Origin of the sequence: Paenibacillus sp. P36 (assembly GCF_045866505.1) — a bacterium.
GTDB lineage: Bacteria > Bacillota > Bacilli > Paenibacillales > NBRC-103111 > Paenibacillus_E > Paenibacillus_E chondroitinus.
The window spans coordinates 455,882-510,970 of sequence record NZ_AP038372.1; the positions used below are offsets into that span (position 1 = coordinate 455,882).

Here is a 55,089-nt window from a genome sequence, read left to right on the forward strand (position 1 = left end):
GATGCGGGAGTCGGCGAAGCTGGCTAGAGCCAAGGGCGTACGGCTTCATACGCATCTGGCTGAGACGAAGAATGAAGAAGCCTATACGCTTGAAAGGTTTGGGATGAGACCGCTGGCTTATATGGAAAGCCTGGACTGGTTAGGGCCTGACGTGTGGTATGCCCATGGCATTCATTTTAACGATGAGGAAATGAGGCTGCTCGCGCAAACCAAAACCGGCGTCGCCCATTGCCCGATTTCCAACATGAAGCTTTCGTCCGGTATTGCAAGAGTGCCGGAAATGCTGAGCATGGGAATTCCTGTAGGCTTGGCGGTGGATGGCAGTGCATCCAATGACGGATCGAACCTGCTTGAGGAGCTCAGGGTAGCGTATTTGCTGCACAGACTGCAATCCAGCGCCCAGGCGCCCAGCGGTTATGATTTATTGAAAATCGCCACCAGAGGCGGCGCTGAAATCTTAGGCAGATCCGATATCGGCTCGCTTGAGGTAGGGAAAGCAGCGGACCTGTTCATGGTTCGTGTAGACCATATTGACGCTGTAGGGACGCAGAACGACCCCAAATCATGGCTGGCAACGGTTGGCCTTAAGCGACCAGTGGATTACACCATCGTGGCTGGGAAGGTCGTTGTCGAGAACGGCAGGCTTGTTGGAGAGGATGAGGACCAGCTTGCGATGGACTGCCAAGCATCGTTCGAACGTTTTATGCAACAGTAAGAGAACGAAAAAAGCCCGCACCTCACGCAAGGCCTGAATGGACCAAGTGAGAGGGCGAGCTTTCCTCTTAAGCAAGCAATAAAATGACTAGCAGCTCGAACAGAACTAACGTCAAAATTTGATTGTACTGAGCAGGCGTATAAATAGGTCTGTGGTGCCCGTAAGGCTGAGCATGCGGTGTAACGTGCAGATAAGCATGGTGGCCATCCACATTCACCAGCACGCCTTCATACGTATGACCGTCTATAGTTGTGACGCGAATCGTACGACCGACATGGGGGTGAACAGCTCCCATAATTGCGTTTCGCTTGTGCATCATTTGATGCTGCCAGTCTGGTTCTGCTTGATAAAGAACTTGCGATCCTTGATGACCGGGGTGTTGCGACGGATTCATATACATAGCTTTCGCTCCTTTTTCGTGCGGCTGCGCGCATCGGTAGGCTTTTTGCCTAGGTTCACTACAGACTATTCAGCCGTCCGAAAAAGGTGCGTTTGCCCATACACTTATTCCAAGATACTAATCGCGTTTAATTGTCACCACACGAGTATCATCGTCAAAGGATACTTTACCGCCAAGCGACTCTGCGATGAAACGAATCGGCACGAAGGTAGATCCATTATGGAGCGTTGCAGCACTTTCCAACTCAATGGAAGCACCGTCAACCGTAGCCATCTTACTATCGAGCTTCAGCACAATCGTTTTACCGCTTAACAAGTCTTTAATAGTAACTTCCTGCAAGTCGCCGTTCCAGCCAACCTCAGCGCCAAGCTTTTCGGAGATAAAACGCACCGGCACCATGGTTTTGTTATCTGTATTAATGAATGGCTGCGGTGTATCGCTCGTTGAGCCAGCATCGCCATCCGCCAGCTTTAAGTTAACTTCCTTCTTCGTTACTTTCATATCTTCGCGAAGCATTTTGTAGAAAGTAGACTGTTTATCCAAGTTATCCAGCACGCGATAAATGGAGGCAGCGTCCTTACCAGCTTGCACGGCACCGCCGGAGACATCAATGGTCTCGGCTGTAACCGGCTTATCCATATTCCAGGTTTCACTTGCGAAGGAGATTTTAAGCCCTGCAACGCCAGTACCTTTATCCGGAAGCGGAATGTTGGCCGTAAGTGTTTGCTTGCGAATGAATTTATCAGCATCGATATAAAGATCAGCTTGCAGCGTGGATTTAGGGTCAAACAGGCCTTTAATGGGCATTACACCCTGCTCGGCATTCCCGGCAATGGCTTCTTCGAAAGAAGCAGCTGTTTTCTCCAGAAAATCACGGATAGGCTCATACACGAGTCCGATGGCTAATTGTTTGTTGCTCAAAATGGTCAGGGCGAAGTCTGCGGAACCGGCCTTGACTTGTTCTTCAATAATAGGTGACAAAGCATCGTACAATTGGCTCAGCAGGTCTTTTAAACCAGCTTCGTCCGCCAAGATATTGCTGAACAGTTTCTGGAGCAGGGTGGCTAGCTCAGTGCCGTTCAGTTCAATGTGTGCTTGCTGGAGGGAGAGGTCGGAACCGTTAACTTTGTCCGTAACCGATGTGACTGAAATATTCGAAGGATTTGCCGTATTCGCTAAAATAAGTCCAATAACCGAAGCTTTAATCTCGGCCAGTTTATTTCCGAACTGTTCCTGAATGACAGTAGGTAACATTTTGGTGAGCGTTGCATCCGATCCGCCTAAGACGTCATAAACAATCGGTTTTTTCGCGCCTTCGATACTTAAAACAATTTTCGTGCCTTCTGTAGCAAGCTTAAAGGGGATGGAGCCCTTCCCGTATGTAATGGTACCTTCTGCAGATGTCATCTGTGCGTTCTGTGTTTTCACGTTCGTAAGCTCAACTTTTACATGCTGGAGAGCGCTGAGCGACTTCTGCTCGTCAGCTGTTAGCTTGGAGGTGTCGCCGGGAACGAACTCAATCTGCAAGGTACCTTTGGATTCGGAGGACTTCACGGTTGCACTGTTTTTAATCGCTTCAGCAAGGTCTAAGCCTTGTACAGCTTGGCAGCCTGTCAACGCAAGCAGCAGGAACACCATGGCGGCGGATACCCACCAAGTCATTTTCTTTTTGTACATGTGCTAATCTACTCCTTAGTTTTAATAGAAACAACAAAAAGACGTCCAATGATTATACGCGATGCACCAAAGAAGGATTCGCGTGCAAACGGATTATTTTTTGACCGCAACCTTTTATTACCAATTTCGTATATATTTATTAGACGGACTATGCTTCCTGAAGGAGGCCACAAGGAGGTGACGTCTATGATGACTTTGTTTGCGGTATGTTTTTTTGTAGGCCTTGTGTTAACTGTTCTTGTTACATTTTTTGGAGGCGACTTCTTTGAAGTCCACGGAGATACCGGAGGAGCCCATGGCCATGGGGGACCGTCCTTTTTCAACTTGTCTTCCCTTTTAGCGAGCTTAACGGTATTCGGTGGGATGGGGTATATGCTGAGTGAGGTAGGAATGACTAGCAGTTTATTCATCCTGCTCATTGCGATTGGCGCCGGGCTTTTTGTGGGTTGGCTGTTCTTCCTTTTCTATGCCAAAGTCATCTATAAGCATGATGACAGCATGAGGGAAAGCGATTTTGAACTCAATGGACAGTTAGGGAAGCTGATTGTGCCCATTAACGGGAAGGGGATCGGCGAGATGGTGATTGTAATGCAGGGGACCAAACGGTCCATCAGCGCGCGATCCGAGCTTGGAGAATCGATACCCAAAGGAGCAAGGGTGGTCATTCTTCACATGGACAAAGGCGTCGCTACAGTAAGTCAATTTAGTGACTGAGCTTGAAGGTACTACTAACTTCCGGGAGGTTATTTGATGACGTTAACGATTTTGTATACGGTTGTTGCGATTGTACTTGTTGTTTTCATTTTACTTACTACCATTGTTAGGGCCTATAAGAAAGTTCCGCCGAATGAGGCGATGATTGTGTTCGGTTTGGGTGGCAAACGCGTCGTGCAGGGCGGAGGAACGTTCGTCATTCCGGGCTTTCAGAGCTACAAAACAATCTCCATGATGCTCATGAGCTTTGACGTCAAACCGGATCAGCCCATGTTCTCTCAACAAGGGATACGGCTTAAGATCGAGGCGGTTGCCCAGATCAAAATTCAAAGCGACCCCATCGCCATCGCCACGGCTTCCGAGCAGTTTCTGGACCACACGCTGCTGGAGCGTGAAATGATGATTCTTCATTCCGTTGAGGGGCATCTGCGCGGGTTGGTTGGGCAATTAACGGTAGAAGCTATCCTTAAGAATCCGGATGAGTTGAACAGCAAGATGAGGGAAACGTGCTCGGAGGATTTGGATAAAATGGGGCTGAGCCTGATCTCCTTCGTCCTCAAGCGTGTGGCGGATGATCAAGGTTATATTGAGAACCTTGGAGTACCGGAAGTGGAGCGCATCCGCAAAAGCGCCAGTATTGCCAGAGCCGAGGTCGAACGGGACATCCAGATCCGACAAGCGGATACGGAAAAAGAATCGGCTATCCGCAAAGCAGAGGCGCACCAGCTGAAGGTCGAAGCCGAAACGGTCGCATCGGCCAAAGAAGCGCAGTACCGCAAGGAGCTAAGCATGCGGGAAGCCGAGTTTAAGCAGGAGACTACGAGCCGGCAGGCGGAAGCGGACTTGGCTTATGAGCTGAAGCAGAAGCAGATTCAGCAGTCGCTCGTGACGGAGCAGGTGAGAATCAGGCAGATGGAAGCTGAAGCGAACAAGACCGTACGGCAGATTGAAGTTGAGCTGAAGCAAAAGGAACTCGAGGCGTCGGTTATTAAACCTGCCGAAGCGGAGAAACAGGCTGCGATTATGCGCGCCGAAGTGAGCAAACAGCGGCAAATTCTCGAAGCCGAGGCGGATGCCGAGTCGACGAGAAAGCGCGGTGAAGCGACGGCCGAGGCGGAGCTCGCCAAAGGGAAAGCGAATGCGGAAGTCGTTCGCTTGGCGGGGCTTGCTGAAGCGGAGGCGCTGGAGAAGAAAGCAGAAGCCTACAAGCAGTACACGCAGGCAGCGGTGACGGTGGAAATCCTTCGCATTCTGCCGGAGTTAGCGGAGAAGATTGCAGCGCCACTAAGCAACGTGGACAAAATCACGGTGATCTCCCAAGACGGTGCGACATCCGGCGTGAACAAGGTGACAGGCGACATCGTCAAAATGATCGCCCAAGTGCCTGAAATTACGCAGACATTAACAGGCCAGAGTGTTACGGAGCTTGCACGCGCCTTCCTCGGCAAGGACAATGTGCCTAATGTCCCTAATGTGAATAAGGAAACGGAATGAATCCAAGTGAATGTCCTTGGCCCCTAGGGCTGAGGGCATTTTTTTATAAGCGTAAAAGGGAGAATTGCTATACAATAGGGACTAAGTTTAGAGTGAAATGAGGCACCTATTATGGTTATTTACCAAAGGTTTCTGCGAGATTTGATCCGCAATTATATCATAGGTTCAGGTATTGCTGTTGTTGTGGTTGGCGGGGTCATTATTTCAACGACCTTGTCCATTTCGAATGCAGAAATGGTGCGTATTTTCTTCATTATGACCATTTCCCTGGGCGTCATGATGTTGGCGGAGTTGCTAGTGTTTCGGAGGCACATGCAGCCCATTCGAGCTCTGCTGGAGCAGGAGACGCCTGACTTAACGTTCATTCGGGACGCTTATTTGCAAACGCACCGTTTTCCGGCGCTTTCCGTGAAACGGATTTTGGGACCCCATTTTCTTGGCTTGTCCCTTCCAGCCATGACGATGGCGTCCATCGGGATTGCGATGGGCTGGCTTTCACTTCCTGCCTATTATATAGGGCTTGCGGGAATTGGTGCCGTGCTTGTGGCTAGCATGCATGCTTTGCTTGAATTTTTCACGACGGCCCGGGCGATCCGGCCGGTTCTTATCCATATCCGCGAGGTAGGCCAGCGCCTTTATGGGGAGGATGTCTCTTTGGATGGGCGTGTGATTGTTTCCATTCAACGCAAATTCCAGCTGAGCGCGTTCCTGATTGGAACGATGCCGCTGTTTCTTTTCAGCTTGGCAACGCAAATTCGTCTTCTTTCACAGCCATCGGATTTTACGGTGGATTATTGGAAGTGGGCGGGTATCATTCTGCTGCTTGGCGTGGGGTTTTCCTCTCTTGGGGCACGGATGCTGGCCAGAGATATTCAACAGCCTATCGGAGACTTGTACCGAGCGATGAGAGACGTGCAATCCGGGGATTTGCAGGTTAGGGCTTCGGATTTATATTCAGATGAATTCTCAAGATTGGTTGCTGGTTTTAATCATATGGTCAAAGGGCTTGAAGCGCGCGAGAGCATGAATAATCAGCTGCTGCAGAGTTATTATTCCACCTTAGCTGCTGCCCTTGACGCTAGAGATGCTTATACGGCAGGGCATTCCACACGTGTTGCTCAGTATTCCCTTCTGATTGGTAAAGCAGTGGCTTTAAGTGAACAGGAACTCGATCTGTTGAAAAAAACGGCCCTGCTGCATGACATAGGGAAGATTGGTGTTCGCGACAATGTATTGCTGAAGGAAGGCCGATTGACGGATGAGGAGTTTGAGAAAATTAAGCTGCATCCGGTGCTGGGCGAATCGATCCTGAAGCAAATTGAGCCGGCGGAGGCGATGGCGCCGTTGCTTCCGGGTGTGCGCTCACATCATGAGCGCTATGACGGCAAGGGATATCCGGACGGCCTGATAGGCCAGGAGATCCCGGAATTTGGGCGCATCATCGCGGTAGCCGATGCGTTCGATGCCATGACTTCGGATCGTCCTTATCGGAAGGGGATGGCGGTCGAGAAGGCGATGGCCATTCTCGCGGAGGGCAAGGGGACGCAGTGGGATCCCCGCTATGCGCAGACGTTTATTGATGTTCTCATGAGCTCGAACCACGGGAAGAAGACGTCGCAGGTAAGCTGACGGCATGAAACAGCAAATGCATAAATAATAGAGCCCGCTGCTGCGTGAAGGGAGGCCTATTATTTATGCAATCTATGACGATCAATTGATGACCGGATAGCCTAAAAATTCGGCAATCTTATCAAGCAATCGTTGCTGTGCCGTCATTTTTTGAAACATGTCATCGTACTTTTTGTTCCATTCTTCTTTCAGTTGGTTCATTTCCCCGGTAACGCCTTCATACTGCTGGTTCAGCAGCTCCGTTGTGGCAATAAGCAGTTCACCTTTGACGTCTTGTTCAGAAGCTTCTTGGATCTGCTGTTGAATAGCCTGGATGACGTTCTGAAGTCCTTTCACTTTAAGCGAAGCACCTTCAAATTGTCTGTGTAACAATTCAATGGTTGTAGCGATTTCACTGCGGATGTCCTGTTCAATGAGCTCAGCTATCTTGTTAACGAGAATCTGATTGACGCTGCTCAGCTCCGTGACTTCCTCCGTAAGGGCGTCACATCGATTGCCCAGCATTTGTACTTCCTCCGAAACACCTTCGACTTGTGGTCTCAGCAACTCTGTGGCAGCGGACAGTATCTCACTTTTGAGATCGGTCTCCGAAATTTCGGGTTGATCTTGAACTTGTGCTTGTTCTTGCGCTAGTTCTTGCGCTTGTGCGAGACGCTGGATTTCATTACGCAGGTCCGCTATTTCATCCGAAACGCTATGATATCGCGTATCCAATGCCTCAACGGTGGTTACCAAGCTTTCTTCCTTACTTGTTTGTTCCGGTGTTTTTATGACCTTCTGCATGAGAGAGTGGACCATGGCGCTTAGCTCTGTGAATTTATGTGTTAAAAGATCGAACTGGAAGTTGGAGGGATCCAGAGCAGGCGATGAAGCTCTGCCAGCTGTAACTGAGGCTATACTGGCTTTTTGATTCAGGTTATCTGTGTAGTCCTTTAACTTCTCTGGCGTTTTGTTCGATTCTATCTTTTGCTTGAGGAGCTGCACCGAATTACGTAATTCGATCGTATCATTACTAAACTGCGCATTTGATTTGTTAACAGCCAACGGGGGCAAATTGGAGCCGGAAATAGCAGGAGCCGTAGGAGAAACTGAAGGAGCCGGAGTTTCAGGCGGCGTAGTTTGTATTTCTTTAGGCAGTGAAAGAGCTTCTTTATCACGCATTTCCTGTAACTGTTCTTTGATGAACTTAAGTGGCTTATTGGCGTCTTTCATCCTGGCGATGGCTCGAAACATTTCGATGGCCTCTTCCGTGTATCGGAGTGACCCGTCAACAGCTACGATCGGAAGAAATTCACGAAAGTGATTGGACCATTCGACCACAGATGCACGTGTTTTTCCGATTTTCCCGGCGATTTCGGTGAGCTTATATGATCTTTTCATTGTGCTTTATCGTCATCCTTTCGTCTTAAGCTCTTTAGGCTTAGGCATTCAGCTGTAACATTGTATTCAGGACATGAAGCAAATGACAATGAAAAAAAAGGTCCATTCCCATAACTGGGGAACGGACCCTTCCTTTATTTATTCAATCGACGGCACACGTTTATCCGTCTCTGGTGCTAAATATCGGCCAACCTTATCAATCCATTCCTCGACATAATGATCCGTGGCCCACTGTGCCATGACAAGCTGCTCACCGGGGAGCAGATTCAGCACAAGCTGTGGATCACTGCCGGGTGCCTGGCCGTAGGGATAGAACTTGAGCTTGCCGTTCTCGAAGATAACGAGCATATCGTTCATCGGCGAAGTTAAAGCATCGGTCGCTTGCGGCCAGGAGGACCGAATGGCGTTCCAGTTGCAGCATAGATCGTCGTGGTTGACGACTTTATCGGGCAGCTCTCGCGGGAAGTCATGCAGCGCATAGCTGTCGGGTACTGCCGCCGTGGTTGTAACACGCGGCGTTTCAGCGACCTTGCCAACCCAGTGCCCTGGTTCGCGCTGAACCGTCCAGCTCTCGCCGGACACCTCGCCGCGCAAACTGCTGGATACACTGGCGAGCACACCGCTGATATTCGTGTTCGTGCCGTAGACATCAGCGATAGACACATGATTCTTGTCCACCGGCTTGTTGTAGAACTGTACGGTGTGGCCTTCTTTTAATTGCGGCAGGGTACGGACCCAGATGCGATCTGCCTGATAGGGCACACCGCCTCGCACAGTCTGTTCTGCCTCGGCAATAGACACATATTGATTCCCCGCAAATAGGAGGGTTTCTGTTCGATTGAGCTGTTCGCTTTCATCATCCGGGAAAGCTTCCGGTTTCACAGGCTGATCCGCCAAATGAGCGGATAAGTAATGGAATTCATCCGTTTTCGTTCGATGGACCAGCGAGTCGATTTTCCAGAAGTTTTGCTTATAAGGCATAAGAATCCCCGAGCCTTCGGACGTCTTCTGCAGTTGTCCGCGAACAGGTGCGATCAGCATCGTGCGATAGGTACTATAACGCATAGGTTTCAGCGCGCGCCCAGGCTCGTTGGCAGGTTCATGCTCGGTCCTTAAGCCAATCAGCAAAGCCGTGGTAATCGGCGTAGGAGAGAGGTTTAAGGACGCTGTTGTTGCTGTTATTGCTGTATCTGCCACAGGTGCGGCATCACTTTGGGTATGTAGCGTGTTCCAAGGGAAAAGCAAGATCGCGGCCACGATTGCACCGACACCAGCGAAGCAAAGCACGGGCTTGATCCTTGGCTTCGTTCGTTCTTTGCGTTCAACCGCTTCTTCAATCTCGCGCTGAAGCTTGGAAGTAAAGCCGGGGCGCTCAAGCGGTCCTGATTCCAATTGTTTGCGTAAATCATCCGGATCAGGATTCTTCAAGAGCCTCACGCTCCTTCAATTTGACCACCTTGAGTCTGGCGTGATGAAGCCGTGATTTAACGGTTCCCTCCGATATGTTAAGGATAGACGCCATTTCTTTCGTTGAGAGCTGATAGTGGGCATGCAAAATCAGAATTTCCCTATATTTCGGTGGAAGGGAAATAACTTTTTTCCAGATGTCGCTGGCATACAATTTCTCCATGGCTTCAGTTTCGGCGGAACTCGATGTACCTGTAGATTGAATGAAGCCAACAAGGGTAACTTTGCGCCAGAAGGCTTTGCGTAAATAGTCATAAGTTGTATTGCGTGTAATCGTAAGAAGCCAGGTCTTAACCGAAGCTTCGCCGCGGAATGTAGTAAGATTGCGATAAACTTTTAGGAAGGCATCTTGGGCAATATCATCAGCTAAGTCTGAGTTGCGGCAAATGCTGAAAGCGTAATTCCAAACATCATTTCCGTAGGTCTCCATCAAATTGCGAAGAATGACTTTTTGATCTGTTGTTTCAGATACGTACTTTAAATACTCAAATACATGGACACCGGTCGTCTCCATTCTCTCACCTCTCTGAATTAGACGTTCGCAGGTTCCAAAAAGTTCGCAAAACGCCCAAAAATATTTCACGGCATCATCTCATACCTAAATAATTCGAAAGGATATTGCCGCAAGAGTCGGAGTTTGAAGATAATTTGGCAGAAAAGAAGTAGGTCGGATTCTGGAGGAGTTTTGAGCCGGGGAAGAGAAAGGATCCTATATATAGAAATTGGAGGTCGATTATCCGTCTAGCTGAGACGGCTGAAGCGTTCCAACGTGTTGTTCAGCCGTTTAAAGTGCAGGATTAGCGTGCTGGCGATCGATTCTACCCACGGTGATAGCTTTATAACGCCAGAACGTTGCATGAATGAGCTCAGCCTCCTCCTCATTTAGATACTGAACCAGCACCGTCACTTCCGGAAGCTTATGCTTTTGATGAGGGAGGGAATGTTTGGATTTGATAAGGAGTCCGATGCCGAACCCGAGCAGGAAGCCGCCAAAACCGTAGATAAGTCCCCAAATGATAGGACCCCATTCCAGGATGAAGCCTAGGCTAATCCCAAAGACACTGCAAGCTGTTGCGCTGGCAAAGCCGATTTCAACGGATTTAGCTGTACGATCAAAGCGTTGATCAACAATAGATAATGATTTATCTGCATGGGCGTCCATGAGGACGGGGCGAATGCGGGCTGGATGAATACCGCTGTGCTCCAACATGCTCAAAGCTTGCTCTAACTCCGTACAATGCTCAAATGTGCCAATCATCCACAAAGGGGAGTTCATCTCAGTTCCATTCATCGATGCGATCCTGGCTTTCTCATAATAATCGGTTAAATGCTGACGCTGGGTGATGCGGAAAAGCCGATTTTGTTCAATCGAGCTGGTATAAGAATGGTACATGGCACCTCCTAGAACGGAAGGCATAAACATGAGCCATTGAGGGTTCAGAATACTGACAACCATACGGTTATGACCCAGGATGAGAGCCATAAGCGCTTCATAGAAGTGAGAAAATGTGAGATAAATCCACCACCAGAAAATGCCGTAAAAGCCAAGCCAAATGTGCTTGTTATAAAGCTGTCCAAGACCCGGAAAAAGAAATGAGCAGTAGGCGGCGATAAGAGGCCTCTTTTTCTCAAGAAACTGGATGCCGGTTGAACGCATGAGATGTATAGGGATTCGTCCGTTTTCCAGCATAGCCAGTTCGTAGTGCTTATTCGCTTCAATGGAGCAGCGATAGCTGTCCCAGATTGCAAAAAAATAAATAAACATATAACCGAATAGCCAATTGGGGTGCAAAACTTGCTTTGCCATCGCGAAATTGCCGCTAAACGAATACACCATAGCCAGATTGATTTTGGCCAATGAATTAATAATGACTTCGGAAAGCGTTAACAGAACACCTGTTGTATTTTTGTACATGAGCAGATGCCCAAAGCCAGGGAAGGAAGCCGACCACCAGGCAACCATGAAGGGGTTGCGGCGCTGGGCGTAGATAATATCGAACCTTCTGACAGCAGCCATTGTCCATCGGGGGGTGGAATGTGTTGGCAAAGGAAACCCGTCCTCTTCACTTCAAAATGTCTTTGGATTAGTATCGCAGGTATTGGTATTTTTTATGCAAATAATAGGAAGAATGCGAATTGCAGCCTTGACAATAGAAGGTATTAGCACGCAATATGTAGGAAGGATACTGCATGTAAATCAGGTCCTTTGGAGAGGAAGAACACAATGAATTTCGTTGAGCATGTCATGGATCACCTGCGTTCCGGAGTCATTAACAATTACCCTCAGCCAGTTGCTTTGAATATGGGCTTAGTGTATACCGTTAAACTGGAAGATAAGAAGACGAATTTAATTTGGCTGCCTTTTGAGTATACAGGTCTTGCGTACGTGGATATGGGGCGACAGATCAATGTGCATCCTTACTATAGAGGCGTGATTTTTGAGGAAGTTGAACTCTCTCGGGGAACGGATCTTCACAAGCCGCAAACGGAAGAGGCCTTTGTGAAAGCCGTATTTCAGAAAAGCTTTGAGATGCATCAGCTGCTGCAGCAGGAGAAATATGCCTACCTGCAGGGGAGTGCACCGGATTTCCTAACAAAAATGTTATACATAACAGATTGGCTCCGTTACTACAATTCAATGAAAACCGTTGGCGCAGGCAGAAAGTTAGGCTGAGTGCCGGAATAATAGGACTATACTTTCTACGCTTGTAGAGGGTGTGGTCCTTTTTGATACGCAGAAAGACGGAATCAGCTTCATGATGAAAGCCCGCCCTGCGGCTATAGACCCAATCCTGCTAGTGCTTGGCACTCCTCTCTTACTAGGCTTTAAGGCTATTCTCAAAGGTTAATAGAAGCCTTATTCTAGAGAATGGTACAAGTTGGTATCAAAAATTTGTAGAGGGCGGAGAGTTTTAACATGGGGCAGTTGAATAAATGGATAGCCATAGCAGTGGCTTGCTGTGTAATAACCATAGGGGTTGGACAAACAAAAAGCGAAGCGGCTACGATGTCGGACATTCGCGGGCACTGGGCTGAGCAAACGATTACCCAGATGGCGCAGCAAGGGCTGCTGGACGGCTTCCCGGACGGAACGTTTCGACCGGATGATGCGGTAACGGCTGACCAATTTGTGAAAATCGTTTTGCTTGCGTTTACGGATAAGTTTCCAAATGGTGAGCGCAACTGGAAAACAAGCTTTCTGCAAGCGCTAAGCGCGAGTAATCAGAGCATTTTGAAACAGGATTATCGGGATTTCACCTTTAAGCCAAGCACGGTCGGATATTGGGCGAAGCCATACCTGGATTTGGCCAGTGATCTTCATTTCATTAGTAAAGGACAGTTCACGGATTATAAGGCGAAGCTGAAACGTGAAGACGTAGCTGAGATTTTGTATTACTTGCTGAAGGAAACCGAGTATTTGGAAGATGAGGTATACAGCCTCAAAGCGGCTTCCCAATTCGGTGATTTGCAAAGCGCGACGTCCAGACAGCAGAAATTTATCGGCGAAGCGATGACGAAGGGGATTATGGAAGGATACCCGAACGGGTATTTTGGTGTGGGACGAGATGTTACCCGTGCGGAAGCCTTGCAAATCATTACTCGCTTGCAGACGAAGTCCAAGAGGATCAATGTGAAAAACGAGGGAGACGCTTTCATTAAAGTTGTACCTACGAAAGATGGCAGCTATAAAAAGCTCATCTTCCCTGATCAGCGCATGCTCGATGCTTACAGCATGATGGAGGAGGCAGGCAAGCTGCGGGGGACGAATTATGACTTGGAAGAAACAACGCTCCGCCTGTTCCGTGATGCGGATGCCAAAGCGCTTGCCGTGAACGGGGCGACAGCGGCTATACGTAACAGTAATGAAGCATCGTTGTGGCTTGATCCTCAATTTTTGACCTATGGCGTAACGGTTCGCCTGGAGGATGGGACTCTGGCGCGCAATATGGAAAGCATTCGCAAGTTTACGGATTTCCTTTTTGGTTATGATGCGGATATCTTCTATCGCCACTTTACGGATACGTGTGAGCGCGCCGCAGCGAAGGGCGTACTGGAAACAACGACGAAGCAGATTGGCAGTTTCTCTGTGGAGACGCGGCTTGAGCCGGATGGCAAGACCCTTGTTTTTTCAATTATACATGCTTAATCATTAACAGCATTAAAAAGTGAGGTGTACATACAAGTTGTACACCTCAAACTTTATATCTCCACTATCTAGATAACATGTACGTACAAGTGTATAATAGTACATTATACGTACATTCATATCGGAAGGTGTTGAGTACACGTGCTGGAGAATTTGAAACAAGCGGTACTGGAAGCAAATTTGGATTTGCCCAAATATCAGCTCGTCACATTTACGTGGGGCAATGTCAGCGGGATTGACCGAGAGCTAGGGCTTGTCGTGATCAAGCCTAGCGGTGTGCCTTACGAGGACTTGAAGGCCGAAGATCTCGTGGTCGTCGATCTGGAAGGCCGAGTCGTAGAAGGCACGTTGAGGCCTTCCTCAGACACGCCGACGCATTTGGCGTTGTACCGCGCTTTCCCGGCCATTGGCGGGATCGTGCACACGCATTCGCCATGGGCGACAAGCTGGGCGCAGGCCGGAAGAGGCATCCCTGCCCTGGGCACAACACACGCGGACTACTTCTACGGCGAAGTCCCTTGCACGCGTCTCATGACGGAGGCCGAGATCAAAGGAGCCTACGAGCTGGAGACGGGCAACGTCATCATTGAGACGTTCCGCGATCTCGACCCGGCGATGGTACCGGGCGTGCTGGTGAACTGCCATGCTCCTTTCAGTTGGGGGAAAGACCCGCACAATGCGGTGCATAACGCTGTCGTTCTAGAGGAGGTCGCGAAGATCGGTTATCGCACCTTCGAGTTGAATTCAGCGATCCAACCTATGGATCAAACACTGCTGGATCGGCACTTTTTGAGAAAGCACGGCGTTAATGCCTATTACGGGCAAAAATAAATGAAAGACAGCCGGCATCTGGACGTGTGCGGCTGTCTTTTTTGTATTCAGATAGGGAAGTAACAGGTAAATCTTATCCTTTGGCGGAAATGTACACTTTTTGGTATGATGAGAGAGCAAGAATGTTAAGGGGAAGAAGGATGATAGACCATGTTCGCGAAGTCAGGTTATGAAGGAACAAGAGAAGAGAATTATACCTTGCTGATTCAGCAGGTTAAAGCATTGATACATGATGAACCAAACCGAATTGCCAATTTATCCAATGCCGCGGCGCTGCTCGGACAGTTTTTGACCGATGTGAATTGGGTAGGTTTCTATTTGGTGGACAAGACGCAAGAGAAGGAAGAGCTTGTTCTGGGCCCATTCCAAGGATTGCCGGCTTGCGTTCGGATCCCGCTGGGTAAAGGTGTTTGCGGCACGTCCGCGCAGCTTCGGGAAACGGTGCTTGTACCGGACGTTCATGCGTTCCCGGGCCATATCGCCTGCGATGCCGCTTCGCAATCGGAAATCGTCGTTCCCATCCTTAGCGGTGATGAGTTGATCGGTGTACTGGATATCGATAGCCCTAGCCTGAACCGTTTTGATGAACTCGATCAGCGTTATTTGGAGCAGTTCGTGCAAGCTCTGGCTGCCGCTATGTAAGGTCATAAGTCATGGCATAAATATCATTCATATCTTCATCGGAACAAAAGCTGCAGCTTGCCAAGACGTTGGTGTGTCTCAAACGAGAACCCAACATAATCAGGTGGCTAGTCAACTGCTGTTCGATCGCTTTATCTGCGATGCTGAATTCAATCCCGTATTCATAGAGGGAGGGCTTCAGCATCGTTTTTCGTTTAATGATGCCTAGTATTTTCATTTCTTGATGGAAGAGATGAAACGTAAATTCCAATAGCAAGCTCATCTCGGTAGGGAGATTCAAGGGCGTATGCATACGAATGCCCCCTGCGCTGATGTCCCTTATCATGATTTTGGAATGCTTCGTGTCGGCGGCTTTATTTTTGATCCCTATAATCTTGAACAGGGCGGTTAAAGGTATTTGGAGATGCAGCCTGAAACTGGAGCGTTTATTTGGTTGTGACATGGAGAGGCTCCTCTTCATTAATAGGCATATTATACTATGAAAGTAGATATTATGAACCATATATCAAAAAGAAAAGCCCCTTATTTACGCTTAAGGAGCTGAGTTTCGAATGCGTGCAAATCTTCCTCGCCATTAACGAAAAGCCGTTTCAGCAGGAAAGGGGACTGCTCGTTTGTAGCATAACCTTGATCGATGGTAAAAGCATATCGAAATCCGTGCTGCTTAAGCAGCTTCAACGTTGTTTTGTTACGTTCGCCGTACGGATAGCAAAAGATATCGGCTTTGGTGCCCAGATGTTCCTCAATCAGCTTTCTGGCTTCCACGATTTCGTACGCTTGTTCATCCGCCGTCAGCTTGGGGAGGTGAGGATGCGACATGCCATGCGGCTGAATGTCCCAGCCTCCAGCCTGCATCTTCTTGATTTGCTCCCAATTGAGATAGCCGTCCTGTTCCGTCATGCCAGGGGAGACGAAGAGTGTGGCAGGGAACCCGTATTTCGCGAGAATCGGCATCGCTTGCTCATAATTATCGATATAGCCGTCATCGAATGTCAGCAGTATCGGCTTCTCAGGAGCTTTCTCGGATGTGTCTCCTTCCAGAAGACGTATAAACGCTTCGAGTGAGAGCGGTGTGTACCCGTGATCGTGCAAATACGCCATTTGTGCTTCCAGCTTATCCGGAGAAATGACAACAATATTCCCTGGATCTATCGCTACACTGTGGTAGTTGAGCACAGGAATACTGACTTTGGACGAAGTCTTGCCCGTGTTCTTTGGTGGAACGATAGGGACATAAGTGTTCGTGGTAACAGAAGAGGGAACCGGTTTCGTGTCCTCAGAGAGTGGATGAAACAGGGTGGTCCCTACGTTGGAATCTTGCTCTAGTTCAGCGCCAGGTATCGCATTAGGCACAGCTTCAGGCACAACGGTAGGCACATCAGCAGGTACCGTAACCGGTTCTGCTTCTGCCGGAAGCTCGTCCGCTTGTACAGCAGGAAGCTCCGGCTGCCCACCGGCAGCCGTAATGAGGTAAGGGGCCGCTGCGTCAGCCTCCTCCTCAGTTCCATACTCCGCAGAGGGAAGGCAGCTGACTAAGAGCAGCAGCACTATCGTGATAATCCCGATAAATAACGCAAACGACAGGATTCCCTTTCTTCGAAAGCTCATAGGCTCACCAACCATTTCTAGAGGAATAATCTATTACTCTATTTGTAAGCAATGGTTGGAAGAATTATACCTAATCCGAAGAAGAGATTACTGGAAATATGGAGCTTTGTAGTTAATCTTTGCTTTGAATAACCAAGAGAAAACCCGTTTGCAGCTCGATGAGACCTTCCGGTTCGTTAAGGATATTACTGATACCGAGGGATTGGCCGATTTGTAACGTCGCTTGATGTAGCGGATACGCAAAGCCGTGGAGTGTAATACCTGTAACTTCCAGGCTAAGCGGAAGTAAAGAGATATGCGAATAATGTCCACGCTCAATGCGAGTCGTTGTATTCATAACGATGATTTGGTTATTGGCATCGATAATGGAGCAGGCAATGCCCAACTCCGTTCCTTTGCGCAGCAGATGCACATTGGCTAACGAATGATCGAAGCGAGTGCCCAGGGCACCCAGCAGGATGATCTGCTCAGGCTGCTCGGCAAGAGCCCAATTAAAGGCCATCTCTGTGTCGGTCAAATCTTTATGGATAGGATCGCATTCGACAAACGATAGGCTTGAAGAACGAATAAGGCTTAACTCTTCAGCCGTTACTGAATCGAAATCCCCTAGTGAAATATGAGGTTTATAGCCGTGCTGAATCAAATACAAGGCACCGCGGTCTGAGCCGACCAATACATCATTCTCTTGAATGACCCCCAGCGCCCAATCGCCAAGCGTACCGCCAGTTACAATAATTATTCGTTTCCCGTTCATGCTTGTTCCCCCAGCGCTTATTATCATCCCCTTAGTATACCATATTGAAGCAAAAAACCGAGCTGCATCCTGGCAGCCCGGTTCTAAGATTAGGTTCGGTTATCAGCGCGCTTGCGCATAGGATTAAGCTCCGTTTGATCGTGATCAATCTCGGCTTCTTCCGCGAAGCCCTGCAACTCCCATGTCGTTCTGCCCAGCACGAGGTCCGCAGGAAATTCATCACCGCGTTTGAGGGTAACCTCTTGCCCTGCCTCATTGGCATAAATTCCGTCTGTCTCTACAATATCGCCTGTCATCGGTTCCATTGATTTGTCTTTCGCCATGCCGTATTCCTCCTTTCCTGTTGCTTATCCATACCATTTCCAAGCGTGGAGGAAATTATGAATAGAATCATGTAGAATGATAAGGTTGTCATATATGGAATACATGCTTGGGTCAGGCAGAAAGGAAATGAACAAAATGGCATTATGGGGAACGATCGTGAATGCTGCTGCTATCGTTATTGGGGGATTATTGGGGCTGCTTCTGCCGCGCATCTCGGAAGGTATAAAAAGCACAGTTATGCAGGGCCTGGGGCTCGCAATTACTGTGCTGGGGATTACGATGGCTCTGAAATCGAGTCAAATCGTGCTTGTTATTTTGAGCGTCGTCATTGGAGGCATCCTCGGAGAGCTGCTCCGCATCGAATACCGGCTAGGTCAGCTTGGTGACTGGCTGCAAGCCCAAATGCGCAAAAGCTCCTCACAGCATCAAGGCAGCGTCTCGGAGGGCTTCGTGACTTGTACGCTGATTTACTGCATCGGAGCTATGGCGATTCTAGGTCCGCTGGACAGCGGCCTGCGGCATAATCATGATATTTTGTACACGAAATCGCTGCTGGATGGGTTCTTATCCATTATTTTCGCTTCAACTTTAGGTGTAGGCGTAATCTTCTCAGCCGTGTCTGTTTTCATCATGCAGGGAACGATTGCACTGGCTGCAACTTTGATCGCCATGGCATTCAGCCAAGCGTCGCTGGACGCGATGATCATTCAAATTACAGCCGTTGGAGGTATTCTGGTGATTGGCGTAGGCATCAATATTCTTCAAATCAGGAAAATCAATGTCGCCAATATGCTGCCGGCACTAGTTATAGCGGCAGCCGCGGTGCCTTTGCAGCATCATATCTCCGCTTGGTGGGAGCGATTGTTCTAGACCGCAGAACCGTTAAATTTATAGCCGACACCGCGCACTGTGATAATGTACCGAGGTTCAGCCGGATTCATTTCAATTTTCTTGCGGAGATTGCTGATATGTACAATGAGTGTACGTGGATCACCCATACTGTCCAGGCTCCAGATAAGCTCAAACAAGTGCTCGATTTTGTAAACCCGATTAGGGGTTTTGGCCATAAGGGAAAGTAAATCAAATTCTTTGGCAGATAGCGAAATGGTCTGCCCATTCACGCGAACGATGTGGCTGACCAGATCAATCTCAAGACCCGGAAACTTCACCAGCTGCGGGTCATCCTGATGCTGTTCGCGGATCGAATTTCGGCGCAGAAGGGCCTTCACCCTTGCAACAAGCTGACTAGGGCTGAAAGGTTTCGTCATATAATCGTCGCCACCCATGCTTAATCCGAGAATGATATCGATATCCTCGCTTTTACAGGAGATGAACAGAATTGGCGTATTGCTGGTTTTGCGGAGCTGGCGGCAAACTTCTATGCCATCAAGTCCTGGCAGCAGTATGTCCAGAACAATAAGATCGGGCTTGTGTTCCTTGACGATTTCAAAAACATCTTGTCCATTGTTGGCACTGATGACTTTGTATCCTTCTCTCGCTAGATAGAGTTGGATTAGTTGGACAATTTCTTGTTCATCATCCACGACTAAAATTGTTTCTCCTGCCATACTAGAAATCCTCCTCAGTAACGGAACGGCTCATGATGGGAGCGGAGAACCCGCTCACAAATATTACCTTCATTATAGAACGATTCTCCTAAAAATTTCTATCCTTTTATTGACAGATCGCTAGATTTGGTACTGTTTACAGTATAAATTGGGTACTATGCCCTATTGCTGACCAAGAACTTTAGCGAAACAGGAAGAAAATAGACGGAAAAGGACTTTATTTGACGCAAACTTTAGGTGACCTTTATGAAATCTTTATGTTCCCATGCTAATCTACCCTTGTCTCTATGCATGAGTAGAGAAGGGGGCGACGAAAGTAATGAGTCATTCGGCTGATTTGAATCCCGTCACGCATCCATGGTTGCAGAAGGATAACTTCGTACGCCAATTCATTGAGCAGGCTTGGGATTTGTTTTGTATTTTCGATGTACATGGAAATTTAACCTATGCGTCCAAGAGTTTTAACCCCGTGATTGGCCTTATTCCTGAGGATTTTCAGCAAATTGTAGACTTTATCGATTCCGAATACCGGATGGATATACATAAAATGTTTATCAAAACCTTGCAGACGAGCAGCAGCAGTAAGCTGGAGCTTCGTATGAAAGGGACCAGCGAGAGCTTCAATTGGTTTGAATGTACTGCGATGCCGATTTGTAATGGAGAAGGAAATCTCTCAGAGATTTGTTTCGTACTTAATGATATTACGCTGCGCAAGAATCACGAGAGCCGGCTAATCGCGATGGCTTTTCATGATCCATTGACCGGTTTGCCGAATCGGCGGCTGTTCAAGGAGCAGTTGCAGCAGATGTTTTTGCAGGCTAAACGAACGAACAGGCCTTTTGCGCTGTTATATGTGGATATCGATGATTTTAAAATGATTAATGACACGATGGGGCACGATGTGGGGGATGCTTTCCTGCAGGATTTTGCCCACCGCATTCAAGACTGTCTCCGCGAGGTCGATTTGTTTGCCCGGATGGGCGGCGATGAGTTCACCATTCTTCTGCCATCCGTAGATTGCGAAGAGCATGTGAATAGTGTGGCTAGGCGAATCCTGCATTGTGTGGATCAGCCGTGGGAGGTTCAAGGCCATCTGTTCAGGGCCACGGTCAGCATGGGAATTACGATGTATAACCAAGACCAGACAGAAGCATCACATATGATGAAAGAAGTGGATCTAGCGCTCTATCAAGTGAAAGGCAAGGGGCGAAATCACTTCCAATTTTATCAAGAGAAATAGATTCATAGCCAGTTATCAACTAACCGCTGTAGGGGACCTAAAGCCCGCTGTATAGCGGTTTTTTTGCGTTCACCAATATTTACAACTAGCGATTTCATACGCATTCTAAGATGATAGAGGAATGGTAGTCTCGGAGAATGCTAGAGAAGGGAATGAGTGTAAATGCCGACGAACAAGCGATGGCGTAAAATCTTTGTTGCCTTAGCAGCAGCGGGGATACTGACGATAGCAACAAGCTCGGAACCTCACGATGCTCTGGCTCAAGCTGGTTCGGCGCAGGGGAAATTCAATATGTCCTACATGTATTTTGGGAGCCCGAGTTCGTATACAGCGCAAGTGGATAAAAGCGGAGAAACCCTCGATGTCGTGGCACCGAGTTATTTTCATATCGATGCAAACGGCAATTTGGAACTATCCGATTCTCTGCTAGCTTCGTTCATTGCAGACATGCATCAAAGGGGAAAACGGGTTGTACCGTTTCTTAGCAATGATTTTGATCGGTCACTTGGAGAAAAGGCGATTGATAATCGCGAAGCGCTGGCGGATCAAATAGTGAAGGCAATTCAAGATAACAACCTCGATGGCATTCAGTTCGATATCGAAAATGTAGATGCCGCTTACCGGGATAAATACACCGATTTAGTGAAAATCATTCGTAATAAACTAGGTAGCGACAAGGAAGTTTCCGTCGCGGTGGCTGCCAATCCAACCGGCACAACGCAGGGGTGGACAGGTCTGTATGACTATAAGGCCTTAGCCGCGGTTACTGATTATTTGATGGTCATGGCTTATGACGAAAGCTATCCCGGCGATACGACGCCAGGACCTGTGGCTAGTTTGCCCTTCGTAGAAAAATCGATTCAATATGCGATTTCACAGGCGCCTGCGGATAAGGTTGTCTTGGGGATCCCGTTCTATGGAAGGTACTGGAATCAAAATGCAGCGGATAACGGAGCCGGTGTGTCCGCTCAAACCCTTAGCAAGCTAATCCAGAAATATGGGGGAACCGTTCGTTATGATACGGCTAGCCAGTCTCCTGTTGCTTCTTTTACAATTCTCCCAACGGATGAATCGTTTAGTATCAACGGCAATAGTCTGGTGCCTGGCGATTATACGGTTTGGTTTGAGAACGAACAGTCGCTGAAGGAAAAGCTGAAGTTGGTCAGCAAGTACAACTTGAAAGGTACCGGTAGCTGGAGCTTGAACCAGGAAACAGCCGATACCTGGGATTATTATGGCTTGTGGGCGGATGGCTTCTATTTCACAGACGTGCAGCAGCACTGGGCCAAAGAAGACATCCTCGCCGCAGCGAACAAGGGCTGGATGCTAGGCACAGCCGCAGACCGGTTCGCGCCGGACGCGGCGCTCACCAGAGCCGAAGCCGCGACGATCATCGTGCGCGCGCTCGGCTTGCAAGGCGAGGCTGCCGGCAGCGCCTCGTTCACGGATGTGCCTGCGAGCCACTGGGCCTCGCAGGATATCCGGATCGCGAAGAGCAGCGGGCTGATCCAAGGGATCAGCGACGAGCGCTTCGCGCCGGATCAGATCATAACGCGGGAGGAGATGAGCATGCTGCTCTCCCGCGCCTTGCACTTGACTTCGCAGAGCGGCTCAGCCGCTGCGAAGAGCTTCTCTGACGTGCCGGCAGGCAGCTGGTCGGCGGAGGCCATTGCTGCTATGAGCAGCAATGGCCTTGTCGACGGCTACGCGAACGGCACATTCCGCCCCGGCGCGTCCTTGACGCGCGCGGAGATGGCTGCGCTGCTAAACCGCGCGCAGCCGCTGCTCACGAAGTGAGCCACGCCAAAGAACCGCTTCCACCGATGAGGGTGGGGGCGGTTCTTTGGGTTTATGGAGCCTACAAGCCAGGCGGCGGCTTGATTGCAGGCAGAACGTCGCCGATAACATCCTCGCTGCCTAACTTGATAAAGGTTTGCTGCCCATGAGGACCAGGCTTGTCGGTAACGAATTGACGGATGTTTTTGATGCGGGCTTCGCTTCCAATTACGCGGTTGCTGCCGATCTGGAGTACAGAGGTCGAACCAACGCCTAGAATTTTGATGCCCCGCACTCGGATATAGGAGCCTAAGTTATCCACACACATTGTAAATGGCTCGGGTGGCTGAGGTGTGGGAATTGGACGTTGATAGAAGGGATAGGCCTTAAAGCTCCCTTCATTCCCGTAATAGATCGGTACTTCGCGCTGCACAGCGAAGACGTTGGTATCCAGTGCGGTGGTGACGTTATCTCCGACCTGCATGACACTGCTGGCGCCAATTTCAAGCACATAGACATAGCCGACAATGGAGAGGCGCGCCATCCTCTAGGCCTCAGGTGGAAGCGGGACGAATGGCGAGATGATGACGGCTTCCGGAGGAGTGTCGAACATCGAAGACAAGGAGATGACCTCTGTATCGCCGATAAGAAAAACCGAGGAGCTGGAAACCCCGACGATGCGTACATCACCTACGAAAATTTGTTTGTTTTCCACATTCAAGTTCATCATAGTTAACCCTCATTTCTTGGCAGACTGGATATGTAGCTTTCAACTGCACTGATAATGTCCTGTTTTGTTTTATCGATGATACTTGTCGTTACAGCTTCCATTGGTTCTTTAAATCCTACACCGCGGTATTGATTGACATAATGCTGAATGCGAGCATCCAATTGTTTGCGAATATCGTCTATGATAAGGTCTTTGTAATCTTCGTCCAAATGGTATTGGTATTTGTTTTCTAGGTTCAACATGTCGGATTGGAGCCCATATTGCAGATAATGCGCAATGCCTTTCGAAACGTCGTGCTGCATATCAGCTCCTGAATGGGCTTGCCCTTCCGTGCCCTGCTGCTTTCTCGTATTCCCGGTATTCATAGGTCCAATTCCGAATTCTTGCCCTGTTCCCATCCCCATCCCCATCCCTTGTCCCTGGGCGAACGGATTCTGATCTTGATTTTGATTTTGATTTTGCCCGGCATCTTTCCCTACTGAGGCGCCATTGACTGTGAAATCGTCGACGTTATCCAGCGAGCTCGGGCTGATGCCTATGGTCAAAGTTCCGTCCAGTTTTTCAACCTTCAGTTGATCGAAATTATATTCGATTTTATCGATATGGAATCGTTTCTCAACTTTTATAGCATCGAGGTCGGACTGCAGTTTCGTAACGGTTTCTTCCAGTTTATCGATACGCTGCTTCTGCATTTCAATATAAGCGGAAAGCTGCTGGGCCCATTGCTGCCACGTGATTGAATTATGCATATATGGCACCTCCTTCCGGTTTCATTAGAAAACCTTACATTGAACAGCATGGTGGTCAATTCATAGCGGTGATCAGGTAGGCGGCGGCAATCGAACGAGCGAAACGGGATTTACTTCACTCGAACCAAGCGCTGGCGTAGGTTCAACAAAACCGCCTGTATTATAGAGGTTTGACAAGGAACGAATGGAACCTGCGGTGCCGATTTGAAGAACGGAGGAGTTGGCAACGGAGTTCACTTTTAGCTGCTGAATCATGATGGTTTGGTGAATGATCATGTTCATAAGGAACACCTCGCTGTGTTTGACATCGTGTTTGTTAAACGATCACTCCGCTGGTGGCGTTCGCTTCGATAAGATCCGAATCATTAGTAACGGTAGTGCTGTATGCATTATAGACACGAGGGAAATCACCCGTATTAAAGGAGCCTGCTCCTGCGAATGTTTTGGAAGAGCTGGTAGGTGCGATGATGAAGGTATCGCCGAAGTGGACGACTGAGCTGGAACCAACGCTGATGATTTTCACGTTCCCTACAATAGATGGCATATTTCGGCCTCCCTGACTTCAGGCTTCTCACACCTTTAGTATATGAGGGTATTCGCCCAGAGGTGATCTGTTTTTCAGATTGGTGTCACATCAGGGCGTAGGCACATATACTGCAAGAGAAAACGAGGTGATAGGCTTGAGCGGGTTTAATCGCCATCCTTGGCTGAAATGGGATCATGTAGAGAAGTTTCTCGGGCAAAAGCTGCCTTTCGCTGAAAAAGGGCAGACCTTTCTAGATAATATGACGTGGGTTGAGGGATATGTACAGGACATGCTGAAAAAAGCTATGCCGGGCATGGACGCAAGCATTTCTACGCAAGGAGCGTCCGGCGCCGAAATCTTTGAAACGCATGAACATGTCATTATCAAAGTAAAAATCGCCAAAGGCGAGGATCCAAGGGCACTTCGCGTATTTGTAAAATCGAATCAGATGAAGCTCACCGGATTCACTAGCGGGAAGGGCCGGATTATAAAATTTCCGACGCTTGTGCTTCCCAGATCGGCGAGAGTCAGTTACAAGCAGCGCTTACTCCAGATAAAGGTGCGTAAAAGAGGGTTAAAGGAGAATTATACGGAAGCCTACATTCGTTATTAGCGGCGGCGAAGACACATAAAAACCGTTCCTATCGTAGTGGGTGGGGGGCCTAAAGGACCCGCCATTTTACGAAGGAACGGTTTTGGTATATGCGTATGCGCTGGGGAACTGCAGGGGCTATTTTAGCCGAGTGTGCATCCTTACAATACGCGGCGGGCGGTCATGTAACGGGAGGACCAAGTCCCGCTATGCATGTTCGTAATGCGTACGCCGCCTGCCCCGTAAGTTTGCAGGAGGTTGCCATTTCCCATATAGATCGCAACGTGGTTAATGACCCCCGGCTTGCCCGGATTTGAGAAAAACACAAGATCGCCTGTGCGAAGGTTGCTTCTGGACACATAGCTGCCCACATGAGCTTGATTCTTGGATGTACGCGGCAGGTTGACGCCTACACGCTTGAAGACATATTGCGTGAAGGACGAGCAGTCGAAGGTGTTCGTTTGACCTGATCTTGAACCGAATAGGTAAGGTGTGCCCAAGTAGTTTTTCCCGATGCTGATGACGCTGTTCGCACGGGAGGTTGCTGTGACCGATGCCTCGATGGTTGCATTCGTGGTGGCGGCGTCGGCTTGATGAGGTGAGGATATCATTCCTGCAGAAAGTCCTATGGAAACGGTCAATGCCGTAATGGCTAATTTTTTGTACAAGTGGTTTTGTTTTTTCATCAGGGTAGCCTCCTAGAAATGAGTTAATTGAAATTGCTTCACTAGCTCATCTATCGAGTGACATTGTGTCGGTTTCGTTCGACATGCCCCCAGTATACCAGATAAAAAATAACCTATTATTTACCTTGAAACCCCTTTCACTGTGCTGGAGCTGGATTTGCTTCACTTTCTGAGAGAACCATGAAAATCCTATGAAAATGTTCTTATTGACAGGTTGTCGGTAGTTTGACAATCACTGTAGTCCCTTCTCCCAAACGGCTTTGAATCTCAATAGTGCCTTTATGCTTCTGCACGATATGCAAGGCTATAGCCAGTCCCAGACCCACGCCGCCTTGTTTGCGATTCCTAGCTTTATCACTGCGATAGAACCTGTCGAAGAGAAGGGGGATATCGCCTTCAGCGATGCCAATGCCGTGATCGATGACTTTCAGGATGACCCAATGATCTTCGGAGAGCTCGATGTGCATGATGATCTTCTGCTGGCTGTATTTCAGCGCATTATCCAGCAAGATAATAAGCAGCTGCTTTATTTTATAGGAGTCACCGCTCATAAGAAGTTCTTGCTGTTCCGAAGCCAACTCTACGTCAATTTCTCTCCCGGAAGTCATGCGAAGGGAAGCCGCGGTTTGACGGACGAGAGGAAGCAGGTCGAAGTCGACGTCCTGCTCACAGTTCTCCCGGACGACATCAGTGAGAGAGAGCAGGTTCTGCGTTAGCTGCTTCAACTGAGCGGATTCGGATATAATTGCTTCGAGCGCTTCTTCCCGCAGCTTTTCATCATGGAAAGCCCATCTTCTTAGCAAGCTCGCATAGCTCTCTATGATGGTCAAGGGTGTGCGCAGCTCGTGGGAAGCATCGGCAAGGAATTGTTCCTGCTTTTGAAACATATCCTGCAGCCTGTCGATCATTCGGTTGAAAGTCGCGCCAAGTATCACCAATTCATCGTTCGTATCCTTCGCTGGCAGGTTGATGTGCCGGAAGGAGCCGCTCTGCTCGATGTTCTGCATCGTGCAGACGAAGTCCTGAAGCGGGCGGAAGAGGACGTTCGTATAGAAATATCCCCCGATTAGAGCGAGAATCAGCGTTCCCGTTGAGGTCAGGAGGAGCACAGAGATGAGCATGTCCGCATATTGGCCCAATCTCCGCAGGCTGCGGCCAATTTCAAGCGTGGCAAGCTGATGGCCCTCTTTAAAAACGGGCATTTTCACAAAGACATAGATGCCGTCCGAAGCCGTTTCTACCGTAATGGTATCTTTATTCACATAGGTGACGGGGTAGCGAATTAGCGTCTCATCGGAATAAATTTGATAAATGACCTTGGAATCCGGTCCAATATAACGCAGCATTTCCTGGGGGATGAGGAGTTCTTCCATCGAGGAATTGTCCTGCCAATACTCAGGATGATTGGGCAAATCTTTTAACAGCAGCGTCCTTGCCTTCTCTTTGAGCAAATCGGCTTCGCCATTGGTGGTAACCCGAATGAACATATAGTAGGCAAAAGTAAAGCTGATAAAAAGGATCAGCATGAGACCGACGGCAACGCCCAGTGTAATTTTCAGCTTTAAACTCATAAAGGTTTTTCTTTGGGGGCTGCAGCACCCGATGCTTCGTCTGCTTCTTTGGATGCTTGCGCCGAATCGACCTTAATCAGATAACCGACTCCACGGATCGTTTGGATAAGCTTGGAGGAAAAGGGCTTGTCCACTTTCTGCCGAAGATAACGAATATAAACATCAACGACGTTCGTATCCCCTACAAAATCATAGCCCCAAACCTCGGAAATAATCTGTTCCCTCGTCATGACTTCATCTCGATGTTGAATCAGGAAGCGCAGCAGTTCAAACTCAGTTGGCGTAAGTTCAATAGTGGTTCCCTCTCGAACTACGGATCTGCTTTTCATATCCATGGTTAAATCACCGATTTTCAGCAAATGAGGCTGCTCTGCCGGCTGGTCCTGCAGATTCCGCTGTCTGAGCAAGCTGCGTATGCGCGCCAATAGTTCAATTGTGGCAAAAGGTTTCGTCACATAATCGTTAGCGCCTTGATCTAGCCCGCTGACCCTGTCAGACACAGCATCCCTTGCCGTCAGCAAAATAATAGGCAGTGTAGCGTTAACTTGGCGAACACGGCGCAGCACTTCCAGACCGCTTAATTCCGGCAGCATGACGTCCAGTAAAATAAGATCCCACTCGGTTTCAGACAGAGCGGCATCCAGTCCTGCGCGCCCGTCTGGCTTCGTATGTACTTCATAGCCCTCATGCTCAAGCTCCAGCTTCAGCACGCGAGCAATACGCTCTTCATCCTCGATCAGCAATATGCGGCTCATTCGGAAAAATATTCACTCCCAGCTCCCGCCAGAACAGCGGCGTCAATTCATCGTCTTAGTTTCTCAGGTAAGGCGCTTTTACATACATGAACACTAGTGCCGAAGCTGCCCAGTCTTTCATAGAGTGATCATTAGCCTAGTCCGCGTTTAACCTTCGTGACATAAACTAGCACAGAGAATGCTGATAAAGGAGCCGAACAGATGAGCATATCACCCGAGAAGAAAGTCCGCGCCAAGACGGTACAGAAAGTAGTCATTTTACTGCAGGACCAAGATGCGACAGGAAGAGTGTATGTACGAATTGAGGGTGGGTTAAAATCGCGTGAAGCGATGGTTGAAGCGATCAAACGTTTGGACGGCGGCCTGATTTATGCCGATGAGGATTGCACGCAGCTTATAGACAGTGAATATATCGAGGTGTTCCGGAAAAGGGGAAGCGCTCGCCGGGAGGAAGAGGACTTCACATTCCTTATTGACCGGGAATATGCCGAGGATTACGTGGTTTCAGCCAAAATCATCAAATAAGTTTCCGTTTCTTTTTCGTGGCCATAAGAAAAACCCCTTGTCGCTCATTCGCAGGCAATGCCTTACGAACAAGCTGACAAGGGGTTCTTTGATCGGAATTTAGCCTTTGTGTGAAGCAGGCACAGTCTCTACGGAAGTCAAACGATCGTAGAAATCTACGAAGTTATTTCTTTCTGCTGAGCTCAGAAGCGCCATAGCTGTGCGTGGGTGCTCATCAAGCGCACCTACGACCATGTAAGGAATGAGGTAGCCCCAATCCCATTTCTCGCGCATCGTGATCATGTGTTTTTCAATGATTTCGAGTACAGGACGAATATCGTAGCGCGCGCCTTTCAAATGGCTGAGCAGCAATTCTGTCGTACAGTTTCCTGCAGCGCGACCCATACCGTATACGGAGGAATCCAGGAAGGTTACGCCACTGGAAGCTCCCGTAATCGTGTTGGCAAAAGCAAGCTGCATGTTGTTATGCATATGCAAGCCAAGCTCTTTCTCAGGAAGCAGGCGTTGGAATTTCGTTACCAGGTAATCAATATCCTTAGGAGCCATGCTGCCGTAGGAGTCTACGATATAGACAACGTCAACGGGGCTTTTGTTAATTTCTTCGAATGCTTCGATCAACTCATTTTCCATCACATGGGAAAGCGCCATGATGTTCAGGGACGTTTCATAGCCCATATCGTGGAACTTTTGAACAAGCTCCAGACCTTTGTCCACATCTTTGATATAACAAGCCACGCGGATCAGATCAAGCAAGCTGTCTTCGCGGGGTAAAATGTCTTTCTCATCGACACGGCCGATATCTACAAGCGCAGATAGTTTGGTATCTGTCTTTTTGGTAATGACATCACGCAGAAAAGCCTCATTTAAAAATCTCCATGGACCGGATGCTCCGCCTTTCAGCAGTTTCTCCGAGTTTTTGTAGCCGATCTCCATATACTCTACGCCGGCTGCACTTAAACCGCGATACATGTCTTGGACAAACTCCACGCTAAAATCCCAGTCGTTCACCAAACCGCCGTCCCGAATCGTACAATCCAAAATCTTGTGTTGATGATGCTTTACCATGCTCGTAATGCCCCTTTCGACTGCTCATATCGCTTAATATTTTGCTATATTATCACTTATGAAGAGGCTGCTTGTCAATGTAAGTGGCTTCACACAAGTCAACTTTCTTAGGGAACATATGGTAAAATGACTACATCTAATGAATGTTTCCACAAAGGGGATAGGGAATATGGATCGTAAGGAACGGTTATTGGCCAGAGAAGTTGCTGTGAAAGCAGCGTCCAAGGCGGGAGAATTGGCAAGAGAGCACTTCGGCAGTAAGTTGAATATTCAGCATAAGGATGAGCGTGGCGATTTGGTGACCGAGGTCGATGTGAAAGCGGATCGTCTCATTGTCGATGATATCTTGGCGGTGTTCCCAACTCATCGTATCTATAGTGAAGAAGCCGGTGAAGGCGGTTCGGCAAGCGAATGGGTTTGGCACGTTGATCCGCTTGATGGAACGAATAATTTCGCTCTAGGTATTCCGCTTTATGGAGTCTCCATCTCCTTAAGCTATCAGGGTCGGATTATACTCGGCGTGATCCACGATTCGGCACTTGGGCTTAATTATGCCGCTATGCAGGGGGATGGCGCTTGGCAGGATGGCAGAAGGCTTGCGGCTGAGCCCAGCGGAGCGCTTGTCAAATCCACCATCTCATGGATTCAGGGCCATGCCGTTGGCAAAAATGATCAAGGGGCGCTAGGGCTCCGGCATCATCTGGAGCATTCCGTGAAGAGGGTGCTGCGCATGTGGGCGCCGTCTTTGACATGGGCAATGCTGGCCAGAGGCGATCTGCATGGAATTGTCCTGTACAACTCCGAAGGGGAGGATTTGTACGCGGGGCTGCTGCTGGCGCAGGAGGCAGGCGTGAAGGTGACGGATTATGACGGCAGTCCACTTGCTCTGCTTGGCGGAACGGGGGCTGGATCCGGGTCTGGGGAGGGGAAGCCGGCTTATATCGTTGCAGCGGTGCCCGAATACCATGACGAGCTGCTCAAAATCGTGCAGGAAGCCACGAAGTAGAATAGGCAGGGAACAAGTTGCAGAAGCTAATGGCAGACTTTTCATTTGGAGGAAGAAAGGATGCTATACGATGAAGAACTTTGTTCCCATCTTTTTTGGTTTTGATAAGGAGCGGGATGCGCTGCTTGCGCTGGATACACTGGAGGAGCTCGGCTACAAGCCGGAGCTGCTGGAAGGAGAACGGACGACGCTGCATATCCATCTCGACGACCAGGAAATGACCTCAGCGCTCGAGATCGCGCAGGCGCACGGCGGGCGTCTGGTAGAACGTCAGCCCACGCAATCCGAGCCGGATACCTACGCTATGGCGTATGATCTGGAGGGTTCCATCCGCATTCCGGCTCACACCGTGAATGAGGATTGGCCGGACAATTACGCCTCAGCACGTGATGCCGACGCTGTGCCGAGCGAGGAAGAAGCGGCTTTTGACCCGTCCTCTGACGACTATAATCACTTCAGTGCCGGTATACGGATTTAAGCAGACGGATTAGCCCCATTTAAGGCATGGTTTGTAAAATTCGTTCGTAATTACACAAATATTGTGAGAAAAAACCGCATTTTATCTCGGATTAACGAGCATAAAATTCGGTTTTTTTGCATTATTTTAAATTAACCATTGACATGTAACTTCTAATGTCATATTCTAATTCCATTAAACCAAGTAAGATCGTAGGAATTAAGGAGATGATTCTAGTGAAAAATAACCTGGTCACCGCATTCACATCGAACTGGGTCAGCTTAGTCGTATCAATATTAATTATTGGTTTGCTCGTTTTCTTGGGGAGAAAAAGAGTAAGCTTTGGTAACCGCGTTTTCATCGGCTTGGGTCTTGGTCTCGTTGCCGGGATAGCGTTTAACCAATTGCATTTGGAGTACAAAAGCGTAAGCACGATCGGAACGATTTATGTTAACTTGATTAAAATGCTCGTAATGCCTCTGGTCCTTATCTTAGTTATTAACAGTATTTCCTCTTTATCCAGTCTAGGTCAGCTTCGTAAACTAGGTCTGAAAACAATCGGCTGGTTTTTGCTGACAACAGGGATTGCATCTGTGATCGGTTTGGTTATTGCCCTGGCGTTCGATCCGGGTAACGGGATTGCACAGGCTGTACCGAAAGATTTTAAAGCAAAAGACATTCCAACGTTCTCCCAAGTTATTCTGGATCTGGTGCCATCTAACCCGATTAACGACATGGCGACAGGGAAAGTTGTACCCGTTCTGATCTTCGCGATCTTCGTGGCTGTGGCTATTGTACACGTTGGTTCCAAGAAGCCTGAGAGCGTAGCAGCTGTTAAATCGTTTATTACATCAGCAACTGCTGTGATTCACCAAGTTGTTAAGTATGTTATTCGTCTGACACCTTACGGTGTATATGCATTGATCGCAGGTATGGCGGCGAAATATGGTCTTGAAACCCTTGCACCGCTTGCCAAAATTATCTTAACTTCTTACGTAGCACTTATCATTCACTTTGTCTTGATTTTTGGTGGTTTAGTCCTTTTGGTAGCGAAAGTTAACCCTATTAAGTTTTTCAAAAAAGCGTATCCGACGATCGCTGTTGCATTCACAACACGAAGCAGTTATGCAACGCTGCCGGTGAACTTGGAAGTTATCACGAAGCGTCTACGTATTTCACCGCGTATTGCCAGCTTCGTAGCCCCTCTCGGCGCTACAATGAACTTCAATGGTTGCGGCGGTGTGTGGCCGGCGGTTGTAGCGATTTTCGTAGCGAAAGTTTACAATCTTCCACTTAGTGGATCTGACTACTTTATCCTTATCCTAGTAAGCGTAATTTCCTCCATTGGTGTGGCCGGTGTTCCGGGACCTGCTGCGATTTCGACGACAGTTGTATTGACAGCTCTTGGTTTGCCTTTGGAAGGTATGGGTCTTGTACTTGGCGTAGAGGCGTTGATCGACATGGGTCGTACAGCCGTTAACGCAACAGGTACAACCGTTACAGCTTTGCTTGTAGCTGAGTCCGAAGGCGAATTCGACCGCGCGGCATTTGATCGTGACGAGGAAGATGACCTTGAAGCGGTAACAGCTTAATCTCTTGTAAAATGAAGAAGGACCTGCATCCGCTGGATGTAGGTCCTTTTTAGTTGGAGCAGGGGGGCAATCTACTGCTGCGCCGCGCTTTGACCGGCCATATAGCCGGTAGAGAATGCAGCGGTGATATTATAACCGCCTGTATAGCCGTGAATATCCAGGACTTCTCCGCAGAAGTAAAGGCCATTCACCAACTTCGACTCCATCGTGCTGGGGTCGACTTCTTTGAGATGCACGCCGCCGCCCGTAACGAAGGCTTCTTCTATCGAAAGCGTCCCGTGAATGCGCACGGGAAAAGCCTTCATCAGCTTGCACATGTCGAGCCATTTCTGCTTCGGAATGTTATCGTGCGTAAGCTGCTCGTCCAGACCGGATCGCTCCAACACCATAGGAATCAGTCGTTCGGACAGGAGAGGCTTCAGCACGTTCTTAATTGCTTTCTTGGCCTCAGCCTTTGTGAGTGCCATGCTTTCTTTGTACAGCTCATCCATGCTCAGATCAGGGAAGAGATCCACAGTAAGAAGGACTTCCTTCCGCTCGGTTTTGGCTAGTTCCTTGACGACGAACTGGCTGCAGCGCAGGGCGATGGGGCCGGACAGCCCGAAGTGGGTGAACAACATGTCTCCCCTGTGGGAGATGATAGCCTTTCCTTTGGCGTTCCACACGGAAAGTGTCACGTCGCGCAAAGAAAGCCCCTGCAGCTCGCGGCTGCGGATCCAGGCTTCCTTCGAGGTCAGCGGGACCTCGGTTGGAAAAAGCTGCGTGATCGTATGCCCGCCAGCCTCCGCCCACGCATATCCGTCTCCTGTGGAGCCGGTATGCGGAACGGAGCATCCGCCCGAGGCGATGACGACAGCGCGGCTGTCCAGCTTCTCGCCGGAGTGGAGCTGGACGCCTTGGACGCTGCCGTCCTGGAACAGGACCCTTTTGACCGGACTGTTCGTCCGGATCTCCACACCCTGCTTGCGAACTTGGCCGATCAACGCGTCTACGACGGTTTTGGCCTTGTCGCTGACGGGAAACATACGCCCGTTATCCTCTTCTTTCAGACGGATCCCGAGATTTTCAAAAAATTCGATAATGTGCTTGTTGCCGAACTGCGTCAAAGCACTGTATAGGAAGCGCCCGTTGCCCGGGATATGCTGAATAAGCTCATCCATGTCTTTGTTATTCGTAACGTTGCACCTGCCGCCTCCGGAGATGCCAAGCTTGCGGCCGAGCTTATCCCCTTTGTCGAGGAGGAGAACCTTGGCGCCTTGGCGGCTTGCGGCGATACTAGCCATCAGGCCAGCTGAACCTCCGCCGATGACAATGACATCATACTTCATACGATACCTCTAGTTCATTTTTGAAAAATTGTATCATGTTTTCGTTCTTACTAACAACCTGTGGATAACTTGTTGATAAAATAACCAACCTTGTGGGTAAACCATCCGAAATATGTGGATAATGTGCGCAAGTATGTGGATAAAGGTTCCAGTGACTTAAGATACCTTATCCTGAAAGTGATAATGGTCGATTCTCATATCCAGCCATCTTCGTTGGAGAGAGGCTTTTTTCCCGAAATAGTGAAGCTCCTGTTCCGCGGTAATCACAACCGCTTCACACACGGAGGTGCGCTTGGCCAGCAACGCCAGCCCTTCATGAACACCAAGTCTTGCAAGCGTCCTTGCCCAAACTTGGCATTCCACAAGATCTTCACCGGCAACCGTGCACTGTACGACATCATGGACCGAGCCGGCACTAGGATCTTCGAATTGGCTGTATGTCGAAAGGGAACCTTCAGGTAAAGCGATGGCACCTAGCTTGGTGTTGGCATGCCAGGGGTTCAGAATGCCAATAATCCAAGGATCAATGCCCAGCGAGCTTCGACCCCATACCGTGATTTCTCCTCCGGCGAGGATTAACCCTTGCTCCAGGGAAAGCTGTTTCTGCATATATTCAGCTAATCGTTTGACTGCCCAACTCTGCTCCAGCCCTCTCAAATGAATGTTGGCATTATGGGGGAGCTTAATCGATTTCATGGAGGGATCTACTTCCCATTCCAAAAGAGCGGCGGCTTGCACGCCTTCGGCATGAAGTGGATTATAATAGCCATCGGTTACAGCTTGGTACATTTCGGCTAAAAAAAGTACCTCTAGCATGGTATTAGAAACCATGCAATTTTCCCCGGCTAATGTATTTAATAGAGAAATTTCACTGTCGGCAAGAGCCGGGCTGAAACGCTTGTCGACATTGCGAAACCAATCATCGGTTAATTGTGTTATGAGCGTGCGCTCTTTATCGTCACAGCGGAGCAATAATTCGATCTCAGCCTTGAGCGATTGGAAATGAAACGAATGGAAGGAAGGGGCAAATGGCTCCATAAGTGTTTCCTCTTTTCTTTGGTGTCCTTATGATGTTGGTCTAATTATAGAAGCATTACCTGAGATTCAATTGATAGTTAGCTGAAAAATTACTGAAAAGTGATAGAATTCAGCAACCTTTCAGCTTTTGCTCAGGTTGCTTTTAGGCAGGATATGGGATACTGACTATAGAAAATGTCTATAAAGTGTGTTGTATTGAATTGAACCCGGGAGGAACGACCCCATGCGCCAGTTAAAAGGAATCAAAATTCTGCTCGTAGACGACGAGCCTCATATTTTGGAATTTTTAGAATTAGGCCTGACGAATGAAGGCTTCGAGGTGATGACCGCAACGGATGGACTTTCCGCCATCACGACATGCAATAAATTTCAGCCGCATATTGCGATATTGGATGTGATGATGCCGGGAATGGACGGATTCGAAGTTTGCCGTATGATCAAAAAGACGGAAAACATCGCCGTCATCATGCTGACAGCCAAGGACGAAATCGATGACCGGGTGAAGGGACTTACGATCGGTGCGGACGATTATATGGTCAAACCGTTCAGTTTTGAAGAGCTGCTTGCCCGCATTTATGCGCGGATACGCAATCATTTTCCAAACCTGTTCGGCGAGGTTGTGATTGGACCGCTTCGCATGGATGACCGTCGCAAAGAGATTAGCCTGCATGACAGAGTACTGGAGTTATCCCCAACCGAGTATGAGCTGCTCAAATTTATGGCAATTAATCATGGACTTGTGCTCAGTAAATCGATGATTCTCGATAAAGTTTGGGGATATGATTTTGGAGGCGAAGAGAATATCGTGGAGGTGTACATTCGGTCCTTGCGCGATAAGTTGAACGATAAGGAACATAAGCTGATTCGCACAATTCGTGGAGCCGGCTACCGGATGGATTTGACATGAAAACGAAGGGCCGGTTTGCCGATCTTTTTGTAACGGGCTCTCTGAAATTTCAACTGCTTTCTAGAACTTTATTAGTGCTATCCGTACTGCTGCTGCTCATTGGCGTGTTTCAATATGTCGTTATGCAGCGGTTCATGTATCAAAATAAAGCGGAGACCATCCGCAATCAGCTTGCTGCACTGCCTCCGAATATGCTGCGTTTGGGTATGGGAGCTGGAGACGGGCAGACCCCCGTATTTCCTTCAAACCGCGAGAACCGGCCTGGTTTCGCTGGTGAGCAGGAGCGGATTTTCGTATCGGAGTTATCCATTGCTTTTATTGATGAAAAAGGAAATTACAAGCTGATCTCCTCCCCTTATGACCAGCCAGCTCCACAGCTAAGCCAAGAGGAGTATCTGAGTCTTCTGGCAAAGAAGAAAACGAAGCTGGAGCACCGCATCGTCAAAGATGAGAAGGGCAATGACCAGCTTGTGGTTTTTCATCAGATTGGCGGAGAGCCTGAACGATCCCGGGGCGGTCCCGGCGGGCCAGGTTTCCAGGGCATTATTCAAGCCAGCACCAGTGTTGCACCGATTCGGGATGTGTTGGTTCAGCAGTTGCTTACTTTTATCTTTCTATCCTTGTTAGCGATGGTGTTCGGACTTCTGGGCTTCCTTCCCGTCTTGCGCCGAACGCTGGTTCCGCTCTCGAATATGGTGGATACGGTGAAACAGATTGATGCAGGTAACCTGAACGAACGATTCCCGGCACATCAAGGACAGGTGGAAGTCGATCGCCTGGCGGCATCATTCAATGGGATGCTGGAACGGTTGGAGATATCCTTCGAGGCGGAAAAGGAAGCCAAAGAGCAGATGCGCCGTTTTGCAGCGGATGCTTCGCATGAGCTTCGCACACCGCTCACGTCCATACATGGCTTCCTGGAGGTGCTGCTTCGTGGAGCTTATCAACAGCCGGAGCCATTGCTGAAAGCACTGAAAAGCATGCATGGTGAATCCGTAAGAATTAACAAACTTGTCGAGGACCTCCTTATGCTGGCGCGGCTTGACCGTTCTCCTTCTTTTCAGAAGACGGAAGGCGTGTTGGATGAGATGCTGCATGAGATGGAACCTCAGCTGCGTCTACTGGCAGGAGACAGGAAGGTGACCTTCCACCTGGCTCCCCAGATCCGGTATCTGTATGATCCGGATAAAATCAAGCAGGTTGTGCTCAACCTGTTCCACAATGCCGTCCAGCATACGCACCCGCTGACGGGGGAGGTCGGGCTCACGCTAGCCCAAACGCCATCTGGCGTGGAGATTGCGATCCATGACAATGGAGAGGGGATTGCTCCCGAGCACCTTCCTCATCTGTTTGACCGGTTTTACCGGATCGACACTTCACGGGCAAGACGGAGCGGTGGCGCTGGTCTGGGCTTATCAATCACGCATTCCATCGTCCAGCTTCACGGCGGATTGATTGAAGTGCATAGTATCGTGGGAGTGGGAACCACCTTTAAGGTGATTCTTCCTGCGGAGAAATAAAAAGATGCCTATCTCGGCTGATGCCGGGATAGGTTTTTTGTTGTTACGAGGGCATGACCCGGGTACGATCCCGTGATTTTACGACAGATACTTTTAACGGACTCAGCAGCCGTTATTTTGCCTTTTTGAGTGGTTTTGGGAAGCTAACGGACTGAGGAGCCGTTATCTATTGGTTTGCAGCTGATTTAAGGCCATTTCATTGCGATTAGCGGCATGTGAGTCCGTTAGATACTAAACCTATCCCCAAAACAGCAAATAGCGTCATCTCAGTCCGTTAGCATGCAGCAATGCTCCTTACAAATCGGTGACATGGTGGTTGTAGTAACATGAACACTCCAATAGTAGCCAACTAGTTAAAGTATCTGAATCGCACCAAGTGTAGCTAATTAGTTAAAGTACCTGAAACCCACCAAAAGTAGCCGACTGGTTAAGTACCTGAATCCATCAAAAGTGGCCAACTAGTTAAAGTGCCTGAATCGTACCAATAGTAGCCTCTAGTTAACGTATCTGAATCCACCAAAAGTATCCAATTAGTTAAAGTGCCTGAATCGTACCAATAGTAGCCTCTAGTTAAAGTATCTGAATCCACCAAAAGTAGCCAACTAGTTAAAGTACCTGAACCCCACCCAAAGTAGCCAACTAGTTAGAGTGCCTAAATCGCATCAAAAGTAGCAACTAGTTAAAGTACCTAATTCCCACCAATAGCCGCTCACCAATCAGCCCGCACTTACCCCCACTCCCCCTTGAGACTTCTCCAGTCTCCGATGCCGGCCGCACACGAGCCAGAGCTTCGCCCCCACAATCCCCCCGCGCTTGAAACGAAGGGAACTACAGGGCCTTGATATGAACGCACTCTGTCAAGCCCCCATTTTAGTACGAGAGTAATTGAGTGTTTTTTGTAAGCAAATAACTCGGCACAGGAGCAAAATGCAAGCAACGGCTAGCATCCTGATATTCGCGGGCTGGTTACCGCAGTTAATGACTTTCGTTAAGAAGAGCTTCCTGTAAACTATTGTCGCACGCAGCTATTAGCAAACCTATAGTTGTGCATAAGGCCTCACACGGACTCTCTTCAACCCCTACTTTGCTCCTGGGCCCAATTATTGCTTTTGTTTCACCATACTTAGGTATCTTATTCCTGCTAAAGTATCGACTGTCAAGGCCGCGAAGCGCAACGTTTAGCCTTGACAGCTCGGATGATTTGAAGACTATGTCTTGTCCCAGCCTGTCGGCTGGGCACTCTAAACCCTGTTGTCGGTTTTAGGCCGTTACAGATCGTTCGACTTTACACGCGATTTCCCAGATGAATCCGACTAGTTCTCGCGCAACTGCTGTTACAGCTACATTAGATTCTTTTCCACGGTACACAAGTTTACAGTATTTGCTGTTCAGCCGTATTTGCGCTCTCCATGAGACAGCCAGAAGTTCGCCTTCCTGACCTTCCATTCGTTTTCTAAGTTCCCTGCCTATCGATGGCTTATGACGATAACTCCAACTTGATTCAACCAAAGTGCGACGAACTCCACGATTACCCGCCTTGGTAATACTTCCTCTTCGCGTACTAAGTCCTGTAGAATGCTCTCGTGGGACCAAGCCAAGGTAAGCCATGAGCATGGCAGGATTTCGGAAACGTGTAAAACAACCTATCTCAGCAACAAGCGTAAGCGCCGAGATGATGGCTACCCCTTTTAATACCTGAAGTGCTTTAACGACTGGACCCAAAGCCCCTTTTTGAGCATATTGAATAATGCTCGCTTCCAGACGTTGAAGGCGACTTTCGGATTCATGAATCGCCTGCAAATATTCTTGAAACATGAGCTGATCAGATTCTCTTTCCCATTTCAAGCTGGTCAACCACTCTCTGTAATTTCGTGTCCAACGATTTTTGATGGCAGGTGGATGAGAAATTTGACGCCGCAGAAGTAACTTTAATACTCGTTGGCGATCTCGATGGAGATCCTCTTTCGCATCCTCTCTTGAGCGAACAAGATCGCGAAGAGCTTCTTGTTCAGGAGTTGGTACGTGCACAGCTGTTAGTTCTCCCGCGCGAAACAGTGTAGCAAGACGAAGGGCATCTCGTTTATCTGTCTTAATTTGATCGCCTGTCCGGACTGGAATGAGGGAAGGGGCGATAACTTTACAAGTAATACCGAGCGCAGTTAGCCAGTGAAAGAGTACATAACCCGTTGGGCCAGCTTCGTAACAAACTTCTAAGTTTTCAGCATTGCCGAGTTGTCTCATTATTTTCTTTACGAACTCCAGTTTATGAGGGAAGTGCCCAACGAAGCGAGGTTCGTCGCGTCCAGCGTCTGCAACAGCAACAGAAATCTTGTCTTTAGATACGTCTAAACCTATGAATTTTGTGGTATGCTTCATATTAACAGCTCCTATTTTGCTTATTAGCTCTGGATTGGTATGGATTGATTGTTCATTACCAGTTTAGCCTACGATTCAGCAAATATTAGGGGCTGTTGTGCGTTCATCATAACTAATTGAACAAATTAAGGTTATTTCAGTTTTTGAAGGAACTACAGGGCTCTATTTCCCCTCAAAAGCTTACCTACAAGCCGATATCGCTAAAATAGCGCCCCTTGGTTCCCTTTGACTAGCCAAAACACGGATTCCACGCAGAATAGCGCCCTGTAGTTCCCCTATAGAGTCTACCCATGCATTCTTTCACCAAATGAGCATGCGGCGAACAGTTTCCTTTTTCAGCCAATTCTCAGATACTTCTCAACCAACATTCAGTTTGTACTCAGATGTAATTCAGGTAAGGCATCTATACTAGGTTTTGTAAGGAACAAACAAAAAAATAATTGAAAGAAAAGGTGGAACACACGATGAAAAATATCTCCAGAAAAATTCTTACAGGTTCATTGATCGCTTCTTTTGTACTTGGTGTTGGTTTTGTTGGAGCCCTACATAATCAAGCCTATGCAGATACGATAAGCCCTTCCGCAAACGACATGACTCAAAAAGCAGGCTTTGGCAAAGGAGGAAAAGGCTTCGGAGATCGCGGCGGCTTCCGCGGCGGGAATGTGCTGAAAGAAACAGCAACTATCCTGGGTGTTGAGGAAAGCGCTGTGCAAGAGGCATTGAAAGCAGGCAAAACATTGGCTGCATTCGCAGAAGAGAAAGGCCTGACGAAAGAAGACTACTTGCAAAAGCTGGTCGCAGCGGAGACAACATCCATCACGGATCAAGTAACGGCGGGTAAACTGACACAAGAGCAGGCGGACAAAATTGTTGCCGGTCTCTCTGACCAATTAACGAAGCAAATCGATGGAACAGGGTTCAAAGGTGGCTTCGGAGGCGGTTTTCAGGGTGGTTTCCCGGGCGGCGACCGCGGTGGAAGAGGACATGGTGGAGACAAACTCGTTGAGGAAACGGCTACAATCCTAAGCGTTGAGCCAAGCGCTGTACAAGAAGCTTTAAAAGCAGGCAAAACTTTATCAGCGTTCGCAGTTGAAAAAGGCCTAACAGAAGCGGACTTCGTCGCGAAGTTAGTCGCTACTGAAACAACAGCGATCAACGCGGAAGTTACAGCTGGCAAGCTGACACAAGAGCAAGCGGATAAAATGCTAGCTGATCTTTCCGATCGTATTACGAAAGAAGTGCAAAACACTCGTCCGGAAGGCGGACCTGAAGGCAGAGGCGGCGATCACCGCGGTCCTGGAGGTCCTGGAATGTTCGGCAACCCTGAAGCACTGACACAGATTCTGGGTATTACTCAAGATGAACTGAGAACGGAACTGGAAGCAGGGAAATCCATTGCTGACGTGGCTTCTGCCAAAGGCATCAGCGAAGATGATCTTATCAGCAAAATCAAAGACAGCATGACGGATAGCATCAAAAAACAAGTCGAGCAAAAAGGCCCTGTTGGCCCTAAAGGCAAGCCTGCCAAAGAAGAGGCAGCAACTGCTACTCCGGCAGCAACGAACTAATCAAATAAAAAAGCCGCACTCCTTTCCCGTTAATTCGGGACATGGGAGTGCGGCTTTTTTTATTTGACGTCGTAGCCTTTCGCGATGGAAGGCTCGATCCAGCGTTTTGTCGTATGCTCACGACGCATGATTACCACGCGGTCCTTGTAGACGTCCACGATGAGACTCTGGCTGACGCCAATCGTCTCCGGTTCGTTCTGAGCGTTCCATACCTCGCGGATGGAAGCGCTGGAAGCGGCCAGAAACTTCAGCTGCTTGACTTGGTTGGTCGTCTCCAAGTTCCAGTGGGTATGGCCGCTGAACAAAATAACATTCGGGTGCTCATCCAGCAGCGCCCGCAGTTCCTGGTGCTGGACGACGCCCAGCTCCCGGTCTGTCCCATCCAGCGTCTGCGGCAGCGGCTGATGGAGGAACACGAACACGGGCTTGCCGGCATCCGCCGTGCCCGCGACCGCAAGCCGATCGCGCAGCCAGGCGAGCTGCTCGGCCGAGAGGAACGCATCCTCCTTATAGGAGGCGTTCACGTCACGATACGCTTCCCCGCTAAGGAAGAGGAAGCGGTAGCCCTCCACGATAAGCTCGTGATACGGCTTATCGTAGCCCCACACGCGGTCGAATAACGCGACCGCTTGTTTACTGGACCAGGCCGGATTCATCTTCGATGTATCCATGCCACCCTCCGGCGTACGCCATACGCCGTAGTAGTCGTGGTTGCCCATGGTCGCGTGCACAGGAGCATGTGGCTGGCTGCTGAGCAGCCCCATCAAGCTGCGATAGTCGCCCTCGGTGCCACCCGTCAGGTCGCCGTTAAGCACCAGCAGCTTGCTCTCCGGGCGCAGCTTGTGGTGATCGGCCAGCGCGCGGCTGAGCAGCAGCTGGGACACTTGATCCGTGTTCACGATATGAGTATCGCTAAGCACGGAGAAGGAAAATAGCGGGGCTCCCTGCAGGGCAGAGGGAGCCTCGTTTATTTGGTTTTCGGCCAGGTAGCTTGCACGCTGCACGTCTTGTGTCTTTGACTCCGCACTATAGGCAGTGATTGGCGTTGATACGAGCAGCAGGGCAGCGAAAGTTAGACGTATTTTAGATAAAAACATAGGCGGATTACCTTTCATGGAGTAGTTGAATGACAATTTGTTTCTAGTGGTATTCCCAGTTTGGAGGGGATTTATGTTTGAAAGGGTGCCCAAAGTACGCAATGCCTGTTGACAATAGGGTGCTTTGGTTGTATGGTTAATTACATGAGTAACTAACCAATGTGGTGGTGAGGAAATGGGTTTGACGATGGAGGATAGCCGCCCGATTTTTGTGCAAATCGCGGAACGGATTGAAGATGACATAATTGAAGCAAGAATGCCGGAAGAATCGCAAGTGCCTTCTACGAATCAATTCGCAGCTTTTTATCAAATTAATCCGGCGACCGCGGCGAAAGGCGTTAATTTGTTGGTGGACCAAGGTATTTTGTATAAGAAACGCGGGATTGGCATGTTTGTAGCGGAGGGAGCGCGAACAAAGCTGATGGAGAAGAGAAAAGAATTATTTTATGAACAGTATGTTGTGGCAATGGTGAAAGAAGCTGAAAAGCTAGGTATTACGGTGGAACAGCTAACTGAAATGGTGCGAAGAGGAGGGAAAGTGTGATGACCCACATCGTGGAAGTGAACGGGTTAACGAAGTCTTATGGGAACGTAACGGCGGTAGATCAGGTCAGCTTCAAGATAGAAGCGAATAAAATCTATGGTTTACTGGGGAGAAACGGTGCAGGGAAAACGACCATCATGCATATTCTTTCAGCCCAGCAGTTTGCTACCAGTGGTGAGTTGAAGGTGTTTGGCGAAAACCCCTATGAAAATAGTCGTGTTTTGAATCAAATTTGCTTCATTAAGGAAAGCCAGAAATATCCGGAGGCTTACCGTGTCGCAGATGTGATGGAGATTGCCAGAACACTTTATCCGGATTGGGACGAAACGTATGCCAGGTCATTGATTGAAGATTTTCGATTGCCTTTGAAAAGAAGAGTGAAGAAGTTGTCCAGAGGGATGCTTTCCTCTGTGGGCATTGTGGTTGGTTTGGCCAGCCGCGCACCGTTAACCATATTTGATGAGCCGTACTTAGGCTTGGACGCCGTGGCAAGAGCTTTATTTTATGACCGCTTGCTGGAGGATTATGCGGAGTATCCGCGCACGGTGATCCTGTCTACGCATTTGATTGACGAAGTAAGCCGTCTGCTTGAGCATATTTTGGTCATTGATAATGGTCAGTTGATTCTCAATGAAGATGCGGATGCGCTGCGCGGCCGCGCTTGCACAGTATCTGGGTTGGCTACGGCGATCGACGCATTCTCAAGAGGCAAGGAAGTGCTGGAGCGTCAGTACATGGGTGCTGCTGCAACAGCCACGATTCTGGGGGCTTTAACGGATCATGAACGGAGAGAAGCGGAGTCGTTAGGGCTGGAGTTTGCGCCGGTATCCCTGCAGCAGCTCATTGTGCATCTGACACGTACACCACTTGTGGGGAAGGGGTCTGAGCGGGTATGAATCGAGTAAGTAATGTCATCAAGCTTCATATGCGGAATAAAATGTCATGGCTAGTCGTCCCATGGATCATTCTTGGCTTAAACTTTGTTATCAGTTTTTTCATTGCATTATCTCTTAATGAGGGAGAAACAATGAACACAGGCGGCCTTGCTTCCATATTCATTTACACGTTAGTTTCAGGCGCCGTAACCCTCAAAGATACATTTCCTTTTGCTTTGGGACTCAGCATCCGTAGGAAGGATTACTTCGTCGGAACAGCTTTAACGACTTTCCTCTACAGCATTTGTACAGCGGCGCTGCTTATGATTTTGTCATTCATTGAAGAAAGCACCGGTGGATGGGGAGTTCGTTTGCATATTTTCAAAATCGCTTTTTTGGGAGATACTTCGCCTATCGCAGTTTTCGGTATTTATTTGATTCTCCTGCTGCAAATGTACTTTCTGGGGTTTGCCATTTCCAGCATTCATAGGCGTTTCGGAGCGTTAGGTATGTTAATCTTTTTCGCCGTCACTTTTCTGATAGGTACTGGAGGATCCATGTTATTATCCCAATTCGGGCTGTGGGGAAGTATCTTTTCATGGATCGGTCAACATTATCTGGAGCTATTTTGGTGGATGGTGCCGTTAGTTGCTATTTATTTGCTAGCAGCATATGGCTTGTTGCGCAGGGCAGCGGCTTAAATATGAAATGAACCCGGGAATTTGTTCCCGGGTTCATTTTGCGTTACACCACATTATTCGTATTCGTATCAATGAGATCCGGATCACTCGTATTGGCACTGCCGTTTAGGACATTTTGGACACTTCCGAAGCTATCCCCCGGGGAAAATGAGTTGGCGCCCGCATAGATTTTGGAGTTACTCGACAGCCGTATTAAGGCGGTATCCCCAAACTGGACATTCGAACCCGAGTTCACACTTAGAATTTTGACACCGCCATAGACCACTGAAGGCATTGGTTCGGCCCCCTTCCCACTCACTTGTTATTGTATGTACACGGCAGCCTATCTGCCACCGCAATATTTCCGGTCTGAACAGAGGTCGTAGATGCGCCCCGACTAAGGTCTAGTATGAAATACCGTCCGCGGTCCGTTTTGGAAAAGCTTGATTTTACCTAGAATAAAGACATGAACAAGAGCACAGCACATAACGAAAGGCGGTGACGAAATCATGAAAAGAAATACAGGCTTAGCCGCTCTGCTAATCGCATTCGGCGCACTGATTCTGCTTAACAAGTTGGGACTTCACATGGGACCCTTTATCGGTTCGGTGATGGGATACCTGATTCCGATTGGTATGGTCGGTCTAGGATATATTGGCATTCAGAATGGCAATAAATTCGGTTGGCTTATTGCAGGAATCGGCGGTGTTATCCTGGTTGGCAAATTAGCCGGCTGGATCATTATTCTTCTGGCGATTGGATTGATTGGTTACGGGGTTTCGATGTTGACAAGAAGAACCGTGTAAATAGGATGGCAAAACAGAGTGGAAAAGGTGGTATGAGAGATGAGCCTATTGAGGCGTATGAGAGACATTACCGTAGCATCCCTGAATGAACATTTGGAACGGTCTGAAGATCCGGTTCGCTTGATCGACCAATACTTAGCTGCTCAGCGCGAACAGCTTCAGCAATCCGAGAGGCTGTACCAGCAATGCGTCACTCACGCAGCTTCGCTAAGGCAGCAATATCTGACGGCATTAGAAACCAAAGAGAAGCGCGAGCAGCAAGCGCTCCTGGCTTTGAAAGCCGGCGAAGAACATATGGCGCGGATTGTGCTTCAAGAGAAGCTGCAAGCTGAGGAGAAAAGCGAGCAATATCGCGAATTGTATGAGCAAGCCAAGCAATCCATCCTGGATTTGGATGAAGAGTTGCAGCAGCTCAAAGCAGATTACAAAGAAGTGGCAGATAAACGCAGCTACTACCTGGCCCGAATGGAATCCGCTCGCTTGCAGCAGAGATTGCATGCTCGCAGCAGCGTGTCGCAGGATGCGTCACCGCGGATGTTCGGCCGCTTGGAAGAGCGCGTATCCGATATGGAGCTTCATGCAAGAACGCTCCGAGATGTACGACGTATGGGCCGCGAAAGCTACTACGGTGCGGGCAATCCGGCTGTAGACGCTGAACTTGAGGCACTGCGGAATAGGCTGAATCAGGAGGGAACAAACAATCATGAGCAAAATATACCGCTCACGAAGAGATAAAAAAGTAACCGGTCTTTGCGGCGGACTCGCCGAAGCTATGAACGTTGATGCTACATTACTAAGACTGCTAGTGGTCATTACAACATTTTTCACAGGTGGAACAGTCATTTTCATCTACTTTATCGCCGCTATTGTGATTCCGAAGGAGCCTGGCTACGACCATCCGCCTTTTGATCCTTATGCTGGCTCGTATACCCGCCCTCCGTACAACGGTGGTTGGAACACGACGGCTCACAAGCCGCACCCTGGTCACGTGCCACCGCATCATGCAGGCTACAATGCGCCTTACGAGGCAAGCAAAACCAATAACATTGATGAAATGATGAAAGATATCGAGAAGAAAGCTTTGCAAAGAGAAGTAGAAGAACTGAGAGCCAAAGTCGCTCGTTTTGAACAACAACAACCAATTGATATTAAAAAAGGAGACGTGTAAACCATGGGAGTATTTACAAGAATGAAGGATATGACAAAAGCATCAATTCACGAGGTATTGGATAAAATCGAGGATCCGATCGTTATGTTGAATCAGTATCTGCGCGACATGGAGCAAGAAATTGCCCAGGCTGAAGTAACAGTGGCTCGACAAATTGCAAGTGAGCGCAAATTGAAACAACGCCTTGAGGAGTCCGTTCGTCTAGTAGCTGATCGTGAAGCGAAAGCTTCCACAGCAATCAAAAACGGCCAAGAAGCCATCGCCCGCCAAGCGGTTGAAGAAAAATTGTACCATGAAGATAAAATTGTTGAGTACACGGATTTGTATGCTTCTGCTAAAGCGCATGCCGATGAGCTGACACAACAGCTTCATGAAATGAAAGATGAGTTCTACAAAATGCGCAACAAACGCAACGAGCTTGTATCCCGTGCTCAGCTTGCCAAAGCGAAAAAACAAATGGCGCAGGTTTCCTACAACGGCGTAATCGAAAGCGGCAACGCATCCCGTGGCTTCCAACGCATGGAAGAGAAAATCATTCAACTGGAAGTTGAAGCGGAAATCGCACGCAAGCCATATGTACCTGCTGGTACGGTAGGCAGCTACACACCTGTTGATGTGGCGAAGCAAGCAAAAGTTGATGAGCAGATGAACCTGCTGAGAGAGAAATTAAACGGCAGCGCTGCTGAGTAAGCGGTTTGTAAGGAAAGGACCATCCTTAGGTTGAAATTGACCTCTGGATGGTCTTTTTTTATTTTGCCACTAGTGTGAAAAGAGGAAAAGGGGCTGTTCCTGTCGGATTTCCCGGGAAATATTGGGTTTAATGTCGAATGCGCGGATAGCCATACTAACATGGCACAGGAAACGCATGAGAGGGGGAGCATCCATGGGTGATCAGAAACGGCGAGCAGGCGTTTATTTAATAGGGTTAATGATTAGTGTCAGTGCAGCAGGGTGTGGGACTGAACAAATACATACGGAGCAAGCGGCGCAAGTACCTAAACAGTTATCGGGAAAAATAGCGAGTGAGGTAACAGAGGTGAGCCCATCTGCCCCGCCGAATGATGACAAAGAAATAACGGTTGTGGAGACGAGGCATTTTTATACAGGACCTCCACATCACAGTCCACCTCCAGTAGGGAATAAAATCGCCTATTTGACCTTTGATGACGGTCCGTCCAATAGTACAAGGAAGATTTTACATATTTTAAAAACCAATGGGGTAACCGCAACTTTTTTCGTCATAGGTACAGAAACGAGTGAAGGCAAATCGCTTTATAAAGAAATCGCAGCGGAAGGACACGCACTTGGGAATCATACGTATTCGCATGATTATAACCGTATTTATAAATCACCAGAAGCTTTCATCAAAGATGTGCGCAGGTTGGATCGACTTCTGGAGGAAACGGTCGGATTTCGACCTGAGATTCTAAGGTTCCCAGGCGGTTCGAACAATCAAGTGAGCCGTAAATCCGGCGGCAGAGGAATTATGAATCAGGTGACGGCCAAGGCAAAAGAACAAGGTTACCAGTATTTCGACTGGAACGTCAGCTCGACGGATGCTGCTGCCCCCGTGCAGGATAGAGACATGATCATCGACTCTGTGATGAGTGCAAGCAAAGGGAAAAAGCGTATTATCGTACTAATGCACGATAACACGTATAAGACCACGACTTTAGAGGCGCTGCCTGTCGTGATCCGCAAGCTGAAAGCCGCAGGCTTCCGTTTTGACAAGTTGCAGAAATCTTCCTTTACCTTTCAGTTCTTGGAGCCCTGATAGTTGCACAACGCGTCTCCTCTCGTTACGATGGATGTAATGGAGAGAGGGAGGCGATAAGATGCCGGATGTATTTCAGTTAGGGCCATTGCAGCTGCAAGGGAAGCTGGTAGCGGTGCTTTTGGCATGCGCTATAGGCTTATGGTTGATTCGGAGAGCGGCGCGGCAAGTACGCAGTGGGGAAGAGGCCTCGATGACTAAGTCGATGGATGATATCGTTTTTGCTGGTGCAATCATCGTATTAATTGCATGGAAGCTTGGCATTATCTTCACACAACCCTCGATACTCTGGACAAGTCCATTGAAACTTCTTATGGTAGTAGGTTCTAGCACAGAAATAATGCTTGGACTGCTATTGGCAGCTGTTTATATGTACGTTCAAATAAGAAAACAGCGGATACCGCTATACGTTTTTCTAGATATATTGGCTACTGGTCTGACTGCGGCCGTATTTGTATATTGTGCGCTGATCCCGGGATACGGATTGCCGACTACATGGCCATGGGGCATTCGTGTGGAAGGTACGATATCGCGTTTTCATCCTTTTCACGCCTATGTATCGTTGCTGCTCCTCCCTTTGCTTATTTGGCAGATTGGGTATGAGGAGCGTCGGAATCGCTTCGGGAGCGGGATTTTACTGAAGTACTCACTGATGTACGGAGGTGCGGTAGGGATGTTTGCTAGTTTTTTTGCCGCTGAGAAGCCGGAACTGCTTTATTTAAGCTTGGCGCAGCTGATCTTTCTTTTCATGATCGTAGTTGGAATGCTTCTACCTGCTTTGGCACATAATACTGGCAGAAGGGAGCTGAGTGCAATGAGTCAAAACGATTCCAAGACCCAAATCCAACAAGAGCAGCAAAACAAAGAGCGCGAGAAGTCGCAATCAGGTGCAGGTAAAGAGGGTTTCGTGGACAAAAAACTGGACGGACCCAACCGGCCATCGACATGAGCAAAGATCTGAAGAAGGCAGCCCAATCCGCTAAGGAACAAAGCAATCTTGATCCTTTCGAGATCGATTTTCTCCCGCAATTTGAACAGGGGCGCGGTCCGCATGAGGCGTTCGTGAACGAACATGGTGTCGTCATCGGCGATCATGAGTATGAATCAGACAACTCCCCGCTGGAGCAGTGGACGGCTGAGACCGATCCCGAAGTCATGGCAGGCGATGAATGGGTTCACCCGTATAAGGACATTGGCTTTCAAAGCGCCGAGAATCGCGACTATTTCGAAAAAGGCATCGTGCCGCAAAGCGGGATTTTCACGCATCCGGATAAAGATGTTTCCTTTGAGCCGGGAGAGGCTTCTAGTACGAGGAAAAAGGATGAGGCGGAAGCTTAATAGCTTTCGCTTTATTTCTATTTGTGTGAGAAGCCGGCTATAGGTACTTTGCATTCACCGCCATCGGATGTATAATATAAGTTGTAACGATTACGTTTTGAGAGTAACTATTAAATCCTAAGGGGTGGAACATATGGCAATGTCTTTTGATTCTTACATGAAAGATATGGTTAAACCGATGAGAGAAGATTTGACTCGTCTGGGAATTACGGAGCTTCTGACTCCGGAGCAAGTGGATGAAGTGATGGAGAAATCCAAAGACGGCACTATGCTGCTGGTTATCAATTCCGTTTGCGGATGTGCAGCAGGCCAATGTCGTCCTGGGGTAGCCAAAGCGCTTCAAAACGATACACTGCCAACGTACACATACACGGTGTTCGCAGGTCAAGAGAAGGATGCAACAGCGAAAGCTCGTGAATATTTGGCACCATACCCGCCATCATCCCCATCCATCGCATTGTTCAAAAATGGTGAGCTTGCTCACTTCATCCAACGTCACCAAATTGAAGACCGTTCCGCTGACATGATCGCAGGCGATTTGATCGGTGCTTTCAACCAATATTGCAAATAAGGAATAATGACTCGCTATTGCAGCTGATGCATGGCGGGTCTTTTCCTTTTTATGGGCAGAAAAATGCGATTATTCTTTGAAATTTTGAGAGTGAAAGTCTATACTAGATTTCAAAGAAGGTTGGTTTTTACACTGTAGAAAAGGTGGAGAGAGGCATGAGTTTGCAAGCAGAAATTATCGCAAAGCTTGGCGTTAAGCCGGAAATTGATATTGACGAAGAAATCCGCAAACGTGTGGACTTTCTGAAAAATTATGTACTCGGCGCGAAAGCCAACGGCCTGCTGATCGCAATCAGCGGCGGAATCGATAGCGCTGTAGCGACGGGTTTGTGCAAGCAGGCGACGGACGAGCTGACTGCGGAGAAAGGCACCGAGTACAAGACGGTCGGCGTGTTTCAACCCTATGGTCAACAAGTAGATATCGAAGATAGCTACGCGGTGGCCAAAGCATTCGATTTGAAATATCAAATCGAGAACAATATTGAAGAAGCAGTCGACGAAATCGCCATTGAAGTTGAATACGGGCTTAAACATATCGGGGTTCACCAGCATGTGAGCCGTGGCGGCAAAGGCAACATCAAAGCGCGCACGCGCATGGTGATGCAGTATGCTCTTGCTTTTGAACTTGGCTTAATCGTTGTGGGCACAGATCATGCCTCCGAAGCGATTACCGGATTCTTTACGAAATATGGCGACGGTGCCGTCGACATTACACCGCTTAGCACGCTGAATAAGAGGCAAGTGCGAGCTCTTGCAGCGAAGCTTGGCGTTCCACAAAGCGTGCTGGATAAAGCCCCGACCGCAGGTCTATGGGACGGCCAGACGGATGAGAACGAGCTTGGCATTACATACGGCGATAACAGCGACTACTTGGAAGGTAAGCAAATTGATCCGGCTGTGCAAGAGAAGCTGGAGAAGCAGTATCTCAAAACGGAGCATAAACGTATTCCGATTCCGGGTATTTAAGCCCGTTAATCAAAACCCCCGGCCTTGTCAGGTCGGGGGTTGTTTGTTTATGGGAGAGTGAGTGCCGCACCTACGAACCTACGGAACGCGCACACCGCGTGAGCTTTCGAGCAGCGTATACCACTCTTCGCGTGTCATATTTTCAGATACGCGAAGCGCATCTTGGCAAGCATGGATACGCTCGACAGATGAAGTGCCGATGACCGGCTGAATGCGAGCCGGGTGCTTCATTAACCAGCCAAGTACGATGGCTTCCAAGCTTGTTTCTTGCTCGGCAGCCAGTTTCTTAACGAGGGCAGCCGTTTTTACGATGTTATCGGGCGCATCCTCCAAAACTTTGCCAGAGAAGATGCCTTTGGCCAGCGGGCCCCAAGCCTGGATTTGGATGTCCGCCATCTGGCAGTGCTCCAGGATGCCATCGGCGAAATTGACGCCTACGCCCGCTTTTTGATTGACAAGGATGCCTTGTTCAATCCAGTCCAGGCGAGCCAGGCTCAATTCCAGCTGGTTGACCACAAGCGGCTCCGGCAAGGAATTTTGAATAAAGCGCATTTGCGCAGCGGTCATATTGGAAACGCCGAAGTGGCGCACTTTGCCGGCAGAACGCAAAAGATTAAAAGCTTCTGCGATTTCTTCAGGTTCCATAAGCGGATCTGGGCGGTGAAGCAAGAGAACATCCAGATGCTCCACGCCAAGACGGCTTAGAATGCCATCGACTGCGGGAATCATGTGATTTTTGCTAAAATCAAAGCGCTGTGGATTCACATCATCCTGGAAACGGATGCCCACTTTGGATTGAAGGATGATTTGATCGCGAAGATCAGGTCTTTTCTTCAGGACTTCGCCGAAAACAATTTCCGACTTTCCTCTTTTATAAATATCAGCATGATCGAACATGGTGATGCCAATGGAAAGCGCAGCTTCTACAGCTTTCTCAGCAACGATATAATCTTCTTTGGTCAAAGGAGCTGCCGTCCAGTCCCCGCCAATGCCCATACATCCAAAAGCAATTCGGCTGTTCGATATTCCACGTTTTTCAAGTGGCATGATTCTCATTTATGTAGGCCTCCCAGCTTTTCATCTATGTCCAGTATACGCCTAGTTCCTGCGTGGCATAAGAACTGAAAATAGGGTAACTTACTTACCTGGAAGTAACTAGAAGTCTTTTGAAAGTTTCCCGGAAGCTAGCTAATTGCCCACTGATAACCCCTGAAAGCAAACAGTCCCCTTGACCATGAAGAGTGAATCGTGTACAGTGGACGCAAAACGCAGCAGAAAAGTGGTGCTCACGAGCGATGATTATTGGCGTCGGAACGGATTTGGTGGAAATTGCGCGAGTGCGCAAGATGCTGGAAGGTTCAGCGGGTGAAAGGTTTCTGGAGCGGATTATGACGCCTCCGGAGAGAGAGCTTGCGCAAAAACGCCGAGGGCGGTTAGCGGAGTTTGCTTCCGGCCGTTTTGCGGCCAAGGAAGCGATTGTCAAAGCGATCGGCTGCGGGATCGGCAAGCAGATTGGCTTTCAGGATGTGGAGGTGCTGCCCGATGGACTGGGCAAGCCGGTATGCCACGTGCGCGAGGAAGCGCTGCAGCGGGCAGGCTTAATAGGCAGCCTGCGCATCCATATCAGCATTACGCATACGGAATCGATGGCTGCCGCCTATGCGATTGTAGAGCAGCTCTAAGGCTGCTATTTTTTGGAGCTGAGCCAATCGCTCAGCTGTCCGATTTCATCCTCGGACAACTTCGTGCTGTAAGCGGGCATGCCGCCGCCGCCGTTTTTGATCTGGCTCGCGATCTGTTCTTTGGTCATTTGGCTGCCGACCTTTTGCAAATTGGTCTTGGCGCCGGCCCTGCCAGCCAGATCGACACCGTGGCAGCTGATGCACTTGTTCGCTGTGAAGAGCTCCTGCGCCTTCACGAACGCAGGGTTGCTCTCGCTTGCTGCGGTGGCGGCCGGAGGCTTCGGTGTGGCTTCGCCACTGGAAGCCCCGCCGCATGCAGCTAACGCGAGCACCATCGGCGCAAGGACGAGTGCGCCGATTCTCCATCGCCATGCTGTGCGCAGCATGGTTTCTTTGTTTTGCCTCATAGTGGGTGTCCTCCTATTTGCCGCTGAATGTATGTCTTGCACTTTCCTAGCTCTGCCGCCCCCAAACGCGCAGCATATATCCGCATACAACGAGGCTGATACCGCCCATGCCCTCGAGGATGACGGCGGAATAGCCCAAATACCAGACACCCATCACAGCGGACAAGGCGAACAGCCACAGTCCCAAATAAATCAAAGGTCTGCCTAGCAGCAGCCCGAACTGTACAAATCCAATTGCGAGAATGAAAGCTCGCAGCACAGGGGCGAATAAAGGTCCGATAGCGCCAATGGCCTCAAGCAAAGCGATAGCGGCAATCAACATCACGCCTGGCAGCAACAGCAGAGCCGGATGCCCCCAGCCGCTTTGGTCCTGTAAGCCCTCTCCGTCAGCGCGGAAATCCTTCCGCAGACTCCATAACTGCACCAAGCTCGCTACGACAGCGGTAAGGAGGGCGGCTTGTTTTAACCAGTCCAGGTCGCGCCAATAGATCGCAATATCCATAAGCGCACTGAACATCCACTCCGCGCCCCAGATGAAGAGCAGAGGGAGGAGAGCACGCGCTTCGCCGATCCATAATTTCCTTTTATGTACTTGCTTCTCGTTTTGCATACATTCACCTCTAGTTTTATGTTCCGCAATTCTCGTATAATGGACTCATGTCCATTCATTCATTATAACTGGAACGCGCCCTATAGAGAAGGAGAGCTCATGTACAGTCAAGAACAAATGCTTTATTTTTCCGAAAATTTACTGGATTGGTACCATACGCACAAGCGTGATTTACCATGGCGAAGAAGTAAAAACCCTTATTATATATGGATTTCCGAAGTCATGCTGCAGCAAACCCGAGTGGATACGGTTATTCCTTATTTCCATCGGTTTATTGATCAATTCCCAACGGTAGAAGCCCTGGCGACTGCACCTGAGGAGAATGTGCTGAAGGCCTGGGAGGGATTAGGCTATTATTCGCGTGCAAGGAATCTTCAAACTGCGGTGCGTGAAGTGCACGAGCGATATGGCGGCATCGTTCCGCAGACGAAAGAAGAGATTTCATCGTTAAAAGGTGTCGGTCCCTATACGTCTGGAGCGGTACTAAGCATTGCCTACAATAAGCCCGAGCCGGCTGTAGACGGTAATGTCATGCGCGTATTGTCGCGTTATTTTCTCATTGAAGAAGATATTATGAAGCCGGCGACTCGGACCCGAATGGAGAAGCTGGCGCGCGAGCTCATCCTGGAAGGAACGGCGAGTGATTTTAATCAAGCATTGATGGAGCTTGGGGCTATGGTATGTACGCCCCGGTCGCCGCACTGCTTAACGTGTCCCGTCATGGCCCATTGCTCTGCGCGTGAAGCCGGGATGGAAGAAGGCTTGCCCATCAAAAAGAAAGCCAAACCGCCTCGTCCTGAGCTGCGGGCAGTGGCTTTGATCGAAGGTACGGGTGAGAATGAAGGCAAATGGCTGATCAGACAGCGTCCGCAGGAAGGATTGTTAGCCCGTATGTGGGAGCTGCCGCATGTGACGTGGGAGCCGGAGGGATGGCTCTCTGACGGTGAGAACAAGGATGTGCTGCGCAAAGCGCTTGCAGACCAAGAGCAAATCATGATCCAGCCTGGCGAGTGGTTCATGGATACGGAGCATATTTTCAGCCATATTGTCTGGAAAATGAAAGTATTTCGTGCCAAGCTCACCAGCTTGAGCCACCCAACCAACGGGGGAGAATGGATCCCGTTCCATTATCGCTGGGTAGGCCCAGATGAGCTGCAGCAGTATGCCTTCCCGAATGTGTTCATTCGGATTATGAAAGAGTGGCAGGAGAGCAAC

Annotated in this window: 61 protein-coding genes (2 of these 61 only partly in view); 33 read left to right on the forward strand and 28 right to left on the reverse strand. The window is 48.9% G+C overall.

All coding sequences use genetic code 11. The annotated features are described in order from the left end of the window. On the forward strand, positions 1 to 715 hold the 3' portion of the coding sequence (locus ACKTT9_RS02105) for an 8-oxoguanine deaminase (protein WP_407870312.1). 641 nt of this gene lie to the left of the window's left edge; the window shows 715 of its 1,356 coding nt (coding positions 642–1,356); its start codon lies beyond the left edge, outside the window; the stop codon is at positions 713 to 715. Positions 716 to 782: 67 nt separating this feature from the next. Here the strand turns inward: ACKTT9_RS02105 and ACKTT9_RS02110 are convergent, their stop codons facing one another. Both ACKTT9_RS02110 and ACKTT9_RS02115 read right to left on the reverse strand, forming a co-directional pair. After that, complete coding sequence (locus ACKTT9_RS02110) at positions 783 to 1,115, reverse strand: hypothetical protein (RefSeq protein ID WP_407870313.1); 333 nt, start codon at positions 1,113 to 1,115, stop codon at positions 783 to 785. Between the two features lie 117 nt (positions 1,116 to 1,232). Next, positions 1,233 to 2,792 carry a copper amine oxidase N-terminal domain-containing protein gene (locus tag ACKTT9_RS02115; protein WP_407870314.1) on the reverse strand — a complete coding sequence of 520 codons (1,560 nt, stop codon included), beginning with the start codon at positions 2,790 to 2,792 and terminating at the stop codon, positions 1,233 to 1,235. Positions 2,793 to 2,978: 186 nt separating this feature from the next. Here ACKTT9_RS02115 and ACKTT9_RS02120 point away from each other — a divergent pair, with 186 nt between their 5' ends. From ACKTT9_RS02120 to ACKTT9_RS02130, 3 genes are all read left to right on the forward strand, one after another. Continuing rightward, on the forward strand, positions 2,979 to 3,506 hold the full coding sequence (locus ACKTT9_RS02120) for an NfeD family protein (RefSeq protein ID WP_157323527.1): 528 nt from the start codon (positions 2,979 to 2,981) through the stop codon (positions 3,504 to 3,506). 36 nt (positions 3,507 to 3,542) lie between these two features. Then, entirely contained in the window at positions 3,543 to 5,000 is a 1,458-nt protein-coding gene (locus ACKTT9_RS02125; RefSeq protein ID WP_157323525.1) for a flotillin family protein, read from the forward strand. 111 nt (positions 5,001 to 5,111) lie between these two features. Then, positions 5,112 to 6,629, forward strand: coding sequence for an HD domain-containing phosphohydrolase (locus tag ACKTT9_RS02130; RefSeq protein ID WP_407870315.1), 1,518 nt, complete (start codon positions 5,112 to 5,114; stop codon positions 6,627 to 6,629). 81 nt (positions 6,630 to 6,710) lie between these two features. On the opposite strand, the gene ACKTT9_RS02135 is transcribed toward ACKTT9_RS02130, so the two are convergent. The 4 genes from ACKTT9_RS02135 to ACKTT9_RS02150 form a co-directional block, all read right to left on the reverse strand. Then, positions 6,711 to 8,009: a hypothetical protein gene (locus ACKTT9_RS02135; protein WP_407870316.1), complete on the reverse strand. Its 1,299-nt coding sequence runs from the start codon at positions 8,007 to 8,009 to the stop codon at positions 6,711 to 6,713. A 138-nt stretch (positions 8,010 to 8,147) separates the two neighbouring features. Next, complete coding sequence (locus tag ACKTT9_RS02140) at positions 8,148 to 9,437, reverse strand: hypothetical protein (RefSeq protein ID WP_407870317.1); 1,290 nt, start codon at positions 9,435 to 9,437, stop codon at positions 8,148 to 8,150. Beyond that, positions 9,424 to 9,990 (reverse strand): RNA polymerase sigma factor, encoded by a 567-nt coding sequence (locus tag ACKTT9_RS02145; RefSeq protein ID WP_127457751.1) that lies wholly within the window; start codon positions 9,988 to 9,990, stop codon positions 9,424 to 9,426. The genes ACKTT9_RS02140 and ACKTT9_RS02145 overlap by 14 nt, the downstream gene beginning before the upstream one ends. 270 nt (positions 9,991 to 10,260) lie before the next feature. After that, positions 10,261 to 11,523, reverse strand: a complete 1,263-nt coding sequence (locus tag ACKTT9_RS02150; protein ID WP_407870318.1) for a hypothetical protein — start codon at positions 11,521 to 11,523, stop codon at positions 10,261 to 10,263. A gap of 177 nt (positions 11,524 to 11,700) precedes the next feature. Here ACKTT9_RS02150 and ACKTT9_RS02155 point away from each other — a divergent pair, with 177 nt between their 5' ends. The 4 genes from ACKTT9_RS02155 to ACKTT9_RS02170 all read left to right on the forward strand — a co-directional run bounded on the left by ACKTT9_RS02155 (position 11,701) and on the right by ACKTT9_RS02170 (position 15,096). Then, entirely contained in the window at positions 11,701 to 12,150 is a 450-nt protein-coding gene (locus ACKTT9_RS02155; protein WP_246239494.1) for a hypothetical protein, read from the forward strand. 243 nt (positions 12,151 to 12,393) lie between these two features. Next, complete coding sequence (locus ACKTT9_RS02160) at positions 12,394 to 13,623, forward strand: S-layer homology domain-containing protein (protein WP_407870319.1); 1,230 nt, start codon at positions 12,394 to 12,396, stop codon at positions 13,621 to 13,623. A gap of 141 nt (positions 13,624 to 13,764) precedes the next feature. Beyond that, a complete protein-coding gene (gene araD / locus ACKTT9_RS02165) occupies positions 13,765 to 14,454 on the forward strand; it encodes an L-ribulose-5-phosphate 4-epimerase (protein WP_407870320.1) in 690 nt (229 codons plus the stop codon). Between the two features lie 150 nt (positions 14,455 to 14,604). Further along, positions 14,605 to 15,096: a GAF domain-containing protein gene (locus ACKTT9_RS02170; protein WP_315954975.1), complete on the forward strand. Its 492-nt coding sequence runs from the start codon at positions 14,605 to 14,607 to the stop codon at positions 15,094 to 15,096. On the opposite strand, the gene ACKTT9_RS02175 is transcribed toward ACKTT9_RS02170, so the two are convergent. The 4 genes from ACKTT9_RS02175 to ACKTT9_RS02190 form a co-directional block, all read right to left on the reverse strand. Further along, on the reverse strand, positions 15,089 to 15,538 hold the full coding sequence (locus ACKTT9_RS02175; RefSeq protein ID WP_157323518.1) for a PilZ domain-containing protein: 450 nt from the start codon (positions 15,536 to 15,538) through the stop codon (positions 15,089 to 15,091). The two genes, ACKTT9_RS02170 and ACKTT9_RS02175, sit on opposite strands and share 8 nt — an antisense overlap. Positions 15,539 to 15,618: 80 nt before the next feature. Beyond that, positions 15,619 to 16,704 carry a polysaccharide deacetylase family protein gene (locus tag ACKTT9_RS02180; protein WP_407870321.1) on the reverse strand — a complete coding sequence of 362 codons (1,086 nt, stop codon included), beginning with the start codon at positions 16,702 to 16,704 and terminating at the stop codon, positions 15,619 to 15,621. Positions 16,705 to 16,816: 112 nt separating this feature from the next. Further along, positions 16,817 to 17,458: a thiamine diphosphokinase gene (locus ACKTT9_RS02185; protein ID WP_407870322.1), complete on the reverse strand. Its 642-nt coding sequence runs from the start codon at positions 17,456 to 17,458 to the stop codon at positions 16,817 to 16,819. Between the two features lie 89 nt (positions 17,459 to 17,547). Beyond that, entirely contained in the window at positions 17,548 to 17,781 is a 234-nt protein-coding gene (locus ACKTT9_RS02190; RefSeq protein WP_127457745.1) for a hypothetical protein, read from the reverse strand. A 136-nt stretch (positions 17,782 to 17,917) separates the two neighbouring features. Here ACKTT9_RS02190 and ACKTT9_RS02195 point away from each other — a divergent pair, with 136 nt between their 5' ends. After that, the gene (locus ACKTT9_RS02195; protein WP_407872941.1) at positions 17,918 to 18,652 is read left to right on the forward strand and encodes a DUF554 domain-containing protein; all 735 of its coding nucleotides are present in this window, start codon (positions 17,918 to 17,920) and stop codon (positions 18,650 to 18,652) included. On the opposite strand, the gene ACKTT9_RS02200 is transcribed toward ACKTT9_RS02195, so the two are convergent. Continuing rightward, on the reverse strand, positions 18,649 to 19,350 hold the full coding sequence (locus ACKTT9_RS02200; RefSeq protein ID WP_127457744.1) for a response regulator transcription factor: 702 nt from the start codon (positions 19,348 to 19,350) through the stop codon (positions 18,649 to 18,651). The genes ACKTT9_RS02195 and ACKTT9_RS02200 overlap by 4 nt on opposite strands. A 319-nt stretch (positions 19,351 to 19,669) precedes the next feature. On the opposite strand from ACKTT9_RS02200, the gene ACKTT9_RS02205 reads away from it, so the two are divergent. Next, a complete protein-coding gene (locus tag ACKTT9_RS02205) occupies positions 19,670 to 20,590 on the forward strand; it encodes a diguanylate cyclase domain-containing protein (RefSeq protein WP_407870323.1) in 921 nt (306 codons plus the stop codon). 162 nt (positions 20,591 to 20,752) lie between these two features. After that, positions 20,753 to 22,387, forward strand: a complete 1,635-nt coding sequence (locus ACKTT9_RS02210) for an S-layer homology domain-containing protein (RefSeq protein WP_407870324.1) — start codon at positions 20,753 to 20,755, stop codon at positions 22,385 to 22,387. Between the two features lie 61 nt (positions 22,388 to 22,448). Here the strand turns inward: ACKTT9_RS02210 and ACKTT9_RS02215 are convergent, their stop codons facing one another. From ACKTT9_RS02215 to ACKTT9_RS02235, 5 genes are all read right to left on the reverse strand, one after another. Continuing rightward, positions 22,449 to 22,910: a spore germination protein GerPE gene (locus ACKTT9_RS02215; protein WP_407870325.1), complete on the reverse strand. Its 462-nt coding sequence runs from the start codon at positions 22,908 to 22,910 to the stop codon at positions 22,449 to 22,451. Between the two features lie 3 nt (positions 22,911 to 22,913). Then, positions 22,914 to 23,093 (reverse strand): spore gernimation protein GerPD, encoded by a 180-nt coding sequence (locus ACKTT9_RS02220; protein WP_157323778.1) that lies wholly within the window; start codon positions 23,091 to 23,093, stop codon positions 22,914 to 22,916. A gap of 5 nt (positions 23,094 to 23,098) precedes the next feature. Next, complete coding sequence (gerPC, locus tag ACKTT9_RS02225; RefSeq protein ID WP_407870326.1) at positions 23,099 to 23,845, reverse strand: spore germination protein GerPC; 747 nt, start codon at positions 23,843 to 23,845, stop codon at positions 23,099 to 23,101. Positions 23,846 to 23,917: 72 nt separating this feature from the next. Then, entirely contained in the window at positions 23,918 to 24,127 is a 210-nt protein-coding gene (locus tag ACKTT9_RS02230) for a spore germination protein GerPB (protein WP_157323498.1), read from the reverse strand. 34 nt (positions 24,128 to 24,161) lie between these two features. Continuing rightward, positions 24,162 to 24,389, reverse strand: a complete 228-nt coding sequence (locus ACKTT9_RS02235) for a spore germination protein (RefSeq protein WP_127457737.1) — start codon at positions 24,387 to 24,389, stop codon at positions 24,162 to 24,164. Between the two features lie 136 nt (positions 24,390 to 24,525). On the opposite strand from ACKTT9_RS02235, the gene ACKTT9_RS02240 reads away from it, so the two are divergent. Beyond that, positions 24,526 to 24,984, forward strand: a complete 459-nt coding sequence (locus tag ACKTT9_RS02240; RefSeq protein ID WP_157323497.1) for an Hsp20/alpha crystallin family protein — start codon at positions 24,526 to 24,528, stop codon at positions 24,982 to 24,984. Between the two features lie 140 nt (positions 24,985 to 25,124). Here ACKTT9_RS02240 and ACKTT9_RS02245 read toward each other — a convergent pair whose 3' ends face one another. The 3 genes from ACKTT9_RS02245 to ACKTT9_RS02255 all read right to left on the reverse strand — a co-directional run bounded on the left by ACKTT9_RS02245 (position 25,125) and on the right by ACKTT9_RS02255 (position 27,975). Further along, the gene (locus tag ACKTT9_RS02245) at positions 25,125 to 25,649 is read right to left on the reverse strand and encodes a C40 family peptidase (protein WP_407870327.1); all 525 of its coding nucleotides are present in this window, start codon (positions 25,647 to 25,649) and stop codon (positions 25,125 to 25,127) included. Between the two features lie 203 nt (positions 25,650 to 25,852). Continuing rightward, entirely contained in the window at positions 25,853 to 27,220 is a 1,368-nt protein-coding gene (locus ACKTT9_RS02250; protein ID WP_407870328.1) for an ATP-binding protein, read from the reverse strand. Continuing rightward, a complete protein-coding gene (locus tag ACKTT9_RS02255) occupies positions 27,217 to 27,975 on the reverse strand; it encodes a winged helix-turn-helix domain-containing protein (RefSeq protein WP_407870329.1) in 759 nt (252 codons plus the stop codon). The genes ACKTT9_RS02250 and ACKTT9_RS02255 overlap by 4 nt, the downstream gene beginning before the upstream one ends. Positions 27,976 to 28,176: 201 nt before the next feature. On the opposite strand from ACKTT9_RS02255, the gene ACKTT9_RS02260 reads away from it, so the two are divergent. Beyond that, on the forward strand, positions 28,177 to 28,500 hold the full coding sequence (locus tag ACKTT9_RS02260) for a hypothetical protein (RefSeq protein WP_407870330.1): 324 nt from the start codon (positions 28,177 to 28,179) through the stop codon (positions 28,498 to 28,500). A gap of 99 nt (positions 28,501 to 28,599) precedes the next feature. Here ACKTT9_RS02260 and ACKTT9_RS02265 read toward each other — a convergent pair whose 3' ends face one another. Then, a complete protein-coding gene (locus ACKTT9_RS02265; RefSeq protein ID WP_157323488.1) occupies positions 28,600 to 29,565 on the reverse strand; it encodes an aldolase catalytic domain-containing protein in 966 nt (321 codons plus the stop codon). Between the two features lie 169 nt (positions 29,566 to 29,734). Here ACKTT9_RS02265 and ACKTT9_RS02270 point away from each other — a divergent pair, with 169 nt between their 5' ends. The 3 genes from ACKTT9_RS02270 to ACKTT9_RS02280 all read left to right on the forward strand — a co-directional run bounded on the left by ACKTT9_RS02270 (position 29,735) and on the right by ACKTT9_RS02280 (position 32,620). After that, positions 29,735 to 30,571, forward strand: a complete 837-nt coding sequence (locus ACKTT9_RS02270; protein ID WP_407870331.1) for an inositol monophosphatase family protein — start codon at positions 29,735 to 29,737, stop codon at positions 30,569 to 30,571. Next, positions 30,531 to 31,049, forward strand: a complete 519-nt coding sequence (locus tag ACKTT9_RS02275; RefSeq protein ID WP_407870332.1) for a hypothetical protein — start codon at positions 30,531 to 30,533, stop codon at positions 31,047 to 31,049. The genes ACKTT9_RS02270 and ACKTT9_RS02275 overlap by 41 nt, the downstream gene beginning before the upstream one ends. Positions 31,050 to 31,264: 215 nt before the next feature. Further along, complete coding sequence (locus ACKTT9_RS02280) at positions 31,265 to 32,620, forward strand: dicarboxylate/amino acid:cation symporter (protein WP_407870333.1); 1,356 nt, start codon at positions 31,265 to 31,267, stop codon at positions 32,618 to 32,620. A 71-nt stretch (positions 32,621 to 32,691) separates the two neighbouring features. On the opposite strand, the gene ACKTT9_RS02285 is transcribed toward ACKTT9_RS02280, so the two are convergent. Both ACKTT9_RS02285 and ACKTT9_RS02290 read right to left on the reverse strand, forming a co-directional pair. Beyond that, positions 32,692 to 33,948 (reverse strand): NAD(P)/FAD-dependent oxidoreductase, encoded by a 1,257-nt coding sequence (locus ACKTT9_RS02285; protein WP_407870334.1) that lies wholly within the window; start codon positions 33,946 to 33,948, stop codon positions 32,692 to 32,694. A gap of 156 nt (positions 33,949 to 34,104) precedes the next feature. Then, complete coding sequence (locus ACKTT9_RS02290) at positions 34,105 to 34,986, reverse strand: FAD:protein FMN transferase (protein WP_407870335.1); 882 nt, start codon at positions 34,984 to 34,986, stop codon at positions 34,105 to 34,107. Positions 34,987 to 35,209: 223 nt separating this feature from the next. On the opposite strand from ACKTT9_RS02290, the gene ACKTT9_RS02295 reads away from it, so the two are divergent. Together ACKTT9_RS02295 and ACKTT9_RS02300 are read left to right on the forward strand one after the other, a co-directional pair. Beyond that, positions 35,210 to 35,893, forward strand: a complete 684-nt coding sequence (locus tag ACKTT9_RS02295) for a response regulator transcription factor (protein ID WP_127458044.1) — start codon at positions 35,210 to 35,212, stop codon at positions 35,891 to 35,893. Continuing rightward, positions 35,890 to 37,413 (forward strand): sensor histidine kinase, encoded by a 1,524-nt coding sequence (locus tag ACKTT9_RS02300; protein ID WP_407870336.1) that lies wholly within the window; start codon positions 35,890 to 35,892, stop codon positions 37,411 to 37,413. The genes ACKTT9_RS02295 and ACKTT9_RS02300 overlap by 4 nt, the downstream gene beginning before the upstream one ends. A gap of 1,260 nt (positions 37,414 to 38,673) precedes the next feature. Here ACKTT9_RS02300 and ACKTT9_RS02305 read toward each other — a convergent pair. Further along, positions 38,674 to 39,789 (reverse strand): IS110 family transposase, encoded by a 1,116-nt coding sequence (locus ACKTT9_RS02305; RefSeq protein WP_407869224.1) that lies wholly within the window; start codon positions 39,787 to 39,789, stop codon positions 38,674 to 38,676. A 464-nt stretch (positions 39,790 to 40,253) separates the two neighbouring features. On the opposite strand from ACKTT9_RS02305, the gene ACKTT9_RS02310 reads away from it, so the two are divergent. Then, the gene (locus ACKTT9_RS02310; RefSeq protein WP_407870337.1) at positions 40,254 to 41,357 is read left to right on the forward strand and encodes a hypothetical protein; all 1,104 of its coding nucleotides are present in this window, start codon (positions 40,254 to 40,256) and stop codon (positions 41,355 to 41,357) included. Between the two features lie 59 nt (positions 41,358 to 41,416). Here ACKTT9_RS02310 and ACKTT9_RS02315 read toward each other — a convergent pair whose 3' ends face one another. Beyond that, entirely contained in the window at positions 41,417 to 42,454 is a 1,038-nt protein-coding gene (locus tag ACKTT9_RS02315; protein WP_407870338.1) for a metallophosphoesterase family protein, read from the reverse strand. Between the two features lie 175 nt (positions 42,455 to 42,629). Between ACKTT9_RS02315 and ACKTT9_RS02320 the strand changes: the two genes are divergently transcribed. From ACKTT9_RS02320 to ACKTT9_RS02330, 3 genes are read left to right on the forward strand one after another with little or no spacing between them, the layout of a single operon-like run. Next, positions 42,630 to 42,998: a GntR family transcriptional regulator gene (locus ACKTT9_RS02320; RefSeq protein WP_407870339.1), complete on the forward strand. Its 369-nt coding sequence runs from the start codon at positions 42,630 to 42,632 to the stop codon at positions 42,996 to 42,998. Next, the gene (locus ACKTT9_RS02325; RefSeq protein ID WP_407870340.1) at positions 42,998 to 43,894 is read left to right on the forward strand and encodes an ABC transporter ATP-binding protein; all 897 of its coding nucleotides are present in this window, start codon (positions 42,998 to 43,000) and stop codon (positions 43,892 to 43,894) included. Before ACKTT9_RS02320 ends, ACKTT9_RS02325 begins: the two co-directional genes overlap by 1 nt. Continuing rightward, positions 43,891 to 44,574 carry a hypothetical protein gene (locus ACKTT9_RS02330; RefSeq protein ID WP_407870341.1) on the forward strand — a complete coding sequence of 228 codons (684 nt, stop codon included), beginning with the start codon at positions 43,891 to 43,893 and terminating at the stop codon, positions 44,572 to 44,574. The genes ACKTT9_RS02325 and ACKTT9_RS02330 overlap by 4 nt, the downstream gene beginning before the upstream one ends. A gap of 43 nt (positions 44,575 to 44,617) precedes the next feature. Here the strand turns inward: ACKTT9_RS02330 and ACKTT9_RS02335 are convergent, their stop codons facing one another. Further along, positions 44,618 to 44,848, reverse strand: coding sequence for a spore germination protein (locus tag ACKTT9_RS02335; RefSeq protein ID WP_127458720.1), 231 nt, complete (start codon positions 44,846 to 44,848; stop codon positions 44,618 to 44,620). A 214-nt stretch (positions 44,849 to 45,062) separates the two neighbouring features. Between ACKTT9_RS02335 and ACKTT9_RS02340 the strand changes: the two genes are divergently transcribed. From ACKTT9_RS02340 to nadE, 9 genes are all read left to right on the forward strand, one after another. Next, positions 45,063 to 45,359 (forward strand): LiaF transmembrane domain-containing protein, encoded by a 297-nt coding sequence (locus ACKTT9_RS02340; RefSeq protein WP_127458721.1) that lies wholly within the window; start codon positions 45,063 to 45,065, stop codon positions 45,357 to 45,359. 39 nt (positions 45,360 to 45,398) lie between these two features. Beyond that, the gene (locus tag ACKTT9_RS02345) at positions 45,399 to 46,094 is read left to right on the forward strand and encodes a PspA/IM30 family protein (protein WP_127458722.1); all 696 of its coding nucleotides are present in this window, start codon (positions 45,399 to 45,401) and stop codon (positions 46,092 to 46,094) included. Then, positions 46,063 to 46,527 (forward strand): PspC domain-containing protein, encoded by a 465-nt coding sequence (locus ACKTT9_RS02350; RefSeq protein ID WP_407870342.1) that lies wholly within the window; start codon positions 46,063 to 46,065, stop codon positions 46,525 to 46,527. Before ACKTT9_RS02345 ends, ACKTT9_RS02350 begins: the two co-directional genes overlap by 32 nt. Positions 46,528 to 46,530: 3 nt before the next feature. After that, positions 46,531 to 47,217 (forward strand): PspA/IM30 family protein, encoded by a 687-nt coding sequence (locus tag ACKTT9_RS02355; RefSeq protein ID WP_157323468.1) that lies wholly within the window; start codon positions 46,531 to 46,533, stop codon positions 47,215 to 47,217. A 193-nt stretch (positions 47,218 to 47,410) separates the two neighbouring features. Further along, positions 47,411 to 48,301 carry a polysaccharide deacetylase family protein gene (locus ACKTT9_RS02360; protein WP_407870343.1) on the forward strand — a complete coding sequence of 297 codons (891 nt, stop codon included), beginning with the start codon at positions 47,411 to 47,413 and terminating at the stop codon, positions 48,299 to 48,301. Between the two features lie 61 nt (positions 48,302 to 48,362). After that, positions 48,363 to 49,250, forward strand: a complete 888-nt coding sequence (locus tag ACKTT9_RS02365; protein ID WP_407870344.1) for a prolipoprotein diacylglyceryl transferase family protein — start codon at positions 48,363 to 48,365, stop codon at positions 49,248 to 49,250. Next, positions 49,247 to 49,639: a DUF3905 domain-containing protein gene (locus tag ACKTT9_RS02370; RefSeq protein WP_407870345.1), complete on the forward strand. Its 393-nt coding sequence runs from the start codon at positions 49,247 to 49,249 to the stop codon at positions 49,637 to 49,639. Before ACKTT9_RS02365 ends, ACKTT9_RS02370 begins: the two co-directional genes overlap by 4 nt. Before the next feature lie 133 nt (positions 49,640 to 49,772). Continuing rightward, complete coding sequence (locus tag ACKTT9_RS02375) at positions 49,773 to 50,210, forward strand: BrxA/BrxB family bacilliredoxin (protein WP_315954941.1); 438 nt, start codon at positions 49,773 to 49,775, stop codon at positions 50,208 to 50,210. Between the two features lie 155 nt (positions 50,211 to 50,365). Then, positions 50,366 to 51,175, forward strand: a complete 810-nt coding sequence (gene nadE / locus ACKTT9_RS02380; RefSeq protein ID WP_127455021.1) for an ammonia-dependent NAD(+) synthetase — start codon at positions 50,366 to 50,368, stop codon at positions 51,173 to 51,175. Positions 51,176 to 51,253: 78 nt separating this feature from the next. Here the strand turns inward: nadE and ACKTT9_RS02385 are convergent, their stop codons facing one another. Next, a complete protein-coding gene (locus tag ACKTT9_RS02385; protein ID WP_407870346.1) occupies positions 51,254 to 52,231 on the reverse strand; it encodes an aldo/keto reductase family oxidoreductase in 978 nt (325 codons plus the stop codon). 239 nt (positions 52,232 to 52,470) lie between these two features. Here ACKTT9_RS02385 and acpS point away from each other — a divergent pair, with 239 nt between their 5' ends. After that, the gene (acpS, locus tag ACKTT9_RS02390; RefSeq protein WP_407870347.1) at positions 52,471 to 52,857 is read left to right on the forward strand and encodes a holo-ACP synthase; all 387 of its coding nucleotides are present in this window, start codon (positions 52,471 to 52,473) and stop codon (positions 52,855 to 52,857) included. Positions 52,858 to 52,862: 5 nt separating this feature from the next. Here acpS and ACKTT9_RS02395 read toward each other — a convergent pair whose 3' ends face one another. Next, positions 52,863 to 53,306: a c-type cytochrome gene (locus tag ACKTT9_RS02395; RefSeq protein ID WP_407870348.1), complete on the reverse strand. Its 444-nt coding sequence runs from the start codon at positions 53,304 to 53,306 to the stop codon at positions 52,863 to 52,865. Between the two features lie 4 nt (positions 53,307 to 53,310). Continuing rightward, complete coding sequence (locus ACKTT9_RS02400; RefSeq protein WP_326062886.1) at positions 53,311 to 53,874, reverse strand: hypothetical protein; 564 nt, start codon at positions 53,872 to 53,874, stop codon at positions 53,311 to 53,313. 99 nt (positions 53,875 to 53,973) lie between these two features. Between ACKTT9_RS02400 and mutY the strand changes: the two genes are divergently transcribed. Beyond that, positions 53,974 to 55,089: the 5' portion of an A/G-specific adenine glycosylase gene (gene mutY / locus ACKTT9_RS02405; RefSeq protein ID WP_407870349.1), read on the forward strand. It continues 6 nt past the right edge of the window; 1,116 of the gene's 1,122 nt are visible here — the first part of the coding sequence; its start codon is at positions 53,974 to 53,976; the stop codon falls past the right edge of the window.

Coding starts and splice junctions, on each gene's coding strand:
- ACKTT9_RS02120 (WP_157323527.1), top strand. CDS start 2,979: ATGATGACTTTGTTTGCGGTATGTTTTTTTGTAGGCCTTGTGTTAACT.
- ACKTT9_RS02130 (WP_407870315.1), top strand. CDS start 5,112: ATGGTTATTTACCAAAGGTTTCTGCGAGATTTGATCCGCAATTATATC.
- ACKTT9_RS02345 (WP_127458722.1), top strand. CDS start 45,399: ATGAGCCTATTGAGGCGTATGAGAGACATTACCGTAGCATCCCTGAAT.
- ACKTT9_RS02365 (WP_407870344.1), top strand. CDS start 48,363: ATGCCGGATGTATTTCAGTTAGGGCCATTGCAGCTGCAAGGGAAGCTG.
- ACKTT9_RS02160 (WP_407870319.1), top strand. CDS start 12,394: ATGGGGCAGTTGAATAAATGGATAGCCATAGCAGTGGCTTGCTGTGTA.
- ACKTT9_RS02210 (WP_407870324.1), top strand. CDS start 20,753: ATGCCGACGAACAAGCGATGGCGTAAAATCTTTGTTGCCTTAGCAGCA.
- ACKTT9_RS02305 (WP_407869224.1), bottom strand. CDS start 39,789: ATGAAGCATACCACAAAATTCATAGGTTTAGACGTATCTAAAGACAAG.
- ACKTT9_RS02360 (WP_407870343.1), top strand. CDS start 47,411: ATGGGTGATCAGAAACGGCGAGCAGGCGTTTATTTAATAGGGTTAATG.
- ACKTT9_RS02285 (WP_407870334.1), bottom strand. CDS start 33,948: ATGAAGTATGATGTCATTGTCATCGGCGGAGGTTCAGCTGGCCTGATG.
- ACKTT9_RS02320 (WP_407870339.1), top strand. CDS start 42,630: ATGGGTTTGACGATGGAGGATAGCCGCCCGATTTTTGTGCAAATCGCG.
- ACKTT9_RS02110 (WP_407870313.1), bottom strand. CDS start 1,115: ATGTATATGAATCCGTCGCAACACCCCGGTCATCAAGGATCGCAAGTT.
- ACKTT9_RS02385 (WP_407870346.1), bottom strand. CDS start 52,231: ATGAGAATCATGCCACTTGAAAAACGTGGAATATCGAACAGCCGAATT.
- ACKTT9_RS02205 (WP_407870323.1), top strand. CDS start 19,670: ATGAGTCATTCGGCTGATTTGAATCCCGTCACGCATCCATGGTTGCAG.
- ACKTT9_RS02230 (WP_157323498.1), bottom strand. CDS start 24,127: ATGAACATGATCATTCACCAAACCATCATGATTCAGCAGCTAAAAGTG.
- ACKTT9_RS02310 (WP_407870337.1), top strand. CDS start 40,254: ATGAAAAATATCTCCAGAAAAATTCTTACAGGTTCATTGATCGCTTCT.
- ACKTT9_RS02275 (WP_407870332.1), top strand. CDS start 30,531: ATGACGAGCTGCTCAAAATCGTGCAGGAAGCCACGAAGTAGAATAGGC.
- ACKTT9_RS02295 (WP_127458044.1), top strand. CDS start 35,210: ATGCGCCAGTTAAAAGGAATCAAAATTCTGCTCGTAGACGACGAGCCT.
- ACKTT9_RS02245 (WP_407870327.1), bottom strand. CDS start 25,649: ATGAAAAAACAAAACCACTTGTACAAAAAATTAGCCATTACGGCATTG.
- ACKTT9_RS02370 (WP_407870345.1), top strand. CDS start 49,247: ATGAGCAAAGATCTGAAGAAGGCAGCCCAATCCGCTAAGGAACAAAGC.
- ACKTT9_RS02335 (WP_127458720.1), bottom strand. CDS start 44,848: ATGCCTTCAGTGGTCTATGGCGGTGTCAAAATTCTAAGTGTGAACTCG.
- ACKTT9_RS02155 (WP_246239494.1), top strand. CDS start 11,701: ATGAATTTCGTTGAGCATGTCATGGATCACCTGCGTTCCGGAGTCATT.
- ACKTT9_RS02255 (WP_407870329.1), bottom strand. CDS start 27,975: ATGAGCCGCATATTGCTGATCGAGGATGAAGAGCGTATTGCTCGCGTG.
- ACKTT9_RS02180 (WP_407870321.1), bottom strand. CDS start 16,704: ATGAGCTTTCGAAGAAAGGGAATCCTGTCGTTTGCGTTATTTATCGGG.
- ACKTT9_RS02185 (WP_407870322.1), bottom strand. CDS start 17,458: ATGAACGGGAAACGAATAATTATTGTAACTGGCGGTACGCTTGGCGAT.
- ACKTT9_RS02315 (WP_407870338.1), bottom strand. CDS start 42,454: ATGTTTTTATCTAAAATACGTCTAACTTTCGCTGCCCTGCTGCTCGTA.
- ACKTT9_RS02250 (WP_407870328.1), bottom strand. CDS start 27,220: ATGAGTTTAAAGCTGAAAATTACACTGGGCGTTGCCGTCGGTCTCATG.
- ACKTT9_RS02195 (WP_407872941.1), top strand. CDS start 17,918: ATGGCATTATGGGGAACGATCGTGAATGCTGCTGCTATCGTTATTGGG.
- ACKTT9_RS02175 (WP_157323518.1), bottom strand. CDS start 15,538: ATGTCACAACCAAATAAACGCTCCAGTTTCAGGCTGCATCTCCAAATA.
- gerPC (WP_407870326.1), bottom strand. CDS start 23,845: ATGCATAATTCAATCACGTGGCAGCAATGGGCCCAGCAGCTTTCCGCT.
- ACKTT9_RS02190 (WP_127457745.1), bottom strand. CDS start 17,781: ATGGCGAAAGACAAATCAATGGAACCGATGACAGGCGATATTGTAGAG.
- ACKTT9_RS02145 (WP_127457751.1), bottom strand. CDS start 9,990: ATGGAGACGACCGGTGTCCATGTATTTGAGTATTTAAAGTACGTATCT.
- ACKTT9_RS02265 (WP_157323488.1), bottom strand. CDS start 29,565: ATGGTAAAGCATCATCAACACAAGATTTTGGATTGTACGATTCGGGAC.
- ACKTT9_RS02200 (WP_127457744.1), bottom strand. CDS start 19,350: ATGGCAGGAGAAACAATTTTAGTCGTGGATGATGAACAAGAAATTGTC.
- ACKTT9_RS02125 (WP_157323525.1), top strand. CDS start 3,543: ATGACGTTAACGATTTTGTATACGGTTGTTGCGATTGTACTTGTTGTT.
- ACKTT9_RS02375 (WP_315954941.1), top strand. CDS start 49,773: ATGGCAATGTCTTTTGATTCTTACATGAAAGATATGGTTAAACCGATG.
- ACKTT9_RS02235 (WP_127457737.1), bottom strand. CDS start 24,389: ATGCCATCTATTGTAGGGAACGTGAAAATCATCAGCGTTGGTTCCAGC.
- ACKTT9_RS02170 (WP_315954975.1), top strand. CDS start 14,605: ATGTTCGCGAAGTCAGGTTATGAAGGAACAAGAGAAGAGAATTATACC.
- ACKTT9_RS02270 (WP_407870331.1), top strand. CDS start 29,735: ATGGATCGTAAGGAACGGTTATTGGCCAGAGAAGTTGCTGTGAAAGCA.
- ACKTT9_RS02215 (WP_407870325.1), bottom strand. CDS start 22,910: ATGGCGCGCCTCTCCATTGTCGGCTATGTCTATGTGCTTGAAATTGGC.
- acpS (WP_407870347.1), top strand. CDS start 52,471: ATGATTATTGGCGTCGGAACGGATTTGGTGGAAATTGCGCGAGTGCGC.
- ACKTT9_RS02340 (WP_127458721.1), top strand. CDS start 45,063: ATGAAAAGAAATACAGGCTTAGCCGCTCTGCTAATCGCATTCGGCGCA.
- ACKTT9_RS02350 (WP_407870342.1), top strand. CDS start 46,063: ATGAGCAAAATATACCGCTCACGAAGAGATAAAAAAGTAACCGGTCTT.
- ACKTT9_RS02115 (WP_407870314.1), bottom strand. CDS start 2,792: ATGTACAAAAAGAAAATGACTTGGTGGGTATCCGCCGCCATGGTGTTC.
- ACKTT9_RS02260 (WP_407870330.1), top strand. CDS start 28,177: ATGAGCATATCACCCGAGAAGAAAGTCCGCGCCAAGACGGTACAGAAA.
- nadE (WP_127455021.1), top strand. CDS start 50,366: ATGAGTTTGCAAGCAGAAATTATCGCAAAGCTTGGCGTTAAGCCGGAA.
- ACKTT9_RS02400 (WP_326062886.1), bottom strand. CDS start 53,874: ATGCAAAACGAGAAGCAAGTACATAAAAGGAAATTATGGATCGGCGAA.
- ACKTT9_RS02220 (WP_157323778.1), bottom strand. CDS start 23,093: ATGAACTTGAATGTGGAAAACAAACAAATTTTCGTAGGTGATGTACGC.
- ACKTT9_RS02325 (WP_407870340.1), top strand. CDS start 42,998: ATGACCCACATCGTGGAAGTGAACGGGTTAACGAAGTCTTATGGGAAC.
- ACKTT9_RS02355 (WP_157323468.1), top strand. CDS start 46,531: ATGGGAGTATTTACAAGAATGAAGGATATGACAAAAGCATCAATTCAC.
- ACKTT9_RS02135 (WP_407870316.1), bottom strand. CDS start 8,009: ATGAAAAGATCATATAAGCTCACCGAAATCGCCGGGAAAATCGGAAAA.
- ACKTT9_RS02290 (WP_407870335.1), bottom strand. CDS start 34,986: ATGGAGCCATTTGCCCCTTCCTTCCATTCGTTTCATTTCCAATCGCTC.
- ACKTT9_RS02300 (WP_407870336.1), top strand. CDS start 35,890: ATGAAAACGAAGGGCCGGTTTGCCGATCTTTTTGTAACGGGCTCTCTG.
- ACKTT9_RS02330 (WP_407870341.1), top strand. CDS start 43,891: ATGAATCGAGTAAGTAATGTCATCAAGCTTCATATGCGGAATAAAATG.